General features: G+C 54.8%; 43 protein-coding genes and 1 riboswitch (1 of these 44 only partly in view). Of the genes, 34 read left to right on the top strand and 9 right to left on the bottom strand.

Annotated features, from left to right (window positions below):
* The coding region (locus tag RSX24_RS28770) for a hypothetical protein (protein WP_343262499.1) at positions 1 to 193 on the bottom strand (193 nt) is incomplete at its 3' end.
* A 297-nt stretch (positions 194 to 490) separates the two neighbouring features.
* Here RSX24_RS28770 and RSX24_RS28765 point away from each other — a divergent pair.
* The 21 genes from RSX24_RS28765 to RSX24_RS28665 all read left to right on the top strand — a co-directional run bounded on the left by RSX24_RS28765 (position 491) and on the right by RSX24_RS28665 (position 27,062).
* Positions 491 to 1,789, top strand: coding sequence for an ABC transporter substrate-binding protein (locus RSX24_RS28765; RefSeq protein WP_343262498.1), 1,299 nt, complete (start codon positions 491 to 493; stop codon positions 1,787 to 1,789).
* 89 nt (positions 1,790 to 1,878) lie between these two features.
* Entirely contained in the window at positions 1,879 to 2,499 is a 621-nt protein-coding gene (locus RSX24_RS28760) for a TetR/AcrR family transcriptional regulator (protein WP_343262497.1), read from the top strand.
* A 75-nt stretch (positions 2,500 to 2,574) separates the two neighbouring features.
* Positions 2,575 to 4,542, top strand: coding sequence for an alpha/beta fold hydrolase (locus RSX24_RS28755; protein WP_343262496.1), 1,968 nt, complete (start codon positions 2,575 to 2,577; stop codon positions 4,540 to 4,542).
* Positions 4,543 to 4,750: 208 nt separating this feature from the next.
* On the top strand, positions 4,751 to 5,701 hold the full coding sequence (locus RSX24_RS28750; protein WP_343262495.1) for a DUF1177 domain-containing protein: 951 nt from the start codon (positions 4,751 to 4,753) through the stop codon (positions 5,699 to 5,701).
* 65 nt (positions 5,702 to 5,766) lie between these two features.
* A complete protein-coding gene (locus tag RSX24_RS28745) occupies positions 5,767 to 6,435 on the top strand; it encodes an AroM family protein (RefSeq protein WP_343262494.1) in 669 nt (222 codons plus the stop codon).
* Between the two features lie 32 nt (positions 6,436 to 6,467).
* On the top strand, positions 6,468 to 7,415 hold the full coding sequence (locus RSX24_RS28740) for an aminopeptidase (RefSeq protein ID WP_236417531.1): 948 nt from the start codon (positions 6,468 to 6,470) through the stop codon (positions 7,413 to 7,415).
* A 232-nt stretch (positions 7,416 to 7,647) separates the two neighbouring features.
* On the top strand, positions 7,648 to 8,298 hold the full coding sequence (locus tag RSX24_RS28735) for an aspartate/glutamate racemase family protein (RefSeq protein ID WP_343262493.1): 651 nt from the start codon (positions 7,648 to 7,650) through the stop codon (positions 8,296 to 8,298).
* A 374-nt stretch (positions 8,299 to 8,672) separates the two neighbouring features.
* On the top strand, positions 8,673 to 10,214 hold the full coding sequence (locus RSX24_RS28730) for a PucR family transcriptional regulator (RefSeq protein WP_343262492.1): 1,542 nt from the start codon (positions 8,673 to 8,675) through the stop codon (positions 10,212 to 10,214).
* 309 nt (positions 10,215 to 10,523) lie between these two features.
* Complete coding sequence (locus RSX24_RS28725; RefSeq protein ID WP_343262491.1) at positions 10,524 to 11,534, top strand: ABC transporter permease; 1,011 nt, start codon at positions 10,524 to 10,526, stop codon at positions 11,532 to 11,534.
* Between the two features lie 27 nt (positions 11,535 to 11,561).
* Positions 11,562 to 12,464: an ABC transporter permease gene (locus RSX24_RS28720; protein ID WP_236417525.1), complete on the top strand. Its 903-nt coding sequence runs from the start codon at positions 11,562 to 11,564 to the stop codon at positions 12,462 to 12,464.
* Between the two features lie 528 nt (positions 12,465 to 12,992).
* Entirely contained in the window at positions 12,993 to 14,576 is a 1,584-nt protein-coding gene (locus tag RSX24_RS28715) for an ABC transporter substrate-binding protein (protein ID WP_343262490.1), read from the top strand.
* A gap of 108 nt (positions 14,577 to 14,684) precedes the next feature.
* The gene (locus tag RSX24_RS28710) at positions 14,685 to 16,007 is read left to right on the top strand and encodes a M20 family metallopeptidase (protein ID WP_343262489.1); all 1,323 of its coding nucleotides are present in this window, start codon (positions 14,685 to 14,687) and stop codon (positions 16,005 to 16,007) included.
* A 54-nt stretch (positions 16,008 to 16,061) separates the two neighbouring features.
* Entirely contained in the window at positions 16,062 to 17,042 is a 981-nt protein-coding gene (locus RSX24_RS28705) for an ABC transporter ATP-binding protein (RefSeq protein ID WP_236417519.1), read from the top strand.
* Positions 17,039 to 18,001: an ABC transporter ATP-binding protein gene (locus RSX24_RS28700; protein WP_339275865.1), complete on the top strand. Its 963-nt coding sequence runs from the start codon at positions 17,039 to 17,041 to the stop codon at positions 17,999 to 18,001. The genes RSX24_RS28705 and RSX24_RS28700 overlap by 4 nt, the downstream gene beginning before the upstream one ends.
* A 517-nt stretch (positions 18,002 to 18,518) precedes the next feature.
* The gene (locus RSX24_RS28695; protein ID WP_343262488.1) at positions 18,519 to 19,220 is read left to right on the top strand and encodes a dihydroorotate dehydrogenase electron transfer subunit; all 702 of its coding nucleotides are present in this window, start codon (positions 18,519 to 18,521) and stop codon (positions 19,218 to 19,220) included.
* Positions 19,201 to 20,133 (top strand): dihydroorotate dehydrogenase, encoded by a 933-nt coding sequence (locus tag RSX24_RS28690; RefSeq protein WP_343262487.1) that lies wholly within the window; start codon positions 19,201 to 19,203, stop codon positions 20,131 to 20,133. Before RSX24_RS28695 ends, RSX24_RS28690 begins: the two co-directional genes overlap by 20 nt.
* 287 nt (positions 20,134 to 20,420) lie before the next feature.
* Complete coding sequence (locus RSX24_RS28685) at positions 20,421 to 20,852, top strand: chemotaxis protein CheW (RefSeq protein WP_236417511.1); 432 nt, start codon at positions 20,421 to 20,423, stop codon at positions 20,850 to 20,852.
* A 253-nt stretch (positions 20,853 to 21,105) separates the two neighbouring features.
* Positions 21,106 to 24,312 (top strand): DEAD/DEAH box helicase, encoded by a 3,207-nt coding sequence (locus RSX24_RS28680; RefSeq protein WP_343262486.1) that lies wholly within the window; start codon positions 21,106 to 21,108, stop codon positions 24,310 to 24,312.
* Between the two features lie 59 nt (positions 24,313 to 24,371).
* Positions 24,372 to 25,157, top strand: a complete 786-nt coding sequence (locus RSX24_RS28675; protein WP_343262485.1) for a hypothetical protein — start codon at positions 24,372 to 24,374, stop codon at positions 25,155 to 25,157.
* Between the two features lie 349 nt (positions 25,158 to 25,506).
* Positions 25,507 to 26,475, top strand: coding sequence for a M15 family metallopeptidase (locus tag RSX24_RS28670; protein ID WP_343262484.1), 969 nt, complete (start codon positions 25,507 to 25,509; stop codon positions 26,473 to 26,475).
* A 194-nt stretch (positions 26,476 to 26,669) separates the two neighbouring features.
* On the top strand, positions 26,670 to 27,062 hold the full coding sequence (locus RSX24_RS28665) for a RidA family protein (RefSeq protein ID WP_236417506.1): 393 nt from the start codon (positions 26,670 to 26,672) through the stop codon (positions 27,060 to 27,062).
* A 194-nt stretch (positions 27,063 to 27,256) separates the two neighbouring features.
* Here the strand turns inward: RSX24_RS28665 and RSX24_RS28660 are convergent, their stop codons facing one another.
* Positions 27,257 to 28,402 (bottom strand): copper amine oxidase N-terminal domain-containing protein, encoded by a 1,146-nt coding sequence (locus RSX24_RS28660; protein ID WP_343262483.1) that lies wholly within the window; start codon positions 28,400 to 28,402, stop codon positions 27,257 to 27,259.
* 339 nt (positions 28,403 to 28,741) lie between these two features.
* On the opposite strand from RSX24_RS28660, the gene RSX24_RS28655 reads away from it, so the two are divergent.
* Complete coding sequence (locus RSX24_RS28655) at positions 28,742 to 29,218, top strand: GNAT family N-acetyltransferase (protein WP_236417504.1); 477 nt, start codon at positions 28,742 to 28,744, stop codon at positions 29,216 to 29,218.
* A gap of 36 nt (positions 29,219 to 29,254) precedes the next feature.
* Positions 29,255 to 30,325 carry a Gfo/Idh/MocA family protein gene (locus RSX24_RS28650; RefSeq protein WP_339275878.1) on the top strand — a complete coding sequence of 357 codons (1,071 nt, stop codon included), beginning with the start codon at positions 29,255 to 29,257 and terminating at the stop codon, positions 30,323 to 30,325.
* Between the two features lie 37 nt (positions 30,326 to 30,362).
* On the opposite strand, the gene RSX24_RS28645 is transcribed toward RSX24_RS28650, so the two are convergent.
* Both RSX24_RS28645 and RSX24_RS28640 read right to left on the bottom strand, forming a co-directional pair.
* Positions 30,363 to 30,728, bottom strand: a complete 366-nt coding sequence (locus RSX24_RS28645) for a hypothetical protein (protein WP_236417502.1) — start codon at positions 30,726 to 30,728, stop codon at positions 30,363 to 30,365.
* Positions 30,729 to 30,847: 119 nt separating this feature from the next.
* Entirely contained in the window at positions 30,848 to 33,409 is a 2,562-nt protein-coding gene (locus RSX24_RS28640; RefSeq protein WP_343262482.1) for a UvrD-helicase domain-containing protein, read from the bottom strand.
* Between the two features lie 360 nt (positions 33,410 to 33,769).
* On the opposite strand from RSX24_RS28640, the gene RSX24_RS28635 reads away from it, so the two are divergent.
* Both RSX24_RS28635 and RSX24_RS28630 read left to right on the top strand, forming a co-directional pair.
* Positions 33,770 to 34,567: a zinc ribbon domain-containing protein gene (locus RSX24_RS28635; RefSeq protein ID WP_343262481.1), complete on the top strand. Its 798-nt coding sequence runs from the start codon at positions 33,770 to 33,772 to the stop codon at positions 34,565 to 34,567.
* Positions 34,568 to 34,638: 71 nt separating this feature from the next.
* Complete coding sequence (locus RSX24_RS28630) at positions 34,639 to 35,445, top strand: TrmB family transcriptional regulator (RefSeq protein ID WP_343262506.1); 807 nt, start codon at positions 34,639 to 34,641, stop codon at positions 35,443 to 35,445.
* A 267-nt stretch (positions 35,446 to 35,712) separates the two neighbouring features.
* Here the strand turns inward: RSX24_RS28630 and RSX24_RS28625 are convergent, their stop codons facing one another.
* A complete protein-coding gene (locus tag RSX24_RS28625) occupies positions 35,713 to 36,411 on the bottom strand; it encodes an NUDIX hydrolase (protein ID WP_343262480.1) in 699 nt (232 codons plus the stop codon).
* A gap of 80 nt (positions 36,412 to 36,491) precedes the next feature.
* On the opposite strand from RSX24_RS28625, the gene RSX24_RS28620 reads away from it, so the two are divergent.
* Positions 36,492 to 36,794, top strand: a complete 303-nt coding sequence (locus RSX24_RS28620; RefSeq protein ID WP_339275882.1) for a hypothetical protein — start codon at positions 36,492 to 36,494, stop codon at positions 36,792 to 36,794.
* Positions 36,795 to 36,970: 176 nt separating this feature from the next.
* Here RSX24_RS28620 and mscL read toward each other — a convergent pair whose 3' ends face one another.
* Positions 36,971 to 37,519 carry a large conductance mechanosensitive channel protein MscL gene (gene mscL, locus RSX24_RS28615; RefSeq protein WP_438286902.1) on the bottom strand — a complete coding sequence of 183 codons (549 nt, stop codon included), beginning with the start codon at positions 37,517 to 37,519 and terminating at the stop codon, positions 36,971 to 36,973.
* A gap of 188 nt (positions 37,520 to 37,707) precedes the next feature.
* A riboswitch (purine riboswitch) is annotated at positions 37,708 to 37,807 on the top strand.
* Between the two features lie 248 nt (positions 37,808 to 38,055).
* Here mscL and RSX24_RS28610 point away from each other — a divergent pair.
* Together RSX24_RS28610 and RSX24_RS28605 are read left to right on the top strand one after the other, a co-directional pair.
* Positions 38,056 to 38,643, top strand: a complete 588-nt coding sequence (locus tag RSX24_RS28610) for a xanthine phosphoribosyltransferase (protein ID WP_236417497.1) — start codon at positions 38,056 to 38,058, stop codon at positions 38,641 to 38,643.
* Position 38,644: 1 nt separating this feature from the next.
* Positions 38,645 to 40,006 carry a nucleobase:cation symporter-2 family protein gene (locus RSX24_RS28605; protein WP_236417496.1) on the top strand — a complete coding sequence of 454 codons (1,362 nt, stop codon included), beginning with the start codon at positions 38,645 to 38,647 and terminating at the stop codon, positions 40,004 to 40,006.
* Between the two features lie 413 nt (positions 40,007 to 40,419).
* Here the strand turns inward: RSX24_RS28605 and RSX24_RS28600 are convergent, their stop codons facing one another.
* From RSX24_RS28600 to RSX24_RS28590, 3 genes are all read right to left on the bottom strand, one after another.
* Positions 40,420 to 40,758, bottom strand: coding sequence for a DUF4870 domain-containing protein (locus RSX24_RS28600; RefSeq protein WP_236417495.1), 339 nt, complete (start codon positions 40,756 to 40,758; stop codon positions 40,420 to 40,422).
* A gap of 172 nt (positions 40,759 to 40,930) precedes the next feature.
* Positions 40,931 to 42,787 carry an IucA/IucC family protein gene (locus RSX24_RS28595; RefSeq protein ID WP_343262479.1) on the bottom strand — a complete coding sequence of 619 codons (1,857 nt, stop codon included), beginning with the start codon at positions 42,785 to 42,787 and terminating at the stop codon, positions 40,931 to 40,933.
* Positions 42,788 to 42,809: 22 nt separating this feature from the next.
* Complete coding sequence (locus tag RSX24_RS28590) at positions 42,810 to 44,123, bottom strand: MFS transporter (RefSeq protein WP_343262478.1); 1,314 nt, start codon at positions 44,121 to 44,123, stop codon at positions 42,810 to 42,812.
* A gap of 235 nt (positions 44,124 to 44,358) precedes the next feature.
* Here RSX24_RS28590 and sbnA point away from each other — a divergent pair, with 235 nt between their 5' ends.
* From sbnA to RSX24_RS28560, 6 genes are all read left to right on the top strand, one after another.
* Positions 44,359 to 45,372: a 2,3-diaminopropionate biosynthesis protein SbnA gene (gene sbnA / locus RSX24_RS28585; RefSeq protein ID WP_339275887.1), complete on the top strand. Its 1,014-nt coding sequence runs from the start codon at positions 44,359 to 44,361 to the stop codon at positions 45,370 to 45,372.
* Between the two features lie 25 nt (positions 45,373 to 45,397).
* Complete coding sequence (gene sbnB, locus RSX24_RS28580) at positions 45,398 to 46,420, top strand: 2,3-diaminopropionate biosynthesis protein SbnB (RefSeq protein WP_343262477.1); 1,023 nt, start codon at positions 45,398 to 45,400, stop codon at positions 46,418 to 46,420.
* Entirely contained in the window at positions 46,411 to 47,697 is a 1,287-nt protein-coding gene (locus RSX24_RS28575; protein ID WP_438286901.1) for a type III PLP-dependent enzyme, read from the top strand. The genes sbnB and RSX24_RS28575 overlap by 10 nt, the downstream gene beginning before the upstream one ends.
* A gap of 41 nt (positions 47,698 to 47,738) precedes the next feature.
* Complete coding sequence (locus RSX24_RS28570; protein WP_343262476.1) at positions 47,739 to 49,583, top strand: IucA/IucC family protein; 1,845 nt, start codon at positions 47,739 to 47,741, stop codon at positions 49,581 to 49,583.
* Positions 49,580 to 51,520 carry an IucA/IucC family protein gene (locus tag RSX24_RS28565; RefSeq protein WP_343262475.1) on the top strand — a complete coding sequence of 647 codons (1,941 nt, stop codon included), beginning with the start codon at positions 49,580 to 49,582 and terminating at the stop codon, positions 51,518 to 51,520. Before RSX24_RS28570 ends, RSX24_RS28565 begins: the two co-directional genes overlap by 4 nt.
* A gap of 130 nt (positions 51,521 to 51,650) precedes the next feature.
* Positions 51,651 to 52,625, top strand: the 5' portion of a protein-coding gene (locus tag RSX24_RS28560) for an ABC transporter substrate-binding protein (RefSeq protein ID WP_343262474.1). It continues 36 nt past the right edge of the window; the window shows 975 of its 1,011 coding nt (coding positions 1-975); the start codon lies at positions 51,651 to 51,653; the stop codon falls past the right edge of the window.

Here is a 52,625-nt window from a genome sequence, read left to right as displayed (position 1 = left end):
GAAAGAAGCAAAGAGGGACCGTGCTGTGAGGAGAAGGAGCACGGTCCCGGAAAAAACAGATCAAGGTAGGTGCGAGTGTGGTCGCTCCGGGAGCAGCTGCACTTCCGATCGCTGTTGCTCCCCGGTGGCCTGAATGAGTAGGGCAAGGAAGCCACCGGGTATCAAAGGCGACCGCTGCGCTTCTCCAGTGCATTCAGCTCCCTCCGCTTTCGACTCGCACGGAAAGAAGCAAAGAGGGACCGTGCTGTGAGGAGAAGGAGCACGGTCCCGGAAAAAACAGATCAAGGTAGGTGCGAGTCCGGTCGCTCCGGGAGCAGCTGCACTTCCGATCGCTGTTGCCCTTCGGCGGCGCTGGATAAAGTGATAGCTGAGGAAGCCGCCGAATGTCAAAGGCGACCGATGCGCTTCTCCAGTGCATCCAGCTCCCTCCGCTTTCGACTCGCACGGAAAGAAGCTGCCCGTCCAAAATCATTCAAGGGAGAGAATGCTCATGAAAAAAATGACGAAGTTAGCGCTGCTCATGATGGTTGCTTTTGCGGTGGTACTCGCCGGTTGCGGCAATGGCGACAAAAGCGGAAGCCCTACAAGCAATCCGGGCGGCGGAGAAACGCCTGCTGCGCCCGGGGACAAGGTCATCAAAATCTTTCAATACAAGGTCGAAATTGCGGAAGCGCTCAACCGGCTCAAAGCGGAATACGAAGCTTCCCATCCAGGCATCAAGCTGGACATTCAAACCGTCGGCGGCGGCAGCGATTACGGCGCGGCACTGAAGGCGAAGTTCGCGGCTGGCGAACAGCCCGACATTTTCAACGTGGGCGGTTATCGTGAGCTGGATACGTGGCTTGAATATCTGGAGGACTTGTCCGGCGAGTCTTGGGCCAAGGATGCGCTTGAGGTAGCCAAGGAGCCGATGACCAAAGACGGCAAGCTGTATGGCCAGCCGCTGGCATTAGAAGGGTATGGTTTCATTTATAACAAGGACCTGTTCGCGAAAGCAGGCATCACTGAGATTCCAACGACGCTGGAAGCGCTGGAGCAAGCTGCACAGAAGCTGCAGGATGCAGGCATTACGCCGTTCTCTAACGGATATCAGGAGTGGTGGGTGCTGGGCAACCATAACGTCAATGTGGCTTTTGCCAATCAAACCGATCCGGTTAAATTCATTCAAGGTCTGAACGACGGCACCGAGAAAATCCCGGGCAACCAGGTGTTTGCCGATTGGATGAACATGCTCGATCTTACGCTCAAATACAGCAACAAAAACCCGCTGACCACCGACTACAATACTCAAGTAACCTTGTTCGCAACCGGTGAAGCGGCGATGATGCAGCAAGGGAACTGGACGCAGGTGCAGATTGACGGCATCAATCCCGACCTGAACCTTGGCATCCTGCCGATGCCGATCACCAATGAACCGAATGATAAACTGTTCGTCGGCGTGCCAAACTTCTGGGTTGTGAACAAGAACTCCCAAGTGAAGGCGGAAGCGAAAGAGTTTCTGGAATGGCTCGTTACGTCGGATGTCGGTAAAAAATATATGACGGAGGAATTCAAATTCATCCCGGCCTTCAGCTCCATCCAGGCGTCCGAAGAGGAGCTGGGCGATCTGGCAGCCGAGATCATGAAATACAGCCAGGAAAACAAAACGCTGAGCTGGAACTTCAACCGCTTCCCTGAAGGCGTGCCGCAGGAATTCGGAAGCACGATTCAGGCCTACGTTGCGGGCAAATCGGATAAAAACGACTTGCTCGAAGCACTGCAGCAGAACTGGGACAGCCTTAAAAAGTAACTTGTGATACGTCATGAAACGTCCATTTGAATCAGCCGGGAGTCATATCCCGGTTGATTTTCTATTTATAGTACTGTATAGTTCTAAATATGAAAAATGATAACACAACCACTCGGTCGAAAAAAGGGGCCGGCTCCAACCCGAACAATCGGGCGAAGGCCATCGAGGTGGCCTCACAACTGTTTCTGAGCCAGGGATACAGCTATGTCAGCATGGATGAAGTCGTGAAGGCCAGCGGCGTATCGAAGTCCAACATTTATTATCATTTCAAAAACAAGGAGGAACTGCTGCTCGCCGTCGTGCAATTTTGGATTGCCCGTTACGAGTCGGACGTGTATTTACTGCTCAGCCAACGTGAGCGTTCCGTGGAGGAACGCGTAACTATGTTTATTGCATCCCTTTCCTCCGGCATGGAGCAGCGTGATTATGCATGGGGTTGTCCGTTCGTCACGCTGTATATGCAGACGCCGCCGGACGCGCCGGAAGTGAAAGAGACGATATCGCGTTTTTTGCGCGAGCTTCAGCCGTTGGTGGAAAAGCTGTTGCGACAAGGAATTGAGCAGGGGGAGTTCCGGGCCAATATCGATCCGCAATCTGCGGCTTCCTTGTTCGTGACGGCACTGGAGGGCTCGCTTGTGCTGGCAGAAACTTCGCGGGACGTTTCCATCCTGGAACGGTCTGCACGCACATTTTGCCAAATGCTTCGGTAATCGAAGCACTTTTTTTACACATGATTAGTACTATTTAGTACTAATTAAACACTATGCATTGATGGAGGTACAATAATGATTACTGCAAATATAGATAAGGAAAGTGCGGGTAATACAACCATTTTCATGACAGGCAGCACGGGATTCATCGGCAAAGAAGTGGTAAAAAAGTTCATGAACGGCACGGCGAATCTGTTACTGTTGGTTCGTTCCGAATCGAGAGCAAGAAAAGCGATGCGGAATCACGGGATCGGAGTGGACGAGAGAATCCGATTCGTAGAGGGCGACCTGTCCCGGCCGGGTCTTGGGCTTAATGGCGAAGACAGGAAGCGGGTTATGGAAGCCGACGTCATTATTCACTCGGGCGGCACGATGGACGTTACCTTGGAACGGAAGGAGGCTGAACGTATTTTCATGAACGGGGCCAAGGAGATCGCGGTGCTGGCGGAGGATATTCATAAGACGCGGGGACTGCGGCATTTTATTCATGTTGTAGGTTACATGAGTCCCTACGGAGATGACGATAATTCGTCGTTACCGACTAATCGAAAGAAGCGGGCAGCGGACAATCCGGGGAAATGGAAAAGATGGCTCAATACCATGCTTCACACCGAGAGTGCCTACGAGCATATGAAATTTGAAGCGGACCGCTACATTCGCGAGCATGCCAAGCAATGCTCTTATCCTCTATCGGTGGTCAACCCGAGCACGGTCGTGGGGCCTTTTCCGACAGGAATTACAGAGCAGCTCGGGGGATTCGGCCTGCTCGTCCAAGCGACGAGAACCCGGAAAATGCCCGTTGTCCCTGGAGGTTCGCATCATTGGCTGCCGCTGGTATCCAATGATGTGGTGGCTGCAGCGATTGTCTTTCTTGCTGGCGAGTCGGATCCGACGGGAGGAACATTTCCGTTGTTGTCGCGTAAGGAGGTTGGCCCGGACATGAAAGATCTGATCGGCATGTTAGCGTCTGAACTGGACGTTTCCACCCCTCGCGGAGTCGTCCCGCTGCCGTTAATCCACGTTCTGATGAAAGCGGGCGGAAGTCGAATTAGCGGCATACCACCGGAATCTCTAGCGTTCATCACGACGCGTGAGTTCGAGGTTGAGCAGACGGAACGGCTTTTTGCATGCATGGGCCGAGCAATGCCTGATATTTCGGCAATGCTTCCCGATGTCGTGGCTGATTTGGATTATCGGATAAGCTATCCCTCGAAAGAAACAAACCTGCCCACAGGCTGGACGCGAACGCGGAAAGGGGAATTGGCGGTGTTGTCTCATGAGGGGGAAGGGGACCCGTGGATTATCGTTCATGGCTTGATGAGCGATGCAGATGATATGCTGCCCTTGGGGCAGGAGATTTGGAGCCGAACGGGAAACCCGGTGTGGCTGATCGATCTGGCAGGGTTCGGCCGATCTGCGAGACGAAGGCAAGCGTCGGAAACAAGCAATGCGTTCAGCAGACAGGTGGCAGCACTCCACCGCGTGCTAGCCGAAGTAAACGGGCCGATGACGCTGGTCGGCCATTCGGTTGGTGCGGCCATCGCCTCAGAAGCAATGCGGGAGAGCGGGCGCCTGGATATCGACCTGGCCTTGCTGCAGCCGGTCTGGGGGGCCCCGAAGGACAAGCTTCAGCGTTTTGCATCTAGATTGCCGCGCAGAATGTTACATCGTGAACTTTCCAGGATGAGCGCGCAGCGCATGATTCGTCAGTTGCAGCGGACGAATTCGGCAGATGCGGAACAGGCTGTGCTTGAAAGTTATGCCGCAAGAGCCGCGGCAGGGCTGAAATCTCCGCGGATTGCGGGAGCGAATGCGGATTTGCTGCAATGGATTTCAAGGCCTGATCGTGAAGTGGCGATCACGGCGGAGAAGGCGTCCACAACGATACTTGTCTGGGGATTAGAGGATACTGGATACGAACCACCTTCAGGCATTCATACCGATGTACAACGTGCCGATGTTCCTCATGGTCATCAGTTTCCCATATTTCAAGCAGCTAAAACGGCTACCTTACTGGTGGAATGGCAGGATGGGCGCCGATGAATTGAAACGTGTCGCCATTGAACCAAGTGTGAGTATTTGTGACACAATAGGGTAGAACTAATTTAGGTTAAGCGCTATATTTTCGTTTTTTTATTCTTATCGCACAATAAACCAACGATCATTTTGGCAAAGCGGCACATTGTGACCGGCTTCTCGGCTGCGTTAGACTTGATCACAAGATATAACAGCTTAGAGAGGATGTGTAGCGATGCCACTTCAAAAAACATTGTTGGCACTTGAAGCGCTCGACAGCGCTTACGTTAACGGGGAGTCGGTGAAACAGCTGTTTGGCGCTTATCCACGCGTAACGGTCGACGTTATGACGGTGCAGGGAGAAAAGGGCAGCACCGACTTTGTGAAAGTGGTTGTGCCTGGTAGCGAAGGTAAACGATCTGGCGGACAAGCTCCGACGATGGGCATTGTGGGCCGTCTCGGCGGAATCGGTGCGCGCCCAAGCCGCATCGGTCTTGTTTCCGACGCCGACGGAGCAGTAGCTGCTATTGCAGCGGCATTAAAGCTGGCGGATATGCAAACGAAGGGAGATACGCTGAAAGGCGACGTGATCGTCACGACGCACATTTGCCCGGATGCCCCGACATTGCCGCATGAGCCGGTTGATTTCATGGATTCCCCTGTGGATATCTTGCAAATGAACGAACACGAGGTTTTGCCGGAAATGGAAGTGATCCTGTCCATCGACACAACGAAGGGCAACCGCGTTATCAACCACAAAGGCATCGCCATTTCGCCGACGGTGAAAGAAGGGTACATTTTGCGCGTCAGCGAGGACTTGCTGCGCATTATGGAAATGACAACAGGACAACTTCCCGTGACATTCCCGGTGACGATGCAGGACATTACGCCTTATGGCAATGATCTGTACCATATCAACTCCATTTTGCAGCCGGCAGTAGCTACTCATGCTCCGGTTGTGGGCGTGGCTGTAACAGCCCAGTCGGCTGTGCCAGGTTGCGGAACCGGTGCGAGCCATGAGGTGGATATTGCCAGCGCCGTACGTTTTGCAGTTGAAACGGCCAAGGAGTTTACTGCTGGTATCTGTTCGTTTTATAACGAGTCGGAATATGATCGTATCCTCGGATTGTACGGGTCGATGAGAGTGCTTCAAACCGCAGGTGCGCAGACCACTCCGGCCGTTTGATAACATGAATTTCCCGGCCTGCGAATTTGGGAGACGGGTGAATTGTTTTCGAAGGAGTTGATGACATGAAGCAATTGGGCATGATCACCATTGGCCAAGCTCCGCGGACGGACGTCGCGCCCTTGATCGAAAAATATTTGGAAGGCAGAGCGGAACTCGTGCAAAGCGGCGTGCTGGACGGTCTGACCGCGAAGCAAATTGCCGAGCTCGCCCCTGAACCCGGGGATTACGTGCTGACGTCCCGGTTAAAGGACGGCAGCGCTGCCGTGGTGGCTAGAGAGAAAATCCGGCCGCTTCTCGATGGAAAAATACGCGAACTGGAGACGCTCGGCATTCGAACAATCCTGTTGCTGTGCACAGGCTCCTTCCCTGGGTTGCACGCCAACCGCTCCCATCTGATCGAGCCGGACCGGATCATTCCCCCAGCGGTGCAGGCGCTGGCAGATGGCCGCAGGCTGGGATTGATTGGCCCGCTGCCCGAACAAGCGGGACAGCTGGATTTGAAGTTTTCCACCCTTGTTCAACCTGCCTTTGCTGCCGCTTCGCCGTACACGTCGGGCGAAGCGGAATTTCGCCAAGCTGTGGAAACGCTGAAGGGGAGAGTGGAACTGATCTTGCTTGACTGCATGGGATATGACGAACGCCATCGCGAATGGGTAAGTAAGGCAGCCGCAGGAATCCCGGTCATTTTGTCGAATGCTCTAATGGGCAAACTCGTCTCGGAGACCGTCTGAGCCGGTAGTTTGACATAGGAGGAGGCAATACAATGAATCAACAACAGATCGAAGTGAGTAAAAATGTACTGGTCCAGTGCCTGGGACTCCGTCCCGGAGAGACGCTGGCCGTTGTGGCTGATGACGCAAAGCGGGAGCTTGCGGAATCCATCTATGAAGCAGGCAAGGAACTCGGAGCAGAAGCGATGCTCCTGGTTATGAAGGAGCGCAGCAGATCCGGCGAGGAACCTCCGGCACCGATCGCCGAGGCGATGGCGCGTGCCGATGTGGCCGTGTGTGTAACGCGCCATTCGGTAACGCACACTCAGGCACGCAAAAATGCGGCGGCTGCCGGCACGCGGGTTGCAACCATGCCAGGTATGACGGAAGACATGTTCCTGAACGGGGCGATTACGGCGGAATATACCCAGGTCAAAGCGCTGACTGAAAGGGTAACGGACATGCTGACAGCGGGCAAAGAAGTCCGGATCGAGAAGGAGGGCAGATCCTTGTCGTTCTCGATTCATGGTCGGAATGGCGTGCCGAGCACAGGGATGTACCTGAATCCTGGAGAATCGGGCAATTTACCTTCGGGCGAAGCTTACATCGCGCCGGTTGAAGGCCAGGGAGAGGGACGGATCATTGTGGACGGTTCGATCGCGGGTATCGGAGCATTACCTGAACCGATTGAGTTGACCATCGAGGGAGGACGCTTGATCGCGGCAACAGGCGAAAACGGCGAAAAGCTGCTTTCCGTTTTGGGAGATGGCGACGGCCGTTATCTTGGTGAATTCGGAATTGGAACCAACAATAAAGCGAGAATTACCGGTGTTGTGCTGGAGGACGAAAAAGTATATGGCACCATTCATATTGCATTTGGCAGCAACAATACGTTTGGTGGAACCGTAGCTGCCGGCGTTCATATTGATGCCGTTGTGCAGAAGCCTGATGTATATATTGATGATGTCCTAATTATGCGTCAAGGGGAGTTGCAGTCTTAGGCTCGTGCTGGTGCTGGTGCAAGTTGGCGCATCAATTCGATCCAGCAAATCCAGGGATATCCACAACATGTCCAGGGATGTTGACAGCAATCGCGATTTACGTCAGCTTTACAAACAAGTACACAATATATACACAGGATATCCACAGTTATACACAGGCTGGTATAGGTTTATAAACAAGATACCGCTACTATATCCACAAGTTATGCACAAATTGGGGAGGAATATGTGAATGCTGGGTATCATTCGAGTAATTACGCTGCAAAATGATGAAGATATTCACAAACATGGGTCTTTGATCGAAGCGAAATATGGCCTTCCCGTGCTTAGCCGCTGTATTCCGGAGCAGTCTCTTGGCGTGTATGATGAGGAAACCGAAGCTGAGTCTGTTCCCAAGATCCTCAGTCTGGCGATCGAGCTCGAAAGGCTGGGGTGTTCGGCTATTGGCATTAGTTGCGCGGCTGACCCGGCACTTGCCGAGACTAGGAAAGTGGTTCGTATTCCTGTGTATGGTGCAGGGTCCTGCGCTGCACATCTTGCATTAACGTCTTCCAACCGGGTTGGTGTTCTGACCATTCTGGAAGAAGTACCAACACGCATCCGTTCTATTTTGGGAGATGCATACATTGGCATGGATCGCCCGGAAGGCGTCGTGACTACCGTGGATCTGAATACGCCTTCGGGAAAGCGTGCAGCTCTTGATGCAGGAATGCGCCTGCGCGAACGCGGGGCTGATTCGATCGTACTGGCATGCACAGGGTTCGCCACCATGGGCTTTGCCTCGATTGCTGAACAGGAATTGGGCATCAGGGTGCTTGATCCGATTCTGTCGCTGGGGGCGGCAGTTTCCGCATCGTGTTCGGATGCATCGGTACAGACATGAAGAGGTTTGAGATGGAGATATCCACAATGGAACAAATATAGATTTAGGCTGATTCGATTAGGAGATAGCGTTGACCTATGCGGGGATTGATCCTCGTCCGTCAACGCTGTTTTTTAATGCTCTAAAGTGAGGTGGCCTATTATTATTCCGAGTAAAAGTGTCGCACGGGAAAAATTATTTTCAATGTTTGATAATGCGTATAACAACGTGAAAATCATTATGATTTTCATTGAAACTGTGTTCTTATATTTCATATAACATATATTCCCTTTTTGTTTGCATCATGAGTCTGGTACACTTACATGAAAATTTGAGGTATAAGTAATAAAAGTTAACATCAAAAGGTGTCCATTCCGGATCAGGGGGCGATTGACTTGAGAACAACAGGGGTTACTTTGCGGGAATTACTCCACATATCGATTCTGGGGAAAGCAAAAATCATCAGCGGCAGTCAAGGATTGGATCGGGTTGTAAGGTTTGTGGACATTATGGAGGTGCCTGATTTAAAGGGATGGCTGAGAGAGGGTGTTCTGTTGCTGACGACGGCTTATTCCATCCGGCATGATCCAGCTATCTTGGGCGAATTGGTTCATACGATGAACGAGGCAGGTGCCGCAGCGCTAGCCATCAAACCGGCCCGATTTCTTAAAGAAATCCCGGCAGAGGCCATAGAGGCAAGCAATGCGTGTGGCCTGCCCATCATCGAAATTCCGCCGGAAATTCCCTATATGGACATTACTCAACCTGTGATGGAGCTGGTTCTCGATCGGCAAGCGGCGCTGCTCCGGCGCTCGGAAGAAGTATACCGGACGCTGACCACAATGGTGCTGGAGAACAGCGGCATTCAAGCGGTTGGTGACAATATTGCTGACCTGCTGCAGGCCCCTGTTGAGGTGTTGGACAATGCCGGGCGGACGATCGTATCATCTCCTCCGGATCATGATTGGCAGAAATCGGACGAATCGCTGCTTGCTTGGGAAATTAACGTGGATCGGCGCCGAGTTGCTCGGTTGCTGGTGGACAAGCAGGCGCTGGATGACATGGAACAAGTGGTGATCGAACAGGCGAGGCTTGTCCTGTCTCTGGAGTTGATGCGGAATAAGGTTGCCGAAGACACCGAACTGCGTCTCAGGGGTAATTTTATCGACGAGCTGATGACTCCGCCTATGCTGTCGAGGCATGAAGCGGAAACGAGAGGGCGCAAGTTGGGTATGAATCCCGGGCATATCTGGGAAGTGGCTGTCATCGAAGGAGAAGCGGAACCGGACGAGGAGTTGTTGGCCACCCTGTTGGATCGCGAAGCGCGGCGACGGGGTGTTGCGCCGCATATCGAGTTTCGCTCGAACCGTGCCGTGTTGTTTCTGCCGACGCCTGAGTATATGCAGCATGGGCGCGATGAAGAGGGAGATGCGACCTGGAGCGAGACGATTACAAGCTGGATGGAAGACACGTCCCACCGGCTCGGGACTTTCCGGGCAGGGATCGGCAGCAGGGTGTATCTATGGAACATGCATCAAAGTTATGGCGAAGCACGAAATGCATTAAGGGTCTCGGAGAAACTATGCACGTCCACTACAACGCGGTTTGAAGACGTCGAGGCGTATCATCTGCTTGGCGAAACGACGGCATCGGCCCCCGGTTATGAGGCGTTATTCGAGCGAAAGTTGGGCAAGTTGCGTCAATATGATGAGGAACATGGCGGCGACATGCTCCGCACCTTGTTCTACTATTTGGAGAGTCGCGGCAGTCTGATGGAGACGGCAAGCAGGCTCTACATCCATCGGAATTCGGTCAAATATCGGTTGGAACGCATCAGGGACATTGTCGGATTTGACCTGAATCACCCTCGTGAGCAATTCGTGTGCCACCTGTGTCTCGTATACCACTATCTCCGGCAAGGACAGGAGGAACGGTGAACAACCTGTAACTGGATGATATGGAAAATGTATATGTAGAGCGAGGCTGCCTGTGAAAAGGGTGCAAGATGGTCATTAGATTAATTGGTGTTATTAAATATGACATAAAGCGATGATATTAGTGCACAGCCGACAAACGGTTGTGCATTTTTTTAGCTGAATTGGACGTAGTTCGACCCTCTGAATCTATGTAAAATAAGCACAATTACTAAAGAAGAGACGATAATGGCGGGAATCTTGACATGACATTGTCTGCTCGACACAACATGACAGCAAAGTGAGGACAACAGAGGTAAAGGGGTTGATCGATTGTTAGCTTATACGGTCCGAAGGTTGCTGCAGATGATCCCGGCACTGCTGGGCATCGTAGTCATTACGTTTATTCTGTCCAGGGTGCTGCCCGGGGACCCCGCGCTCGTGATGGCCGGGGAACAAGCGACCGATGACGTCATTAACCGGATTCGGCAAGACATGGGGCTGGACCAACCGTTATTCGTACAGTTTTTTACTTATGTATGGCAGCTGCTTCAGGGCGATCTGGGCTTCGCCTATCACACGGGCCATACGGTAGCGAGCGATTTCGCCTCGCGCTTCCCGGCAACGATTGAGCTGACGCTGGCCAGCATCGTGATCGCCATTTGCGTCGCCATTCCGGTGGGCATTATAGCGGCTACGAAAAAGGAATCCTTCATCGATCACATTTCCAGAGTATTTTCGTTGATTGGTGCTTGTGTACCGATTTTTTGGCTGGGTCTGCTGTTCATCTACATTTTCTACTCGATTCTCGGTTGGGCACCTGCACCGATGGGCCGCATCAGCGGCGACCTGAATCCGCCGACCCATACTACCGGGATGTACGTACTGGATAGCCTGCTCAGTGGTGACATCGTTGCATTGAAAAGCAGCTTGGCCCATTTGTTGCTTCCGGCGATTTGCCTGAGCACGGGCACGATGGCCATCGTGGCCCGCATGACCCGTTCAAGCATGCTGGAAGTCGTCGGGCAGGATTACGTACGGACTGCGAGAGCAAAGGGGCTCAGCGAGGCTTCCGTCGTGGGCAGGCACTCCTTGATCAATGCCCTGATTCCGACGTTGACGGTGCTTGGCCTTCAATTTGGCGGATTGATGGGCGGAGCGGTCATTACAGAAACGATTTTTTCCTGGCCCGGGCTAGGCGGTTACGTCACAGACTCGATTCTGGCTGCGGATTACGCGCCGATTCAAGCTTTTACACTCGTCAGTGCGATCCTGTTCTGTTGCATCAATCTGATCGTTGATCTGGTCTACGGCCTGATTGATCCGCGAATTCGTTATGAATAAAGATGCCGTGAAAGGAGGATACCCGCTGTGAATACTGCTGCGCCAACAACACTGGGAAGTTCAAAGCCGGTACAAGAAGCCGCTGCCAAACCCAAAACCTTTCTGCGGCTGCTGCTGCGCAATCGGCTTGCGGTCGTAGGCCTGACCTTTATCGTCATGTGGACGGTGATTGCGGCTGTCGCCCCTTGGATCGCGCCATATGATCCTTACGCAACAAACACTGCGGTTAAGCTGCAGTCCCCTTCCGGCGAGCATTGGTTCGGAACGGACAATTACGGCCGCGATATTCTGAGCCGCGTGCTCCATGGAGCACGCATCAGCATATGGACGGGCCTGATCGCCGTCGGCATTTCGTTTCTGATCGGCGTTCCGCTCGGCGGAATCGCTGCCTATTATGGCGGTCGGATGGGGAACATCATTATGCGGCTGATGGATGTACTGCTGGCGTTCCCCTCCTTGGTCCTGTCGATGGCGATTGCAGCATCCATGGGTAACGGTTTGACCAGCGCAATGATCGCCGTCGGCGTTGTCGGCATTCCCGAGTTCGCCAGACTGATGTATGGGCAGACGGTATCGCTGCGCGAGAAGGAATACGTCGAAGCCAGCCGGGCCATCGGGGTGAAGGATCGGACGATCCTGTTCCGCCACATTTTGCCCAACGCGCTTGCGCCCTTGCTTGTGCAGGCCACACTCGGGATGGGTTTCGCGATTTTGACCGCATCAAGCCTCAGTTTCCTGGGGCTCGGCGTCAAGCCGCCAACGGCCGAGTGGGGCGCGATGATCTCGGAAGGCCGCGAATACATTATTTCCGGTCAATGGTGGCTGGTGACTTTCCCGGGTCTCTCCATTGCAACTTCGATTTTAGGCTTCAATTTGCTGGGAGACGGATTTAGGGATGTATTGGACCCAAGGTTGCGTTCGGGCAGATAGAGGGGATTTATCGCGGGTTCGCAACATGCTGCTTGCTTGGACCTGCTTGAAGTCCCTGAACCTTGCTCGTTGAATATGAATTTCAAGACGTGGATTGTACCGGTTGATATGCATGTTGGAGACTTGCGCTTGGAAGTGGTGATATGAAGAAGGAAGCTGCTCGTCCGACTCATCATCCTTCAAAGTCCATCATTGATCTTATGCCACTAGCGCATTGAAGCAGATACATCCCCTCTCTTCCCTATCCTAGGGTGTGCTGTTTCATTGGGGGAGTGACAATAATCAAACGAGAGTCTTCGAGGCATACATCCGGAACCACGGCTGGGGCTCTGCGAGGATGGAGCGGGGAGGTGTATAACCTCTTACTCTATTTAAGCACCGCAACAACGCTTCACAGTTTTAAACATAAAGGCGTAGAGAGAATTCAACCTGCTGTAATGCAGCCAGGATTGGGATGCGGGCGTGACCCGCGAATCCGGCCTGGCTGCAGTCCAATCAAGAGATGGTCCAAATGGGGAGGATACAGACATGAACAAACGCAAATGGTTTTCTGCAATGATTGCCCTTACCGTCGTGCTCAGCGGCTGTGCCAGCAATGCGAACCAGCAACCGGCAGCAACGGGCACGGGAGAGACAACAAAACCCGCACCAACCTTGACAGTGGCTTATTCAGAGGGCGGAACAACGATGGATCCGGCAGAAGCCAACGATTTAACCTCGGATACGCTGGTACTCGCTACTTATGATCAGTTGGTCACTTACGGGGTGAAAACGGTCGATGGCGGAGAAGTGGCCGATACCGAGAACATCCAGCCGATGTTGGCGGAGAGCTGGGACGTGTCTGACGACAACGCGACGTACACATTCAAGCTCAAAAGCGGCGTGACGTTCCAAAGCGGAAATCCGGTGAACGCGGATGCGGTCGTATATTCATTTGAACGGGTGAAAAATTCAAGCTCGGGCAGCTTTCTGTACGGCATGGCCGATATCAAAAGCGTGACCAAGATCGACGATTCGACCGTCGAAATCGCGCTGAACAAGCCAAACCACATGTTTACCCAAATCATTGCCATGTACACCTTCTCCATCGTGGACCAAAAGCTGGTCGAGGAGAAAGGTGATGAATATCTCAAGACCAATGCGGCCGGTTCCGGACCATTCTCCCTCGAAAAGTGGGATCCGGCGAGCGAGGCCGTATTCCAAGCCAACAACGATTACTGGCAGGGAGCGCCTCAGCTGGGCAAAGTCACGCTGAAATTCACGAAAGAAGCGTCCAACCGGGTACTGCTGCTGAACAAGGGCGACGTGGATATGGCGATTGAAATTCCTCCCAAAGACGTAACGGCCTTGCAGGAAAACAGCGATCTAACGATTGCCTCCAATGCGAGTAACCGAATTCTGTTCTTTGCAATGAATAACAATGTAAAGCCGTTCGACAACGAAAAGGTGCGGCAGGCCATCTCATACGCCATTCCTTATGACCAACTGATCAATGACGTCATGTATGGACAAGCCAAAACGATGAAGAGTGCAGTGGCGAGCAATACGCCGGGATACACGGATGCGGGTTACGTCTACGAATACAATCTCGACAAATCCAAACAATTGCTGGCCGAAGCCGGATATGCAGACGGATTCAGTTTTGACTTCACGCTGGGCTCGGGCTTTGACGATTGGGAATACGACGCCGTATTGATTCAGGCCGAGCTTGCCAAAATCGGCGTCACGATGAACATCAACAAGGTGGCGCGTGCGCAGTTCCTTGAACAGCAAAAAGAAGGCAACCTGGTATCTTATATTTCCAAATGGACCTCCTTTGTCAATGATCCTGGTTACCATCTCGGCTTCCTGCTCTATGGCGAAGGTTCCTCCAACTATATTCACTACAACAATGCGGAAGTGAACAAGCTGTGGGAGGAAGCCGGTGCCGAGCCGGATGCGGATAAACGTAACGAACTGTACGGAAAGGCGCAGGAAATCATTACAACGGAAGCGCCTTGGGCGTACTTGTACGAGTACAATCGCGTCGTGGGCATGAACAACAAGATCAGCGGATACGTGTATTACCCGGATGAAGTGCTGCGCTTCTATCCGCTTAGCAAAGGCGAATAAGAAGGCAGCGAAAGCGGACGGGAGACAGGCGGACAGCCTGTCTTCCGACCATTTGCCGCATGTCCTTGCTTGCATAACCATATCGGAAATACGGAGAGGAGCCTGACCATGATGGATTGGAAAAAGAAAGTGCTGGATGCGATCGAGGAAAATCAGGACGAGCTGCTTGAGCTGTGCTCCAAGCTCATTCAGTTCCCGACCGAAAACCCGCCGGGAGATTCCCGGGAAATTAGCGCGTTTATCATCGAATACCTGCATCAGGCCGGGATCGGCACCAAGGTGCACGCAGCAACGGAAACGATGCTGAACCTGGTCTCCACGCTGAAGGGCACAGGCGAAGGGGATGAAGGAAAACATCTGATCTTCTGTGGTCACACGGACGTTGTTCCTGCGGGCGATTTATCCCGTTGGGATTTCGATCCGTTCTGCGGCGAAATTCGGGACGGGTACATGCTTGGACGCGGAGCTTCTGACATGAAAGGCGGGCTGGCCGGCCTGATATTCGCCACAGCAATCCTGGCCAAGCTGGGCGTACCGCTTCGCGGTGATCTGTCGCTCATGATCGTGCCGGACGAGGAGACCGGCGGGGATCTGGGGGTGCCTTGGGTACTGGAACGCGGGCTTGCCACCGGAACGGCGGCTGTCATTGCCGAACCGTCCAGTCCACAGCATCCGACGATCGGACAGAAGGGCAGCTGCTGGTTCGAATTTACGGTGGAAGGCACGCCAGGCCATGGCAGCTTGTCTCCGGTCGTGGGCGAGAACGCCATCGTAAAGGCGGCGAAAGGCATCGAGGCGCTGCAGCGGTTGTGGGATATCAAACCAAACATCCCGGAAGAAGTGAAAGAGATCATCGGCATTTCGCAGCATTATGCGAAGGAACGAGAGCAGGCGGGGCTGGCTTATCAGGTATTCGATCACGTGACGGTGAACATCGGAACCATTACGGGCGGTACCAAAGTCAACGTGGTGGCTGATCGCTGCACGGTGCAAGTGGATTCGCGGGTACCGTTCGGCGTTGATTACCGTGACGTTCTGGACCGGGCTCGCTCCCTGTTGCTCGAAGCAGGCATCGAATCGGAGCTGAAGCCGTTCGGTTTTCAAGGAAACGCCAACTGGACTCCACCGCATGAACCGATCGTAAGCCAACTGGTCGAGAGCATTGAAGAGGTGAGTGGCGAAGAAGCATACGGCGTGCTGCAATGGGCTTCGAGCGATGCGCGTCATTTCCGCAACCACAACATTCCTGTACTGCAATACGGCCCTGCCGAGTTGTCGACCATCCATAATTTCAACGAAAAGGCGCCGGTATGGCAAATTATCCAGTGTGCCAAGGTGTACGCGCTTAGTGCGCTCAAATATCTCGGCGTCGAAGGCATGCAAGATTCGGATCGGTCCGTATCTGCAGCCTCGAAAGTTTCTTCGTCATAAATCGTATCTTCGTCATCATTAAGCATTTCATCATCGAATTGGGAGGGGAATAACATGACTGCACTGCTCGAAGTGGCGGATCTGCGAACGGAATTCATCACGGACCGAGGAGTTATTCGCGCCGTGGACGGGGTGAGCTTGTCTGTGCGTCAGGGAGAGACGCTGGGCATTGTCGGCGAATCAGGCTGCGGCAAAAGCATTACCTCGTTGTCGATCATGCAGCTTCTGCCCAAACGCATCGGCCGCGTCGCTTCCGGCGAGGTTCGCTTTCAGGGCAAGGACATGCTTAAACTGTCCGGTCGGGAAATCCGGAAGATCCGGGGTAACCGGATGGCGATGATTTTTCAGGAACCGATGACCTCGCTGAATCCAGTGTTCAAGATTGGCAAGCAAATATCGGAGTCGGCGCGGTATCACCTGAAACTGGGCAAAAGAGAAGCCTGGGAACGCTCGGTCGACATGCTGCGCAAAGTGGGGATTCCCCGTCCCGAGAAAATCGCGGACCAATATCCGCATCAGTTGTCTGGCGGCATGCGCCAGCGGGTCATGATTGCCATGGCCATGGTGTGCAATCCGCAATTGCTGATCGCCGATGAACCGACCACGGCACTCGACGTGACGATTCAGGCACAGATCCTCGATCTGATGCGCGAACTGCAACAGACCGAGAACATGGCGATTGTAATGATCACCCATGACCTTGGTGTCGTAGCCGAAATGTGCGACCGAGTCATGGTGATGTATGCGGGACAAGTGGTCGAAGAGACCGATGTCAAGACGTTGTTCTCCGATCCGAAGCATCCGTACACCCGCGGGCTTCTGGCTTCGTTGCCGCAGCTCGCCGGCGATCAGGACAGGCTTTCTTCTATCCCGGGGCAGGTTCCGAATCCGGCACAGATGCCTGCAGGCTGCCGTTTCGCTCCGCGTTGCCCGGTGAGGGAAGAGCGGTGTGAACGGGTACAGCCCGAATTGCTGGAAACCGTACCCGGACACCGCTGCCGTTGTTTGCTTCAACAGGAAGGGGGATTGCAATGAGCGCCATTTTGGAAGTTCGCGATCTGAAAAAGCATTATCCGATCCGTAAAGGTTTGTTATCGAAACAGGTCGGCGCGGTAAAAGCCGTGGACGGCGTAACCTTGACTGTGGAACGTGGCGAGACGCTTGCTGTGGTGGGTGAATCGGGCTGCGGCAAATCAACGACGGGACGTGCCATTCTGCGTTTGATCGAACCGACGGACGGCGAGGTGTTCTTCGAAGGAAAGGACGTGCGCAAGCTGGCACCGGAGCAATTGCGGCGTTTCCGCACCGATATGCAGATGGTGTTCCAGGACCCGTATGCATCGCTTGATCCGCGTTGGACCGTGCAGCGTACGCTGGAGGAGCCATTGCTGACCCATCACAAGCTGGGAAAAAACGAACTGAAAACCCGGATCGAAGAGCTGATGGAAGTCGTCGGGTTATCTCCATATCAAGCCCATCGGTTTCCGCACGAATTCTCGGGCGGGCAAAGGCAGCGGATTGGCATTGCGCGCGCGCTGGCGCTCAATCCGAAGTTCATCGTATGCGACGAGCCTGTGTCGGCGCTGGACGTATCCATACAGGCCCAGGTATTGAACCTCATGCAAGACCTGCAGGAACAGTTCGGCCTGACCTATATGTTCATCTCGCATGACTTGTCCGTCGTTAAATTCATCAGCGACCGCGTGGCGGTCATGTACCTTGGCAAAGTCGTTGAGCTTGCGCCTACGGCAGAGCTGTTCTCCGAGGCGCTCCATCCCTATACCAAAGCGTTGATGTCTGCCGTCCCTGTTCCTGATCCCGAAGCAAAAAAAGACCGCATCGTACTGGGCGGCGACGTGCCCAATCCTGAGAATCCGCCAACTGGCTGCACGTTTCATCCCCGTTGTCCTTATGTCAAAGAAGAATGCCGCTCTGCGATTCCGGAGCTGCGGGAGATTTCCCCGGGCCGTCAGGTGGCGTGCCATTTGTATTAGCAAGGAAAACCGTTCGCGTTATGCGCTGGACGGTTTTTTGGTTATTGATCGTATCGGTTTTTTTTATGTTCTGGAGGCTGAGGCGATGTAAAAGAAGAAGAAGGGGCTTTTAGCCTAGTTTCTTATAATATGTCGATGATAACTTAGAGAACAAATGCACAGGTTATGCACATGATTTAAATACATATGCACATATATCAACAGGTTTATTCACAGGTTGTGGGTAATTGTGCACAAGTTATTCACAATCCGGGGTTATTGATACAAAAATATAGTGTTTTTCCGAGTGATATGGGGACAAGCAGAGTGAATTTGAGTGTTATCCACAGAAAAATGAGAAGTTGCCGTTGTCCCATGAGAGAAAAATAATGGACCCGCCTTTGGACCTGGTTGTAGCAAGAGATGTCGAATGATGTAAGGAACGTATTGGATCGGTGAACGGTGTTCACTTATGAGGAACGTCACGTAAACTTGGCCGGTTATGCGATATAGTGGGTGGTTAATGGGGAGGGATGGTATGGCGAAGTTGATTTCCAATGATGCGATTGTTCCGGATGTTCATGTTATGAAGGTAGAAGGGAGCTTCGAGGGCAGGATGGGGCAGTTTTATATGCTGCGCGGCCGGCACGGTTTCCCGCTGCTTGCGAGGCCGATCAGCATATATGATATCGCGAAGGAGCACATTTCCTTTTTGTATCGGGTGGTTGGCGAAGGGACGCGCATATTTGCCCGGATGCAGCCAGGGGAGGAATTGGACCTGGAGGGACCGTTCGGCAACGGTTTTCCGCAAGTGGACGGAAGCTTGGCGCTGATCGGCGGGGGAATGGGAACCGCTCCGCTGCTGCTTGCCGCCAAACGATATCCGGATGCCCACGTGTATCTGGGATTCGCGGAGCAAGCTTTCGGCGTTGAAGCATTCGAGGCAGCATCGTTGTCCGTTGCCGTTCAAATCGGGGGAAGTATCATCGAACGGGTTGATCCGGCACATTATGCGAACATGTTTGCCTGTGGACCGGCCCCGATGCTAGGGGCGCTTGCCCGCAAAACGGCGAATACGCCGGCAAGGCTGTATATTTCCGTTGAACAGCATATGGCATGCGGGATCGGTGCCTGTCTCGGATGCACGATCCATACTGCCGCGGGCAACCGCAGAGTATGCAAGGAAGGTCCGGTTTTTCCAATCGGGGAGGTGGGACTGCATGAGTTCTTTGGCATGTAACATTGCAGGGGTAGCTATGAAAAACCCGGTGATGATGGCATCGGGTACGTTTGGCTTTGGAAGAGAGTATGAGAGGTTCTACCCTCTGGACGTTTTGGGAGGCATCGTCGGCAAAGGGCTGACCTCGCATCCCAAGCCGGGCAATTCGGGCCTGCGGATTCATGAGACGGCTTCCGGCATGCTCAACAGCGTAGGGTTGGAGAATCCCGGCGTATCCGCATTTTTGGAGCATGAATTGGATGAGATGATCCGCTGGAACACGGCGGTGATTGCCAATGTGGGTGGTTCCGATCCGGAGGAGTACGTTCGGGCCGTCACGATGATATCGGAAAACACGAAGGAGCGCGGCGCGACAGGACGCAGAGGCGTGGACATGCTGGAGCTGAACATCTCTTGCCCCAACGTCAAAGAGGGAGGCATGCAGTTCGGCATTCAGACCGAGACGGCCCGGGATGTCGTCCGCCAAGTCCGGAATGCGACGTCCCTTCCGCTGATGGTCAAGCTGTCGCCCCAAGCCGAAAATATCGCGCGGATGGCAGCCATGTGCGAGGAAGAGGGCGCCGATGCGGTTTCGTTGATCAATACGTTTTCGGCGATGAAAATCGATGTGCGCAGACGCCGAAGCGTCTTTGCGAATACTTATGCAGGGCTATCGGGGCCGGCCATTAAACCGATTGCCCTCCGCATGGTTCATCAGGTGGCGCGGGCCGTATCGATTCCCGTGATCGGCATGGGAGGCATCCGGTCCGCCGAGGATATCATCGAATTCGTCATGGCAGGCGCAAACGCGGTCCAGGTGGGAACGCATAATTTTGTTCGTTTGCGTGCAGGGGCGGAACTGGTGCGGGAGCTTGAGCAGTGGATGCTGCAGGAAAAGGTGTGCGATTTGGAGGAAATCCGGGGGATTGTCTAAATTATGGAATGCCAGAGGCGGATTCTGCCGAATGTTGACGAGGGCATGCGATTTGCAATTGGTTTAGAAGCATGCTGACTCGTGAGGGACTTGACCATAGGCCCTTGTACAAAACGGCGCCAAAAACCGACAATTCAGTCTTGATTTTGAGAACGGGTATGGTAGACTTCACCTTAACAGTGACTGCTATATAATAAAGAAAGCGTTCGGGGTTTTGGACGCAAAGCCGTTAAGGCCAGAAGTATTACGCTACATAATTACGAAATCCGAAAGGGTATGGACAACTTATGAATGATGAAATTCAGTATATCCATTTCTCCGTGGGAGAACAGGTCTGCGCGCTGCCGATTCACCAAGTGCATGAGGTCATCAAAATGGTCCCGATCACCTCAAGCCCGTTCAACACCGGCGCGGTAAAAGGGTTTGCAACGCTGTACGGCAAAGTGGTCTCCGTGGTCAGCTTGCGTGCATTGCTGGGCATTCCCGAAGATGAAACCACGTCTTCGAACCGCATCATCGTTGTCCCTTATCAAGGAGCAAACGTGCCGCTTATCGTGGATTCCGTGGATTCCATCGTTTCCTACAAAGAGATTGTGGAGCCGTCGGAGAAGTACAATCGCTACATGAAGGGAGCGTTTAAGGGAATCGCGCACGCGGAGGATCATGAAGCGGGCATTCTCGATTTGGACGTTATTCTGGGCGACCTGCCGAACGCATAACCTGCCGAACGCATAGAGGGAATTTTCAAAAATCAGACCGCATACCACATATGAACCTAGCGATGCTCCTCTCCCGACCGGGAAGGGGCATTTATTTTTTGGGGTAAGTGGGGCGGCAACAAAATGCTGCCGATATGGTTGTAAGCCATGGAGAGGGGCCAAATCTGTTTTTTTTGTTTGTAGAGGTTTTTAAATCCAGGCATTTTCGTATATGATGGAGAGTAACAATGCAAAGGAATGACGGGAGACTGTAATGATGCAATCGTTGTATGGAGTATGGCTTGGTGACGTATTTTTTTGTTTTTCCGGAGAAACATCGGAGCCGCGCGTGGACGCGTGGAGTCATGTGGTGAGAAGGCTGAGCTTCGGCGACGGGGGTCGTCTGCTTCAGCCTGCCGCCCTGCGCCTGGCAGAGCTGCGCTGGCCGAATCCGATGAGGAATGCGTCGGAAGCAAAGGGAACGAGGCGTCGACAGCTGCTCGGCCGCACGTTGGAAGGTTTGGCTGTTTCGCCGAGGGATACATTCAAGCTGTTGCTTCATTATGACGAAAGCATTCTGAACGCAGCGGGCATCCAACCCGGGCAAGAGCTTGCCTATTGGGTCAAGGCCGCGAGGTTTGCGCAGGAGCTCCTGCTGCGCGGGGAAATTGCGCCGTCTGCCGAATTTGCAGCCAAAACGGGAGCCAGACGCCGTTCCGGCCAGGAAACGCTGACGGGGATTTGGAGACCGCGTCTCGTGCAGAAGGCGGACGCGGAACGTTTCCGCGAATTGGCGGAAGCGATGCCGCCCATCGGTTTGTCGGCTCCGGGAGTATATGCCTCGATGGAGCCGGAAACGCGCCAGGAAGCGGCGGCGGCCGTACTGTATTCTTTTATGAGCGGAATGATTAACGCCTTCGTCACGAAAGAGCTTGAAGGCATGGATAGTGAAATGTCCCGCTACCGCACGCCGTTCCGGCGGGGAATTTCACCGGTGAGCGAGCTGTGGTGGAATAGCCTGATTTCCATGTTCCGTCCGGTAACGGTGCAGGGCTCGACAGAGGAAATGGCCGAGTTCATCGATACCGTTCAGGAGGCGGGCGGTACGATGATGCCGGTGGTGCGCAGCGAAGAGCCGGTTCAGAACGAGGGCGAGTTGAAGCTCGCTCTTCGTCTGGAGCCGCCGCTGGGCGACCAGGAATCGTCATGGGGCATTACGTTTTGGGCAGAGAGCGTGCAGGAGCCGGGAATCAGGCTGCCGGCAAAGGCCGTATGGGCGCATCCTGAGAAGGATCTTCATCGGGGCAGGATTACCTACCCGTCCGTCGCGGAGCAGTTTTTGATGGCGCTCGGGCGTGCGGGGGAGCTGGCCCACGAACTGGAGGCCGCTTTGCTGCGGCCGTATCCGGAAAAAATCGAGCTGGAGCCGTTCGTCTTTTTCGAATTTTTGACGCATGGCGTGCCGCGGCTGCAAAAAGCGGGCGTGACGGTGCTCATGCCTTCCCGTTGGACGCGTTCCGGCAAACGGCGGGCGGGCCTGCGCCTGCAGATGCTCGGTTCCGGGACTGAACGGGCGCCCGGCTCGCCTTCAGCGCTTGGCATGGAGCAGTTGGTGGCTTTCAAGGCGGAGCCGATGCTCGACGGCAAACCGGTAACGGCAGAGGAGCTGGCCGCGCTTGCGGAAGCGACCGTGCCTTATATCATGTTCCGCGGCGAATGGATCGAGGTGGATACCAAGGAAATTCGCCAGGTGCTGCGATACATGAAAAAAGAAGAAGAGCAGTACATGCCTCTTTCCGAATGGCTGCATCTGGTCGCCGGAGAAGGAGAAGACGCCGCATGGAAAGGATTGTCCGTATTCGGGGCGGAATCGGAAGGCCTGCTGTCCTTCCTGCTCGACGGGCAAGTGCTGCGCAGCATTGAACCCCGCACGGTGCCCGAAGAGCTGCACGGGGAGCTTCGTCCTTATCAGGAACGGGGGTATCAATGGCTGTCGGCCATGCGCGAGCTTGGCTTCGGCGTATGTCTCGCAGACGACATGGGGCTTGGAAAGACCATTCAGGTGATCACCTGCCTGCTCGATTTGAAACACGAAGAGAAACAGATGGCGGCTGAGGAAGCGAATGAGCAGGACAATCTTGGTATGGGTGACGATGGGCTGAGGGAACGTACGGATTCAGCCTTTTCCGGGCAGGAGGGTTCGCCTGCATTGATCGTTTGTCCGACATCCCTGCTGGGGAACTGGCAGCGCGAACTGAAACGCTTTGCCCCCGATTTGTCCCTTTACATTCATCATGGCGGACAGCGTCTGCATGGCGAAGCATTCCGGGCAGAGGCCGGCGGGCATGACATCGTGCTGACCACGTATCACCTGGCAGGCAGGGACGGCCCGGATTTGGCTTCCCTGCATTGGTCCACCGTTGTGCTGGACGAAGCGCAGTATATCAAAAATTACCGCACCAAACAGGCGCAGAGCGTCATGCGTTTGTCCGCGCCGCATCGGATCGCGATGACAGGAACGCCTGTTGAAAACCGGCTGAGCGAGTTATGGTCCATCTTCCAGTTTCTTAATCCGGGATATTTGGGCACGGCGACGTCGTTCCGTCAGCGCTACTCCGGTGCGGGCACAGCGGAAGAGAACAGCGCGGCATTGCGCGAACTGCACCGTTTGGTGTCCCCGTTCATGCTGCGCAGGCTCAAAAGCGACCCGGATATCCGCAAGGATTTGCCGGAGAAGCTGGAACTGAAGTCATACTGCTCCCTGACGCCGGAACAGGCCGTGTTGTACCAGCGGGTAGTCGATGAGCTGATGGGCGGTTTGGACGGTCGGGGCGGCATAGCCCGCAAAGGGATCGTATTGTCTTCGCTCACGAAGCTGAAGCAAATTTGCGACCATCCGGTGCTGATCGATAGCCAGCGTAAGGACCATGCCAAGAACGAGGCGTCGGGCAAAATGGAACGCCTGCTGGAGCTGATCGATGCCATACGGGACAACGGAGAGTCCGCGTTGATCTTTACCCAGTACGTCGCTATGGGCGAGCTGCTCGTGTCGCGTTTGGCTCAAAGGTACGAGGAAGAGCCTTATTTCCTGCACGGCGGCGTTTCGAAGGCTCAGCGGGACGAAATGGTCGATACGTTCCAGAAGGGGGGAGGACCCTCCCTGTTTGTGCTCTCGCTTCGCGCAGGCGGCGTCGGCTTGAACTTGACCCGGGCAAGCCATGTTATCCATTATGATCGTTGGTGGAACCCGGCCGTGGAGAACCAGGCAACGGATCGTGTGTTCCGGATCGGACAGAATCGCAACGTGCAGGTTCACAAGCTGATCTGCCAAGGAACGCTGGAGGAACGCATCGATGAGCTGATCGAGAGCAAAAAGGCGCTCTCCGAGCAGGTGGTCGGCTCCGGCGAAAACTGGCTGACCGAGATGTCGGACGAGGAACTGCGCGGCCTGATCTCGCTTCAGGGAGAGACCTGGCTGTAGAACAGGAAACAGGACCCGGGCAGTCGGCTCGGGATCAAAGAAGCGAAAGGGGGATGGATGTGAGCGATCAATGGAACGTGCAATTGCAGATGCAGCCGTCTTCCGCTCCCGGGGCGTGGACCGCGGAAGTAAGCCCCGCACCCGGGCATCATGCCGGGATGCAGGCAACTGGAGCGGAGCCGGACCTGGCGGATTCCGGCGCTGGCCCGTTCACGGTGACGGTCGTGCAGGCGCATCTGGACGCCGGCGCCCGCGCCGCCCTGCTGGCCGAGCTGCGTCGGCGCCCGCAGGCGCTGTACGCGCTGCTGCGCGGCGGCCCGGCCCCGGCGGAGCTCGCCGGGCTGCTGCCGGCGGCGCCCGAGGCCGGCGCGTGCACCTGCGGCCGCGCAGGCTGCGCCCATGCGGCCGCCGCCGTGCGCGCCGCCGCGGCCCGCTGCGCGGCCGAGCCGCTGCAGCAGCTGGCGCAGGCCGGCCTGCCGCGCGAAGCGCTGCTCGCCGGCGTGTTTGGATCATGGGCCGAAGCTCTGGCCGATGATCCAAACGGCGCCAGCCGCGCCGCGGAGACGGCGGGCCGCCCGCAGGCGCGCGGCGGCGAAGGCGGCGCGGCCGTCGGCGAGTGGATCGCCGAGGCAGCCGCTGACGGCGCGCTGCACCAGCCCGGGCCGGGCTTCGGCGCCGTGCAGGTGCAGCTGGCCGAGCCGGGCAAGCCCCCGGCACTGCCGCAGCTGGAAGCACTGCTGCCGGGCAAGCCGGCGGCAGCAGGCCTGGCTCTGATCCGCGAGCGGGTTGCCGCGCGGCTCTGGCAGGCTGTCCGGCCGCAGAAGGACAGCAAGGCAAAGACGTGATATCGGGGTTAAACGAAGCGGGAGATGCGCAAGCATCCCCGCTTGTTCGCATTGGACCAGGGGATGCCCTAAAAGGCCGAAAACGGACCCATACGGCCGTCCGTACGCCATGATGAGAGGAGAAAACCTCTCAAGGATGGCATTGCCGGTGGAGGTTCGCGTTTTTTTAAGGTATACTGTCGCAGGGGAAGGCAGACCGCAAGGTGTTGCCGTTTCCCCGTGAACCGGCTTGGCTGAATGCATGCCTTTTCCTTCGTTCGTCTAATTCAAAAGGAGAAAAGCTTGTCCGCCGACCGGGATTTGACATCATTCGAATTCATCAAATTGATTACAGGATAGGAGTTATAACATGAAAAACAGTAACAGCAGACAGCGCCGCATTGTGGTTATGCTGTCTTCCTTCATGATATGTGCGGCACTGCTGACCGCATGTCAGGACAGTTCCGGCACCGATGGCAAGGCGGGCCTGAACGCAGGCGGGGACACCGTGCAGGGAACCGACGGAACGACCGTTCATTTTACCGAGGATCACGGCGGTGATGGACAACCGTCCGCTGGCAACGGCGATGCTTCGGCTGAATCCGGCGGAAACGGCGAGGGGAATTCCTCTGCCGGCGAAGGACAGGCTGCCGAAGGCGGCAGCGGGGGCGGAGAAACCGCAGTCTCAGCTGCCCTGATGGAGAAACGCAGCGTCAGTGCCCTGCAGAATACGATCGACGGGCAATCCGTCGTGACCAATGCCGAAGCGATGACCGTCATCGTTAACAAACAGCGCAGCCTGCCGGAAGGCTATGAACCGAATGATCTGGTCGAACCGAACGTGCCGTTTTCCTTTGACGGACCGCATGAGAAGCGCCATATGCGCAAAGAAGCCGCTGAGGCGCTGGAGAAGCTGTTTGCAGGTGCAAAAGCGGACGACATTGAACTCCGCGCCGTTTCCGGCTATCGTTCGTACGAGCGCCAGGTTTCCATTTACAACAACAACGTCAAAACCAAAGGGGAAGAATATGCTTCCCGCGTCAGCGCCGTGCCTGGACGAAGCGAACATCAGACCGGTCTTGCCATTGACGTATCGAGCCCAAGCGTGGGCAATGTGCTGGAAGAGTCGTTCGGCAAATCGAAGGAAGGCCAGTGGCTGGCCGAACATGCAGCCGAATATGGTTACGTCATCCGTTATCCGGACGGCAAGGAGAGCATTACCGGTTATGTGTACGAACCTTGGCATATCCGCTATGTCGGCACAGATTTGGCTCCGGATGTCGTCAAAAGCGGCCTGACGCTCGAAGAATACTTCGACGCAGCCAACATCAAGCTCTAATGAGGACTGCGGCCTCAGTGCCGCTACGGAAAAGCGGGCCTGTCCGCTTCTGAACAAAAGCCTTTCGCACAAACGCCATCAAGATGCACTCGGCGTGTGGGCGAGAGGCTTTTTACGTGCTGTTCGGCACATGGACATGCTGATATAATTGAAACGACAATGGTGAAAAATGACAAATAAGCGAGGGTGACAATATGAGCAGGCAGCAGGTGTTTACGGGGTCCCCATGGGAACCGCTCGTGGGATATTGCAGGGCAATCCGTGTCGGCAACCGCATTGAAGTGGCGGGAACCACCGCCATGCAGGATGGCGTTGTTGTGGGCGCGGGTGATCCTTATGCGCAAACGCGTTTCATTTTGCAGACGATTGAAAAAGCCCTGAAGGAAATTGGTGCCGATCTGTCCCATGTTGTGCGGACCCGCATGTTTGTGACGGACATTTCCCGCTGGGAGGAAATCGGAAAAGCACACGGCGAGTTTTTTGGCCAAATCCAGCCTGTCGCTACGATGGTCGAGGTCAGTGCGCTGATCGATCCATTGCTGATGGTGGAGATTGAAGCGGAAGCCGTCATCGAAGAGAACGAGTAACCTGTCGCAATCCGCCGCAGCCAATATGAATTACGGCTCAAACGATCATTTCCGGCCTCAAGTACGGGGCAGGCGGGATGTACATATCTTTTGCTTCGTTGATTTGAAGCAGGGTGCAAATCAACGCCAAAAACCCTTATTCGTGCATGACGAACATGCTGAATAAGGGTTTTTGGCATCATTTAAACTATAGCTTACTTCGGTTGAATTTCCGCCCCATCGGCTCTATCTGCCGGAGACGGCAATCCGTCGGTCATGCTGGTGCCGTCAGCTTCCGTATCCACGACAAGTTTCCAAGCCGTTCCGATCGGGGGCAGGCTGCGAGTCAGAAGTGGGCTGTAAAATCCGATAATCGCGGCATCCTTGGTCAGCACGTCAGCTTTCAGCGTTTTTCCTTGAGGATCGACAATTTGGGTATCCTCATTGATGTTTAGAATGACGCGGTCCTGTGAGGTCTCAGACAGCCCGATGCCCGAGATTTCGATGCGCGTAACGGCATGGCCCTCGCTCGTTACTTGTTCGATTTTGCCCGCGGTACCCAGAACTTCGGAGTTTTCCGATTTGGAATCCATTTGATCAAGTACGGTGATGCGGTAGGTAGGAGTTTGTGGCGGCAGGCTCATGGTCATGATGATTGCATGCTCTGCTTCAATAGTCATGCCGATGGACAGATCGCCCAGCTTCAGTGTTTTGCCATCAGCGGTTTGATACACGGTATCCTCGCCGACGTTGAGTACGATGCCTGACGTGCCGACGCCGCCGATATGAACGGAAGCGTATTTGCCTTTTTGGTTGATGCTTGTAATGACGCCGCGCTCAATGATGGTTTTGGCCTGCTCTTCCGACGTGATGGATACCTGGTTGCCCGTTGTGCTGACTTGCGCTTGCAGCACTTTCTCGGCGAAGGCTGCCGGTATGTACATCTTGCCGTTTGTGATTTCAGGGGCAGTTCCCAAGGTCAACAGCATTTTGTTGTACGAATATTGGTCTTTTCCTGTCGTAACGATCGTCCACAGGTTGCCTTTGCTTAATTCGGCGGATTTGTTTTCCTTGTTCCATGTCAGTTCAATGCCGAGCGCATCCGCAAGGTCGCGCAGCGAGATCATGGGGGTTTTTCCGTCTTTATTCCAGTATCCATCAGCGATGGCGGTATCGTTGACATGGACTTTTACCGGACTCAAGGCCTTGCCCTGACCCTGAACCGTATTCTGAACGATGTCCTGGCTGCTCACGGGGATCGCGTCTGATCCGCTGTTTAATTCAGCCGCATAGGCAGCCCCTCCACCGAGTGCCAGAGAGAGAACCATCAGGGCGCTAACTTTTTTCATGTTGTTGTTCATTGTTGATCATCCCTTTCATTCTTGTATGGACGTTGGCACATTTTATCAATGACCGGTCGTTCATTCTCTCTAGACGGGACTTCTTTGCCGAGTGTTGCACTTATTTATGAGTTTCCAGCGTTAAAGTATGAAGGCGTTACAAAATAGGAGCGATTTGACGTATTTTTGCTTAACATATACGTGAATCGATGGGATATTTTGTGTAAAATAGGAAGCAGTGAGCAGGGTTGATCCATTGACGGTTAGGTTGGGGATATCCGCCTGAACCAATGCAGCTGCCGAGGCTCCATGAATAGAGGTAACTCAATCGAGTTGGCGAAAACGGAGGAGAAGCGAACGATGAGCGATATGCTGGTTGCACTGTATCGATTGCCGGAACAGGACAAGGAGCTTGATGAGTTAAGACAAAAGGGCATCGTCATTCGCAAGCCGCTTGCACCGGAAAAGCAGGTCGTGTTGGATTGGGTGAAGTCGCATTTCAGCCAGGCTTGGGCCGACGAATGCGACGTTTCTTTTTCCCGCCAGCCTGTAGCCTGCTATATTGCGATAGAGCATGGCAAATTGATCGGGTTTGCCTGTTATGAGGCAACCTGCCGCAATTTTTTCGGCCCGACAGGGGTCGGCGAACAAGCGCGGGGACGTGGAGTAGGGAAGGCTTTATTGCTAGCTTGCATGCATGCCATGCGTGCAGAAGGGTATGCCTATGCCGTTATCGGGTCCGCAGGACCAGTGGATTTCTACGCCCGTACCCTTGGTGCCGTTCCGATTGAACATTCGACGCCGGGCATATATGAAGGCATGCTGCGGGCAGACTAGAACAACCTGATTACGGATAAGGGAGGAAGCGCGAGGATGAATACGGGCAAAAGGCTGCATATCGGCATGATTGGCACAGGCTCCATTTCGGATCTTCATCTTAGATACTATGCCCAGAACGAACAGGCCGTGATCTATGCGATCTGCGATCTGAACGAGCAGCGGGCTGCGGCAGCGGCGCAGAAATACGAGGCACAGTCGGTGTACACCGACTACCGTGAAATGTTGAAAGACCCTCATGTGGACGCCGTCAGCATCTGCACATGGAACAATACCCATGCCGATCTTGCCATCGCAGCTTTGGAAGCGGGAAAACATGTCTTGCTGGAAAAGCCGGTTGCCACCACGGTTGTGGATGCGCTGCGCATTCAGGAGGCGGTAAAGAAGAGCGGCTGCACCCTCGTCGTCGGATTCGTCCGGCGTTATGACAACAACATGCAGATGCTGCGCAGATTTGTGGAGGCCGGGGAGTTCGGGGAACTGTACTACGCCAAGGCTTCCCTTCTCCGAAGGCACGGGAATCCGGGAGGCTGGTTTGCCGACAAAAATCGCTCCGGCGGAGGTCCCCTAATCGATCTGGGCGTACATATCATCGACCAATGCTGGTACATGATGGGCAGGCCCAAACCGATATCGGTAAGCGGCAATACGTACCGGAAGCTGGGCAACCGGGCAAACGTAGAGCATCTTTCCTTTTACAAAGCAGCCGATTACAGTTCAGCCGTCAACGACGTGGAGGATATGGCCAACGCGATGATCCGATTCGAGAACGGCGCTTCGCTCGTCGTGGACGTGAGCTTTACGCTCCATGCTCGCAAGGATGAAACCTATGTGAAGCTGTACGGCGAGCGAGGGGGGCTCGAACTCGAACCGGAGACGCTGATCGTTGCGGAGAAACACAATACGATCCTCAACATCGAACCGCAGACGGATCATTCCGGTCTTCATATTCACAGTGCGTTCCAGAACCAGATCGACCATTTCGTGGATTGCTGTCTGAACGGCACGGAGCCGATCAGCCCCATCGCCGATGGCGTGACTTCCACCAGAATGCTGTGCGGCATTTACGAGTCAGCCGAGAAGGGAAAAGAAATTCGTTTGGACTAAACGCATTCACTTGGGACTATTAGATATAGCCTGGAATCTACTTGTTCATCGGTGACTGTTCATAACCAGGGTCGTCATAGTCTGTATCCTGAAGACGGTCAAGCACATTCATCTCTTCAATGGCCTGACGGGTCGGCAGCGTTCCATGATGATGCAAAAAGGCGTACAGCAGGACTAGTCCATTCGCAAACCGCTCACTTGCATCATCGTGATCAGCCGACTTATAAGGTACGGGAGCGCGTTGCAGCGTGTAGGCATCGTCATTTTCCGCAAGATCCATCAGCTCCTCCAGCCTGGCCAGCTCTTCGTCATCCAGGACGACTTCGAAAGGCGTTGATTCGCTGCGGGACTGTTCGATGAGGTTATGGGTTACCGATACATAATAATGCTTTTTTTCGACCATCCTCGTTCAACCTCCATTCAAAAATGGAAAAAAGACGCTTTCCACTGTTAATAAACAGCGGAAAGCGTCATGAAACGAAATGAGAACGGAAGGGCAACGTCCTGAGCTCATTGTATAGTTTATCTGAAGCGTGCATCCCTTCCGGTAACGGGAACGCTGCGTGTGCCCGCCTCCATGGGGCCGGAGCACAAGGGGCATGCAGGCGGACCCGAGGCAGTTCTGCGCCCGGAGCTGCTGCGGGAGTGAGTGTCCGTCTTCTGCCGCAGCCACGCCTTGCACGTCGGCGAGCTGCATTTCCAGATCGCCACAACTTCCGTGCGTCCGCCGTCGCTTGATGTTCCACTATCTGTGGCGGATGCCGAAATGGAGGACGTGTTCTGCCGGACGCTTGGTGTACTGTAGGCTTTGTGATTGCGTACTTCCCCGCTTCGCCAGCGATCCTTTGGCTCCGGTGTTTCGGCATCCCCGCCGTTGATTTTGCGCCTGTGGATCATATCCCTTTTGCCGGAGTCTGCCCCCGAGCGAGTGGGAGAGGCGGAGCCGTTGCCATAGGATCTATGCGAGGAGCCATAAGCTCCGGAATCCGTGTTTTTGCGTTTGTCCGGCACGGTGATGCCGAACGCCTCCAGCAGAAAACGCGACACATCGGCAGGTTTGCCGTGGTGGCTGGCAGGAGAAGTCACGTACAGGTACTGCTTGGCACGCGTTACGGCTACGTAAGCAAGCCGCCGTTCTTCCTCGATCGCAAGCTCCAGGTCGGCAGCGGTTTGCTGCACGGTGAGGGCGGCCTTTTGATCATCGGGCAAATCTTGCCGGAGGGCCGAGCTATGCGGAATGATGCCTTCGCTGGCGCCGATCCAATACACGCAGGGAAATTCGAGCCCTTTGGCACGATGGATCGTCATAAGCTGAACGGCATCGCTGTCCTCGGCCCGGCGCAATGTTTCCATTTCCCTATGCCTGCGGGACAGCTCGTCGGCGAAGCCGATGAATTCTTCGACGGTTTCGAATCGTTTGGCTGCCGCTTCGAATTCGTCGAGCGTCTCCAGCATCGTTTCCCGGTAATGCGTAAATATGCTGGGGTCTCCGCTCTCCATGTATTTGTCGTAGAATTGGCGCCGCATTTCCTGAACGGCAAAGACCGGTTTCATTTTGCTGAGCGATTTGATCAGTTTGATGCGTTCCTTCACTTGTTCCTGCTGGAAAGGCTTCAGCTTATCCCATTTGGCCAGATGAATCAGCGGATACTTCTTGGCCTGCTGTTGTTCGGAGCGTTGAATCCACTCCAAGCCGGCATCGCGGGATACGTACAGCGGACCGAGCGCGCTGGGGAGTGCTTCCGCCGAACGGGGGTTGAGCGACAACCGCAGGTGATCCATCAGCGGCCGGATCAAGGACTGATCATAGAAGACAGGGGATGCGCCATGTTGAATGAAGGGCACGTCCTTCAATACAAGTTGCTCGAAAACGGCCCGGCTGCTGCTCGCGGTACGGTGAAGAATCGCAATGTCGCGGTAACGGAACATGCCGTCCTCGACCTGGCTGCACAATTGCTCGACAACCCAGGCAGCTTCCTCCTCGGCATTGGAGGGCGTTGCGAAGCGCGGTGCGTCACCGCGATGTCCGGCCGCTCGCAGCGTTTTGTGGCGCCTGCGTTTGTTGCGGGCAACAAGCTCGCTCCCAAGCCCCAGGATGCGCGCATCGCTGCGATAGTTGATGTCCAGCGTCACGATGCGTGCTCCGGGATAGACTTTATCGAACTCCAGAATCGATTCCTGCCTCGCGCCATTAAAGGTATAGATCGTCTGGTCGTCATCGCCGACAACCATCAGGTTGCGATGCGCCGATGCCAGCTTCTGCACGATTTCGTATTGAAGATGATTCGTATCCTGGAATTCGTCGACCATGATGTACTGGAAGCGCCTTTGCAAGGGCTCAAGGACGGCCGGATCGCGGAGCAAGGCGGCGGCACGCAGCAAAATATCATCGAAATCCATTTTGTTCCGGTCCCGTTTCCATTCCTCGTATCCGATCAGCACACGTTTGGCGTCGCGTTCTTCCTGCGTTTTTTCGGGGAGGTCGGCCGTTGCGGAGCCTTGCATTTTCCAGGCGGACAGCATGGCAAGCAGGCTTTCTGGCTGGAATGCCTCACTCATGCCATATTGGCGCAAAAGCATTTTGATCACGGTGTGCTGGGCTCTCGGTTCGCCGAAGATGTCTTCTTGCGTGCCGTAGTGGCGAAGCAGCGTCAGCGCAAAGGAGTGGAACGTACGGGCCTGCACCGCTCTTGCGGCTGCCGGGCGAATGCCGGGCAAGGAGGCGATGCGGTCCTTCATCTCCGCTGCGGCTTTATTCGTGAACGTCACCAGCAGAATGCTGCCGGCGTGAACGCCGTGGATCGCCATCAGGTAGCCTGCTCTGGCAGCCAGCACCGTCGTTTTGCCGCAGCCGGCACCAGCGAGGGTGAGCAGGGGGCCTTTGTTGTGGCGCACAGCCGAAATTTGCGGCCCGTTGAGCCGGATGCCGGCTTCCTCCAGCGAACGGAAATAGGCTGCATCCGCCTCGTCTGCCCTGACGAGCTGCCTGCTTGTTTCCAGCGGCGCCGAGGGCGATTGCGGCAAGGAAGCAGCGGCGGTAACCCCCAGGGGACGGGGATAAAACGTTGAGTTCGGACTTAACATCATTCATCCACCTCGATATGATTCAGGGATCCGTGAAGATCCCGTTAAAAGTAATCCATTTGCCCTTTTCACAATCCCATTGTAAATTGGTATGATAGGGTTAGCCGCCCGAATGGGCGAACAGACAGGGCCAAAGCTTCATTATACCGAACGTATGGTCCTGACGAAAGCCCCCGATTTCATCCAAGCGGAGGAACGAAGGGCGTGGATGAGGTTTTGCGCAACTTTTCGCCATCACGTCGTATAAGTTATATGTCGGGGCGTGACGTACCTGCTAATGATGAATGGAAATGAATCTATCAAAGGCTTTTCTCGTTGAATCGAGCGATTCAACGTTTGACGGACGGAGGAGGAGATGTCATGAAATTGCTTCAACGTATCAAAAACGGAGCAAACCGCGCTACGGAACGCGCACAGCACGCGGTTGAAATTGGCAAATTGAACAATCAGATTTTGGGCTTGCAGGAGGAACAGAGAGTCCATTTTACAGATATGGGACGTATTTTTTACGAAGGCTACCGGGCGAATGACATGATCAATATCGAGAAGGACATGGTGGAGCTTTCGAATCTGTGCGATGAGCTTCAGGATGAAATCGACGGATTGCGTACCAAAATCGCGGAATTGAAGAACGAACGCTTATGCGAATGCGGTCATGTTGCCTCGCTGGATGCCAATTTTTGTCCGAAATGCGGACGCAAGCTTGGCGAGTTCAAGCCTGCTGCACAACAACAGACTGATCCAAGATACCCATCTGCGCGCAACGAAGCTGCAGTGTCTCTGAGCAAGGAAAGCCCTGCCCCAGAGAATCCGAAATCGATGCCAGCGGAGGAGGAAGACCCGTACGAAGCGGCCATCCCTTCCATTGCCGATCTGGAGGAAGAGATGGAGTACAACGGCATGGATTTCACCCAAGAGGAGAAGGAAGCTTTCGATGCCGAGTGGGAGCGGCGCCGCGAGGAGGAAATGCAGCGCGAACGCGAGCGCCAGCAGGAATTGGACGAACGGATCAGGTATTGGAAGGAAAACAATCCGATTGTGGGCAACGTTCATGTGCAGAATGAGGTTGCCCGCGAATTGGTGAATTGCCAGATTTGCGCCTCGGAGCTGCCGAAGGGCTCCAAATGGTGCCCGCGCTGCGGAGCAGAACAGATTTGAAGCAGTAGAATGGCTGCTTCACAAAAGAGGAGAGGCAGCACAGGTTGTCGACAGCATGGGGGGACGGGATAATGGACCGACTGCTGCATCATATCCGTCATCTTGGCTTTACCGAGATGGAAGCAAAAATCATGGTGGAACTCGCCAAGCACGGTTCGGCTTCGGGTTATGAGGTTGCGAAACGCCTTGGCGTGTCCCGCTCGAACGTATATGCCGCGCTACAGCGAATGGAGCAGCGGGGCTTTTTGCTCCGCAGCGCCGGCGAGCCGGCCAAATACAGCGTGCTTGAACCCGAGGAACTGACGCGTATGATCACCGAGCAAATGCGTTCATCGCTCGATTACGTGCAGAGCAGCATGCCTAGACATGAACCGGAACAGCCTGCTTTTTATAATCTCGAAGGTGACCGGAACGTGCTGGATGCGCTAAGCCTTAAGCTGGCCGAGGCGAAACACGAGATCGTGGTGGATCTTTGGTGGGAGGAGGCCGAGCTGCTTCACGTCGAACTCCAGCGCGCCGAAGAGCGGGGCGTACGCGTATTATGGTCTTGCGATGGCGGAGAGGGAGGTATGGAACCGCCTGTCCCGTGGGCATTTGATTCACTGGGTGGCATGAGCAATGGCCGGAGATTCACGCTGGTCGTGGATCGCCGCTGGTGCATGCTTGGCATGCGCGGGGAAGCATGCATGACTCAAGCCGTAGTCACGGCTCATCCGGCCATGACCGGTCTGCTATTGAACCATTTTGCACAGGCATTGGTTCTGTTTGAACTGGAACAGGACATGGGCGGGGAACTCGAGGCGCGATACGGACCGCGTTATGCCGATTTGGCTGCACGTTACTGGGGGGCATTTCCCGAAGGAAATTCGGGAAGCTGATCCATGCGAGTTAGGGGATGCTCTCGCTCAGGTAGGGAGCACGGCGGAGCATCCGGACAGGTCTTGCGTTTTTCATATTGAGGCTGCAACGAGGCGCTGCGATCGGCAGCGCCTTGTTGTATTATCGCGTTATGAAACAGGGAGGCTGTCGCACGAAGAAAGTATAACGCCACCCGGTTTCAGGGAACATAAACATCGGAAGTGAAACATATGCTGATCAGGCAAAATGAATTCGTCGAGCCATAAAAGCTCCCTATTTCTTAAGTCTTAAGGACAACCGGGCACATGATGGAGTGCTTCAAGGATCTCGGTATAATACGTGGTTCCATGAGGCACGAAATCGGCTGCGCGCACCTGGCGAATCACCCGCTTGAAGGGGAAAGCACTGCCGGACGAACCTTCATCTGCGACGGAGAGGGGCCCGTGGTCGCCGGAATCCTCGTTTTCCGCCTGTATTCCGGTAGCTTTTACGCGGTCTGTCTGACCGCGGAACAAGGCAAGCAGCTCGTTTAAAGGAACTTCATACAGACTGTCCACTTCGCTGGCCTGGAGCGTATAGGCCTCGAGCGGTTGATCGACGCACAGGCCATAAACGGCGCTGATTTCGTTATCGATAAAAGGAACTCCGCGCACTTCGCCTTGCAATTGCTGTTTGACGGTAAGCAGGTAGGTCAGCGCTTCAAACGGAACCGCCACCCCCAGCTCCTCTTCCAGCTCCCGGCTGGCCTCGTGCAATTGCTCGCCGGCGGTGAGATGGCCTGCAGCCGTAATATCGTAACAGCCAGGGAACGTGTCTTTGGTATCCCGGCGGCGCTGGAACAACACCATGCGCTGCTCCCCTTCGTCGCGCACGAGCCAGCAGTGGAAGGAGCGATGCCAATATCCTTGGGCATGGACTTCGTGGCGAGGTGCCGTGCCGATCCAATTTTGACGTTCATCGTAAATATCGAAACGTTCTGGGGTCATAAAACGTATCTCCTTATATAACAAGTTTAAAAGTTCAAAATTTCACAAAGTTTGCTTAACGATGAAAGGGGAAGGATTCCATGGAATGCATTGTACACTTTCAAGTGATTTATCCGCAACCTCAGGAGCGCAAAAGCCTGCGCGGCCTCATTTTTGTAGGGCAAGGCCAGGAACCGGCAAACAGCCAGTTGGCGAACATGTTTAAGGATATGGGATTCAACGTACGTTTGGAGGATGAAGAGCAGCTGTTGTTTAAACCGACGGACCCTGGAGCGGATTTCGAATTTATTCGCGTGACGGAACTCGATACAGGGGAAGAAGTATACAAGGAAGACCGTGATCTGAAGGCAATTCTGGAGCATCTCCTGCCACGTCGTTTCTAGAAGCGGGCGGCGTGGTTTTCCGGGGCACCCGTTCTCCGGTATACATATTCAGCAATGTTGAGCAGTACTGACGCAGACAGTAAGCCATAGTAAAAGGCCAAGCCCATACCGACGCTGCATACGCAACGTAGAGGACTTGGCCGGTTTTGTTTCCGCAGGACCGCGGAGAACTTGTTTTAGGCCGGCGATCCGCTTCCTTCCACATCCAGATGGGACGTGCAGTGCGAGCAGCGCGTGGCCGCCATCGGGATTTCGGACAGGCAGTACTTGCATTCCTTGGTCGTTTTCGCGGGTTCGGGTTTCTTCTCTTCTTTACGTTTGAGCAAGTTAATGCCCTTCACCAGCATGAAAATGCAGAATGCCACGATGAGGAAATCGATAAGTACGTTGATGAATTGCCCGTAAGCGATGACCGTAGCTCCTAATTCATTCGCCTGGGCGAGCGTTGTAATGTCCTGACCGTTTGCCGTTTTGATTTTCGGATCCAGGTTAATGATTTTCTGGCTGAAGTCGATGCCTCCAAGCAGTTTGCCGACAGGCGGCATAATGATGTCGTTGACGATGGACGTCACGATTTTGCCGAATGCCGCACCGATGATCACACCGACCGCCAGATCGATGACGTTGCCGCGTACGGCAAATTCTTTGAATTCTTTAAGCAAGCCTTTCAATCTCAGTTCCTCTCCTTTGATCGGCAAAATGCTGCCAGTGCTTATTTTCCCCATCCATTTCGCCCCAAAGCGAACTTCCGTTTACATATTGTACAAAAAAATGTCGCTGCCATCATCCTATTTCTACAATTTTAACGGGATTTCCGCAAATTACATGAAAATACTTCTTTATTTCACGGCGCCAATTCGGTATACTTCTAACATTGTCAGTTATGTATACACGTTATGTTCCTTATGAACATTCAAAAGAATATGCCTTTACTCGTATATGTGCAGGAATAGGCCTGCATGTCTCTACCCGATCACCGGAATGATCGGACTACGGGAAGGAAACGCCGCATCATCGGGGTTGCTGAAACCCTTGGACTGCGAGGACGGAGCTGGGTTATCGGCTGCCGGCCTTTGAGTTCTGGATGATCCGTGCGTTTTGCCAACACGTTTTGACTTTGCGTGTTTGCAACAAGTCCGTCTTCCCGTCTCTGGTCCAATCCGCAGTGAGGAAGGCGGGCTTTTTGTTTTTCCCGTTCTCCCGGTGAAGGGTATGAGGCCGGCCGCACATCGCGAGGGCAATTACAGGGGGAAGCTTGCAAATGAAGTTGTTGAAGGACAAGGTGCGCCAGGAAGGCATTGTGCTGTCCAATCAGGTGCTGAAGGTCGACTCGTTTCTGAACCACCAGATGGACCCGGTGTTGATGAAAGAAGTCGGCAAGGAATTCACCCGCCGTTTTGAAGGGGAAAAGATTACACGGGTCCTGACGATCGAATCGTCCGGAATCGCGCCAGGCATCATGACTGCGCTGGAGTTGAACGTGCCGCTCATTTTTGCACGCAAACAGAAGTCGCTTACGCTGCGCGAGGATATTCTTGTAGAGAAGGTGTACTCCTTCACCAAGCAGGAAACCAATGAAATCACGGTAGCCAAAAAGTTCATGGAACCGGGCGACCGCGTGCTGATCATCGACGATTTTCTTGCCAACGGCGAAGCGGCATTTGGTCTGGCACGGATCGTGGAGCAGGTTGGGGCCGAAGTTGTGGGCATCGGCATCGTGATCGAGAAGGCGTTCCAGCCAGGCGGCCGTTTGCTGAAGGAAGCCGGATACCGCGTGGAGTCGCTGGTTCGCATCGGCGCCCTGTCGGACGGACAGGTCACGTTTGCGGATGAGGAGGGCACGAACTGATATGGCACGCGAACGTATCTTTCAAGGCCACCGTCATCCCATCCAAACGTTCTCGCTGGGGCTCCAGCATGTGCTGGCTATGTATGCAGGGGCCGTGGTGGTGCCGCTCATCGTCAGCAGTGCGCTCGGTTTTACGACAGAGCAGCTCACATACCTGATCGCGATCGACTTGCTCGCTTGCGGCGTGGCTACGCTGCTGCAGGTATGGGGAAACCGCTTCTTCGGCGTCGGGCTGCCCGTCATGCTCGGTTGTGCGTTTCAAGCCGTTTCGCCAATGATCCTGATCGGCATGAAGAGCGGAGTGTCAGCCATCTATGGCGCCATCATTGCCTCCGGATTGTTCGTGGTATTGTTCTCGGGATTGTTCGGCAAACTGATCCGGCTCTTCCCGCCTGTCGTCACGGGTTCAGTAGTAACCATTATCGGACTTACCCTGATTCCGGTCGCATTTAATGACCTGGGCGGCGGTCAGGGAGCCGAGGACTTCGGCAGCGGTACTCATCTGATCCTTGGTTTTGGCGTGCTGGTGTTCATCATCCTGATGACGCGTTTCACGACAGGATTCCTGCGTTCCATTTCCGTATTGGTCGGACTGCTTGCAGGCACGATCGCAGCCGGATTCATGGGCGCGGTCGATTTCGCTCCGGTTCGCGAAGCAAGCTGGTTCCATGTCGTGCAGCCGTTTTATTTCGGGAAGCCGACCTTTGAAATCGTTCCGATTCTGACTATGATTCTGGTTTCCATCGTCAGCGTGGCGGAATCCACGGGTGTGTTTATGGCGCTGGGCAAAATTTTGGACAGAGACCTTGACTCGAAGGATTTGGCGCGCGGTTATCGTGCCGAAGGATTGGCCATCGTGCTCGGCGGTATTTTCAATTCGTTCCCGTACACGACGTATTCGCAAAACGTAGGGCTTGTCCAGATGACCCGCGTCAAAACGCGTGATGTGATCGTTGTTGCCGGCGGATTGCTGGTCGTCATCGGATTCGTACCGAAAATCGCGGCGCTGGCGCAGCTGATTCCAGGTTCGGTTCTGGGCGGGGCGATGGTAGCCTTGTTCGGCATGGTTGTGTCTTCCGGCATCCGTATTTTGGGCACGCAAGTCGATCTGGGCCGTCATGAAAATCTGTTCATTATTGCCTGCTCCGTCGGGATGGGGCTTGGCGTAACGGTCGTTCCGCAATTGTTTGCGGGTGCGCCGGATTGGGCGCAAATCATGCTCGGCAACGGCATCATTGCCGGCAGCTTTACAGCTATTTTCATGAACCTGTTGTTTAATGGACTGGGTACAAAGGAATCTGCAGCTCGGATGGCCGAGAAACAGGCTGAAGGCATTCTTGGAGAAACGGGCAAATCGGCATAATCGTCGGGGAGCCTGATCGGGGAAGCCAAGCTGCATCTTGTTATATATGTTGAATGGTTAACCATGTAAATTCATGTGGTTAATCTCGCAAATGATATACAGCGTAAATAATGAATCTCATGAATGATTTACGCTGTGAATGATTCAGGTCATGAACCGCTTACGTCATGAACCACTACACCGAGAACATCGGCATCGGCTGCCATGTTTTCGGTGTTTTTGTTTTGGCTGGAAAACGTCGGGTCAGGTGATGATGAACGGTTGGAGGCGTGAAATGTTGATATCCGATTTATTATGTTTACTCACCACGTTAATTGTTGTATTGGATTGCGAAATAAGCATTGAACACCTGCAAACCCCGACCATGCCCTGCCAAGAACGATGCCCTCAACGGGGCTGCAATTCGGCTAAATTTAGAAATGACGCATCTGCTTTTCCGCAAAATCGCCGACCCAAGGCAGCTTGAGCCATTTTCCCTGCAAGCTGGTGACCACCATGATGAGCCAAACGACCAAGCCCAGCATGGACAACAGTGCAGCCAGGAGCGCACCGAACAGGGGGAGAAAGGCAGACAGGACGTGGCCCACCATAATGATGCCGAACACGGTAACCGATTGCAGCGCATGAAAGAGAACGAACCGGCTCCGTTTCTCCACCGCCAGAAAGATGATGCCGCCTACAAAGGTAAACAGGTAACAGAGCATGGCTGCGATATTTTCATCCAGACCGCTTGACGATTTTCTGGAAGGCATTCCGGCCCAGCCTCCTTTGTCCTTTTTCTATAGGTTATGAGCGAGAGGGACAGAACTGAACCGTGATCTGATTGTTCCGAATAATTCAAGTTGCTGCTTTAGGTCTTTTCCTAGGTCCTTCCTTAAAACGTGAAGAAGCCCGTCTCCCTTTGGATGCAGGCTTCTTAGTATGCTATTCCTTCACCCGCATCGGGTTCGGAATATCCACGTATAACGGCGTTTCGCCCCGCTGATGGAATCGGCTGAGCAGATTGGCTTTCGCCGGAAGCGTGGGTACAGTGAGCAGGTCGCAGACGATGTGTTCCAGCAACGATCCGGGCAGTGCCTGTTCGCGAAGACGCTCCAGCGTTCGGCTTGCAATCTGCCAGAAGGGCATCTCCGACTGTCCGGAGTAATAGGCCAAACGTTGTACGACATGGCTGAGATGATTGACGAAAAAATAATACTTCAAACGATGGCGCGCCTGCTCCTCCGAATACAGGACCGGGCTGTCCCTTTGGACGATCGTCCCGACCCAGCCCTGCTGCTCCGCAAGCTCCCGATTGACGCTGATGCCTTCCAGATCGCGCACGATGAAAGAGGACGGTTTGCCATCATGGAGGCGCAGCATCGAATTTTGCACATGCGCTTCCAGGCTGATTCCCGTTTCGGCGTAGAGCCGCAGCATCGGCGCGACGGTCAGCTCCGCGTATTCGCGGAACCAGGCCTGCCAATCCGGCTGAAAATTTGTATCGACTTCTCCGCCTGAACCTGCCTGTTTGCTTTCCCGCACGGCGCGGAACAGAAGCGGTTCGCGTTCGCCGGGCAGCACCTCCATCAGCGAAGCGATGACGTAAGGTATGCCTTGGGCACTGCCGACCTCGTCGGGTGCTTCACGCACGATCATGGAAAAGCCGGACATCAGCTGCTCCCGTCTCGTCGGGGCAGAAGCTTGCGGCGGTTCCAGTGTACGATAGCCTTTTTCCAGCAAAATTTGAAAACGCCGGGACTGCCAACGTTCCTTTATACTCGCCACAATGCTCGACGCATCCAGCGTCCGCAGCAGCTGTTCCTCATTATTCTCGCGAATGAAATTGGTGATCCGAATATGCAGGGAGAGCTTGTAAAAACACCGATCCTTCGGGTTCCACACCGTCCTGACCGATGAAGTGGGAACCACGGCAGGGCCCGTGCTGCCCAAATCGACCAGGTGTCCCTCTGCCAGTAACTTCTGCACCGATTCAAGCGAGCGCAAGTATCCTGCCTGCCAAGGGTGGCAAGGGAGCAATACGTAATGGCTGCGTTCCGGCGGAAGAAGACGATGCGCGGCTTCCCTCATTTCGGCAGGGATCCAGGAAGCTTCCGATGCGCCGTCCGCGGGATCAAGCCAGTCTTCGCCGATCCATTCAGGCGCTGCGGCAAAACAGCTGAGCGGAAATGTTACGCCATATTCCGGCGAATAAGCGAGCGAATCGGCAGAACTGAAGCCTTCAAGGCTTTTTGGCGTCGGATGGAACGGATGTCCGCACAACAAGGCCTGCTCGGCAGCGTTGAAGTCCAGACTGGCCGGAGGCCCGGACACGTAAGCATGCTCAAGATAGGATTCCATATGCTGCAGGCTGTTGGTAACCATCTGCTGCAACTCGATCTTTTGGGCCATGGCATCATGAGATGATCCTTGTTGAGACAGGGCAATGTCGTCCAGCAGAAGGGCAACGGCTTCCTCAAAAGATAGCGCTTTCCAATCGTCCGGATGTTGTCGTTCAATTTCGGAGGCATACAGGTTTTCCCCATAAACGTGATGCCCGGCCAGCGAGCGGTGAAGCAGCGAACCGTAAACGATCTGTCCGATGGATGGGAGCCTAATGGCCAGCGATATGTTCGGCAGGCGAGAATCTGTGAAGTAAGGATCATGCTGTCCCGTTTCGCGCAAATAGGCGTTTAGCATCCTGCTCAGCATTTCCCGGCGAGCCAGCAGGGAAGGAGAAGGCGAGTCCTCCTCCAACCAAGCATGGCCTTTTAACGGTTCGATGAGTTGCTCTTTGCTCATGGTCAAGTCGTCCTTTCGTGATTTATTGGAGCGGCACCTGCAAGGGAGCCTTTCTTTCGGGCGCAAGGCTGCGCGGAACGAGCAACAGGGCTGCTACCATGACGAATCCCATGACGAGGTATACCGCCGATACTCCCCAAGCAGCGCCGATCCAAACGCCAAGCGTAGGTCCCGTGAGCTGCCCGACCATCAGCATGCTGTTGGTTGCGCCGATCCGGACGCCGCGGTCCGAGTCGGTTGACGACCGCAGCACGTTCAGCATGACGGTCTGAAGCAGGGCGCTATAGAAAAAGCCCTGCAGGAAGCGAATGGCGATCAGCCATGCCACGCCAAGCGGAAGTGTATGCGCCAGTACGCAAATTCCGCACAACAGAGCTGCCCAACGGAGGTTGCGCTCGGGCGCATGCCGGTCGTTCCGCTTGCCCCACCAGGATGCGCCCACGAGTTCGCCGACGGAAGACATGGCCAGCAGAAGTCCGACGACAAGCGCCGCGGTGGACGACGGAATGAGCTCGCGGATGAATGGCGTAAACATCGTGAATGTTGCAAAATCGACCAGCTTGAACACGATTCCGGCAAGTACCAATCTTCTGGCTAACGGATGAAAAACAAGCGAACGGAACGCGTGAAGAATGCCGCCTTTGTCGGGCGGAGCTTTCGCAGCCGATTCTGTGACTGGAACGGATCGTTGAACTGGCGAAGCTGATCCGTCTGCACTTTTATCCGCAGAAAAAGGGATGGAAAGGCTCTTGCCCGGCTTAGCCGCACCTGCAAGCGAAGAGGCGGCCAGCAGGGCGAAGGCCATCGTCAATCCGGCCGTAATGAACAAGAGCGGGCGGCTTCCCCACGTATTGACGCAGATGCTGCCGAGCAGTGGACCGACGAGCAGTCCGGCTGCCGATGCCCGCTCCAGTCTGCCAAGCGCAAACCCTTGCTGCTTGGCGGGCGCATGCGATCCGACGAAGGCGCTGCTGGCATCGGATATGCCCCCGAAGGCCCCTTGGCAGAGCCGGAACAAAAAGAAATGGAACGGCGTCTGTGCGATGCCCATCAAGAACATGCTCAGTGCCAGGCCGACAAGGGCGCGAACGACCATCCATTTGCGGCTCCACCGATCCCCGATTTTCCCCCAGAAGGGAGTGAGCAGGGCGTACGAAAGGGCGGGCGCAGATACGGACAGACCGGTCCACATCAGCACTTCCTCGGGGGTTCCCGCGTTCATGTGCTCCATGTAGTACGGAATGAACGGGCTGATTCCCGTCAGTCCTGCGCTGGAAAGAAACCGTCCCCCGGAGAGGATGCGAATGCTCTGGTTCCAGGCTTTATGTGGCATCATTTTGCCGTTTCACCCACCCCGATTTTGGAAATTACAAGCAATTGCTGAACAGATTATCAAGAATGATTCTCAATGTCAATGCCGATTTTTGTGAAAAATTCTCAGTCGATTTTTCGGTTGACAGGAAAAAAAAGGGTATGCATAATAGGTCCTGCGTCCAAATGAGACTAATTATCATTATCAACAACCCTGCATCTGGACGACAAAAAACTGCCCGGAAAGCTGGTGTAAACCTTTGGAACACAGTGTCCTGCAAGTGAAAAATCAGTCGCTCAACGTTGCCGATTCCATCCTGGATTGCATAGGTCAGACTCCACTGGTTCGCTTGAGTTCGCTATTTGGAGCAAAGGGGCCATCCGTCTATGCCAAGCTGGAGATGATGAATCCCGGCGGCAGCATGAAGGACCGTCCCGCAAGGTACATTATCGAGCAAGGGTTAAGGGATGGAACGATCACGCCCCAAACGCATCTCATCGAGAGCACTTCGGGAAATTTGGGAATCGGGTTGGCCCTTGCGGCGAAAAGGTATGGCCTGAAGTTCACCTGCGTCGTAGATCCGAAGATCACGTCAACGAATTTGCGGATGATCACGTATCTTGGCGCCAACGTGGACATGGTGAGCGAAGCCGACGAACACGGCAGCTATCTGCAATCCCGCATCCGCAGAGTCAAAGAACTGGCCAGCCAAGATCCCGCGGGATACTGGATCAACCAATACGCCAATCCGTTGAACTGGAAAGCCCACTACCACGGTGCCGGACAGGAAATCGTGGAACAGTTGAACGGCCGCATCGACGTTTTGGTTTGCGCGGTCAGCACGACGGGCAGCATTCTCGGGATTTCCCGGAGGGTGAAGGAGGCGAATCCGCAGGCCAGAATCGTGGCCGTGGATGCTGTCGGTTCGGTGATTTTCGGTACGCCATCCAAGCCACGGGAACTGCCGGGCATCGGTGCCAACCGGGTGCCGGAGCTGTTCAGTCCTGCCGAAATCGATCAGGTCATTCATGTGGATGACCGCGAATCGGTGCTTGGCTGCCGCAAACTGCTGGAGCGGGAAGGGATTTTTGCCGGCGGGTCCTCGGGTTCTTTGGTTGCCGCACTGGAGAAATTGTTGCCGACCTTGTCGGCGAATGCAAATGTGGTCACCGTTCTGCCGGACCGCGGCGAACGTTATCTGGATACCGTGTATGACGAACAGTGGGTAGGCCAATTGCCGCCAGGTCCGACCGTTTACCATGCAACCAACTAAATCGAACAAGGGAGAGAATGACGATATGAGTACCGTTCAACAGGAACACAGCCTTTTGTATTTAAATAAACAGGATATTATAGATCTCCAAGGGCTGCAATCAGAACCATATGTCAAAGCAGTTACCCGAGCGTTGGAGCTGCATGCCCGCAAAGATACTGTCCAACCGCTCAAGCCATACCTTCGGGTGAACGAAGAGACCGGGCATATCGCCGACCGGATTATCGCAATGCCCGCCTATGTTGGCGGAGATATTGCGATCAGCGGTTTGAAGTGGATCGGCAGCAAACATGACAATCCGCAAAAACGCCAAAAGGAACGTGCAAGCGCTCTTATCATTCTGAACGACCCCGAAAGCAACTATCCGGTTGCCGTGATGGAGGGCAGCATTATTAGCGGCATGCGGACTGCGGCGGTAACGGTGATCGGTGCCAGGTATTTGGCAAAAGAGGGATTTCGCGTCGTCAGCGTGATCGGCTGCGGCGTCATTGCAAAAATGCAGGCGATGTCGCTGCTGGAGCAATTCAGCTCCATTCGTGAGCTGCACTTGTTTGATCTGAATGCCGATACGGCCCGGAGCCTTGCGGACGAGATAAGCTCCCGCTTCGGCGATGCGGATGTACAAGTAGCCGTATCCTCCGAGCAGGCCGTTCGCAAGGCGGAAGTGCTGGTGACGGCAACGGTGGCTTCTGCGCCTCACATTCCTTACGAGTGGCTGTCCAAAGGCACGTTTGTAAGCAATATTTCGATCATGGACCTGCACAAGGACGCGTTTGTTCAGGCAGACAAGGTGGTGGTGGATGATTGGGACCAGTCCAACCGCGAGAAAAAAATCATCAACCAGCTGGTGCTGGAAGGCAGGTTCTCCCGCGAGCAGCTGCACGCCGAGCTCGGCGAGATTCTGATCGGAGCCAAGCCTGGCCGGGAGCATGACGACGAGATTATCGTACTGAACCCGATGGGCATGGCCATCGAGGATATTTCAAGCGCTGCGGAGATGTATGCCCGTGCGGTTGAGCAGGGGAAAGGAACGCGGCTATGGCTGTAAGTCGGCAGGAACCGAACGTGAGCTTTGAACAGCAGCGCGGGCGTATCCATGCCCACGTTCGCGAAATGAAGCAGCGGGGTCAAGAACCGGTGTGCGCTTATATCCGGGACGTGAGCGCATTGGTTAGCCATGTACGTCAGCGCGTGCAATCGATGCCTCCGTCCAGCAGGCTGTTCTATGCCATCAAAGCAAACTCGGAAGAACATGTTCTAAGGGCGTTGGCTCCGGTGGTGCATGGCTTCGAGGTTGCATCACTCGGCGAGGTTGCGAAGGTTCGCGAGGTGTCGGCCGACATTCCGATCGTTTTTGGCGGCCCGGGCAAAACCGAAGCCGAACTGACCGGTGCCATCGATTACGGGGTACAGCTCATCCACGCGGAAAGCCTGCATGAGCTGAACAAGCTGAACGATCTCGCAGGAAAACGCGGCGTGACGGTATCCGTGCTGCTGCGCATCAACCTGAAAGGGCCGCTGCCCCAGGCCACGCTGGCGATGGGCGGCCGTCCCACCCAGTTCGGCATCGATGAGGACATACTGCCGATCGTGGCGGAGCTGGCCATGGGGATGGAGAATGTCAGGGTGGAAGGATTTCACTTCCACTCGCTCTCCAACAACCTTGCCGCAGACCAGCATGTGAAGCTGGTCGAATATTATTGCCGACTTGCCCGCGAATGGGCCGCGCAATATGGTTTTCCTTTGCGGTATTTGAACGCGGGAGGAGGAATCGGCGTGAACTATGCGGATCTGGAACGACAATTCGAGTGGGAGGCATTCGTAGGGGAACTTGCTCCAATGCTGGACAGGGAATTGCCTCATGGTACCACGCTGCTGTTTGAGTGCGGCCGCTATCTTACGGCATCCAGCGGTTATTATGCGACAGAAGTGCTGGACGTGAAAAAGAACCATGGGCGGACATATGCCATCGTGCGCGGCGGCACGCATCATTTTCGGCTGCCGGCGTCCTGGCAGCACAGTCACCCGTTCGAGGTGATCCGCGTGGAGGAATGGCCGCATGATTATGCGCGGCCTGCGGTGTCCGGGGAACCATTCACGGTTGTCGGGCAGCTGTGCACGCCGAAGGACGTGCTGGCAAGCGATGTCGTTCCCGGCGAGGTGCGCGTCGGGGACATTCTGCTGTTTCAATATGCCGGTGCTTACGGCTGGGCCATTTCGCATCATGATTTTCTCAGCCATCCCCATCCTGAGCATGTGTATTTGACTTCATCGCCGCAACAAGAGCATCCGCAGGAATCAGGGGAATCTGAGCAGAGCAGGTAGGCAGCGCATGACAAAAATTTGATCAGGGAGGTACCGCACGCATGAATGGTTTAGCAGCATCGCTCGCCAGGTCCGACGAATGGATTCGGGTACGACGGCGGGTCTTCAGGCAGCTTATCGAATCGCTGCTGTACGAGCAAGTGATTCGGGAATCTGTCGTTAAGGGGCAGGAAGAGGAAGAGTACGTGCTGGTAGGGAGGACAGAAAGAGGAGAACCGGTACAATACGCATTCAGGGCTGTTCGCAAAAAAAGCTTTGGCCGGATCCGCTTGTCCGAGCAGCCGATCCTGCGCATCACGCCTGAGGGGAGCGCGGAGGCGGAATCCTTGCCGCGCTTTCTGCTGGAGATGTCCGCCGGAATCGTCGGTACGACAGCAGAATTGCTCTCAAGGTTTGCGTCCGAGCTGGAGCAAACGCTGCTGAAGGACGCTCAAGCGGTTCGCTGGAGGTCAGGGCTGCCTGACCCGGATACCCCGGACTACGACGAATGGGAGTCAGCCCTGATTGAAGGGCATCCATACCATCCTTGTTATAAATCGAGAATCGGGTTCACGCTGGAGGACAATATGGCGTATGGCCCGGAATTCCGGCCCGAATTCCGAATCGTCTGGTTGGCGATCCGCCGGGAAGCGGTCGTGGTCACGCTCTCGGAAACGCTTGGCACCTACGACGAGTTCGTGCATGAGGAGCTGGGTGAGGGTGAGCTGAAGAGGTTCGGGGAAATCGTACGAGAGACGTTGCCCCACGTCGATGCGAATGACTATGCATACGTACCTGTTCACCCGTGGCAGTGGGAACGGATCATATCGGCAGCCTGTCTGGATCAGCTTCACGCTGGAGAGATCGTGTATCTTGGACAAGCCGGGGATATGTACCGTCCCCAGCAATCCATTCGCACGCTGACGAATGTTGCCGATTCGGGCAAGCCTTACGTGAAGCTGCCGATGAACATCGTGAACACGTCTTCGGGCCGCATTTTGGCGCAGCATACGATCATGAATGCGGCGCGCATCTCCGACTGGCTGGGCAGCATCGTGACGCGAGATGTCTTTCTGGGGCAAGAGCTGGGCCTGATCGTGCTGAAGGAAATCGCGGGCATTTCGTACTGCCACCAGAAGCTGCCGGAGCTGCTCGAACGAAACGTGTATGGCTCGCTGGGTGCCATTTGGCGGGAAAGCCTGCATCCACGGCTTGCTGTGCATGAGACGGCTCTGCCGTTCAATGCGCTGACCCAGCTTGATCGCGAGGGAAAACCGATCATTGCTCCATGGGTGGAGCGTTATGGACTGGAGAGCTGGTCCGCTCAGTTGCTGCGCGTATCAGCAGTGCCGCTGCTTCACTTGCTGTATGCACACGGCGCAGGGCTGGAATCTCATGCGCAGAACATGATCCTCATCTTGAAGCAAGGCTGGCCGACTCGCATTGCGCTTAAAGATTTTCACGACGGCGTCCGCTACTGTCCGTCCTTGCCGCACCCGCTGGGCTATCCAAGCATCGAATATCCGCCAGCCAATCATCACGGGGTGAACCGCAATTCATTCGTGGAGAAGGAAGAGCCCGCCGAAGTGAAAGATTTCCTGCTGGATGCGCTGCTGTTCATCAACCTGACGGAGATTTCGTTTTTCCTGGAGAAGCATTACGGGTTAGGCGAGGAGGCATGGTGGGAGACGCTGGCCGGGATCATTCGGCGTTATCAGGAAAGGTTCCCGGAACTGCGGGAACGGTTCGAACAATTCGACGTATTTTCGCCCGAGATCGAAATCGAGCAGTTAACCCGGCGGCGCATTCACGCAGGAACGGAAGATTGCGTGCAGCGGGCAGCAAACCCGCTGCATGCATACAGGCCCCTGCGGCAAAACGAACCGGTTGGAGGAGGGAACGCATGAGTACAGAAGCAGCATGGGAGGATTCGCAGGCGGGTATGGGGGATATTGGGCCAAACACGGAGACGGCAGAGATAGAAAGGCAGCTTTGGCAGCAAAGACTGTACTTTGAGGCACTATCCTCCCACCATTACCCGGCTGCCCGCAGGCGCATATTCAGGCAGCTGGTCGAATCTTTGCTGTACGAGAAGGTTATTCAGGCAACGTCGACCGAGCAGGCGGATGGGAACACACTATGGACGCTGGAAGGCCGAGGCCTGAATGGGGAGCAAGTGCATTATTTCTGCAAAGGCAAGAGGCATCTGACGTTTGGCCGCCTGCGGCTGACGGACGAACCGATTATGAGAGTGACGAAGCAAGGATCATGCCAAGAGCAGAAAGAAGCGGATTCCATCCCGCTTTTCCTGCTTGAAGTCGTCCGGGGAACCGGGGCTGATGAAGCAAAGCTGCTGCATTTTATCCGGGAGCTGGAGCAGACCTTGATCAACGATACGCTGGCTCGCCATGTCCGTTCTCTTCGGCAGGCTGATCCCGTGCCGGTACACGATGAAGAGTGGGAGCAGCGGGTCATCGAGGGCCATCCCTATCATCCCAGCTACAAATCACGCATCGGCTTTCGTGTGGAAGATCAGCTGAAGTATGGGCCGGAATTCGGGAATGCCATCAGGCCGTTATGGCTGGCTGTCCGCAAAGAGCGGGTGCGTGTCAGTCGTTCAGCACAAGCACGAGTGTTCGGATCTGCTAACAACGGGGAATGGATACGCGAACAGATTGGGGAAGAGACGTTATCCCGATTTGATCGGTTCCTCCGCGAAAATGGAGCCCATGCCGCCGATGCGTACACGCTGATCCCCGTACATCCCTGGCAATGGGAGTCGGTAATCACCTCCGTATTGGCAGAGGATTTGCGGAATGGATACATCGTCCCGCTGGGGATCAGCGATCACGCATACACGGCACAGCAATCCATTCGTACGCTGGCGAATCGCTCCCGTCCGGATCTGGCTTCGCTGAAGCTGTCGCTCAGCATCATCAACACGTCCACGGGCAGGGTGATCGCGCCGCACACGGTACAGAACGCTCCCCTCATCACGGACTGGCTTCAGGGAATTGCCAGCGAAGACCCTTATCTAAGGGATGAACTGCGCGTCATCATGCTTGGCGAGATAGTCGGGGCCGCATACGATAACAGTCATGTTCCCGACATGCTCCAACCGGATGGTTACGGCGTATTGTCTTGCATCTGGAGGGAGAGCGTGTATGCGCAACTCGGAACGGGTGAATCGGTCTTGCCGTTCAACGCGCTCGCCACGCTGGATGCCGAAGGCTGCCCGGTCATCGAGCCATGGATCGGACGCTATGGCGCAGAAGCATGGTTGAACGATCTGTTGAATGTGTCAGTCCTCCCCCTTATTCACTGGTTGTTCGCCCATGGCATCGCGTTGGAATCGCACGCCCAGAATATGCTGCTAATCCACGATGATGGCAAGCCCCTTCGGATTGCCCTGAAGGATTTTCACGACGGCATCCGTTTCAAGACAGATTTGCTGGCAGAGCCTGGCCGCTGCCCGGAACTGGTGGATGTACCGGAATACCACCGCAGAGTGAACCGCAATTCGTTCCTGGTTGCGGAAGAAGCGGAAGCAGTGCGCGATTTCGTGCATGATGCCTTTTTCTTTATCAACCTGGGCGAATTGGCTTTGTTCATGCAAGAGCATTACGGCATTCCAGAGCGGCATTTCTGGAACCGAATTCGCCGAATCATCGAGCAGTACCAGCACCGATTCCCGGAACATCAAGCGAGATACGAGGCGTTTTCTTTGTTCGAACCGGAGATCGGAGTTGAACAGCTGACGAAACGGAGGATGTATCCGGATGACGAATTGAGAATGCATCAAGTTCCCAACCCGCTCTCTGAACCAAGCAATGTACTCTCTTAAATGCAGCCATTCAAAAAAAGTATATGAGATCAACAGATTTTTGCATGGACAGAATCCGGAAAAATGGGCTATTGTCTTAATAATGATAATCATTATTAATTAGCACGCAGAGAGGAGAATTGGGGGTCATATGGCAATGCAGGTAAAGAGACAAAACAAAGGCAAGTTATCTTGGGGACAATGGGCCTTGTTAGCGATATTGATGTTGGTACTGGCAGGTTGCGGGAATGCCGGGTCGGGTGCTGCAACGAACTCGGCAGTCGAAACGGGAACAACCGACACCAAGCAGGAGGAACAAGCTGCAAACGCAGTCGACACACGCACGATCACGGATGCGTACGGTGAAGTAGATGTTCCGGCCGATGCCAGCCGCGTCGTCGTGTTGGACATCGGTGCACTGGATAATTTGCTGCAACTGGGCGTGAAACCTGTAGGAGCGCCATCGATCCTGGCACCGGGCGAGCCGTACCCGGCTTATTTGCAAGGAACGGACGGCATCGAAAACATCGGTTCCGTCAACGAGCCGAATCTGGAAGCCATCGATGCTTTGAAACCGGACCTGATCATCGGCAACAAAGATACGCATGACGCCATTCACGATCAGTTGAAACAAATTGCGCCAACCGTTTTCGTTGAAACGCTTGGAGTGACCTGGAAAGAAAACCTGAAGCTTCATGCGGAGGCGGTAAACAAACAGGACGAAGGCCAAAAACTGCTGGAAGGTTACGAGCAGCGCGCTGCTGAATTGAAATCCGCATTGGCCGGACAGGATGCCAAGGAAGTATCGCTGATCCGTCCGCGTGAGGACAAAATCCAGATTTACCTGAAAGAAACGTTTGCAGGAACGATCATGGAGGATGCCGGAATTGTTCGCCCGGCGGCCCAGCAGGAGGCAGGCTTTTCGAAGGACGTCACCGAAGAACAGATTGCCGATCTCGACGGGGACATCATTTTCTGGTTCAATCGGGAGCAGGATGCCTTCGCCAAGTTGGAAAAAAGCCCGCTGTGGGCCACGTTGAAAGGGGTCCAAAGCAAGGCTGTGCATCCGGTCGATTGGGAATACTGGCTCAGCGGGCTGGGGATCCAAGCCGTGAACAAAGTGCTG

The sequence above is a fragment of the Paenibacillus hubeiensis genome (assembly GCF_032334105.1).
GTDB classification, from domain to species: domain Bacteria; phylum Bacillota; class Bacilli; order Paenibacillales; family Paenibacillaceae; genus Paenibacillus; species Paenibacillus hubeiensis.
Note: the sequence above shows the minus strand (reverse complement) of the source record. Positions and strands in the feature narration are given on the sequence as shown.

Bases quoted from the DNA above. Each gene is read 5' to 3' on its own strand.
- RSX24_RS28765 (WP_343262498.1), top strand. From the start codon at position 491: ATGAAAAAAATGACGAAGTTAGCGCTGCTCATGATGGTTGCTTTTGCG.
- RSX24_RS28760 (WP_343262497.1), top strand. From the start codon at position 1,879: ATGAAAAATGATAACACAACCACTCGGTCGAAAAAAGGGGCCGGCTCC.
- RSX24_RS28755 (WP_343262496.1), top strand. From the start codon at position 2,575: ATGATTACTGCAAATATAGATAAGGAAAGTGCGGGTAATACAACCATT.
- RSX24_RS28750 (WP_343262495.1), top strand. From the start codon at position 4,751: ATGCCACTTCAAAAAACATTGTTGGCACTTGAAGCGCTCGACAGCGCT.
- RSX24_RS28745 (WP_343262494.1), top strand. From the start codon at position 5,767: ATGAAGCAATTGGGCATGATCACCATTGGCCAAGCTCCGCGGACGGAC.
- RSX24_RS28740 (WP_236417531.1), top strand. From the start codon at position 6,468: ATGAATCAACAACAGATCGAAGTGAGTAAAAATGTACTGGTCCAGTGC.
- RSX24_RS28735 (WP_343262493.1), top strand. From the start codon at position 7,648: ATGCTGGGTATCATTCGAGTAATTACGCTGCAAAATGATGAAGATATT.
- RSX24_RS28715 (WP_343262490.1), top strand. From the start codon at position 12,993: ATGAACAAACGCAAATGGTTTTCTGCAATGATTGCCCTTACCGTCGTG.
- RSX24_RS28710 (WP_343262489.1), top strand. From the start codon at position 14,685: ATGATGGATTGGAAAAAGAAAGTGCTGGATGCGATCGAGGAAAATCAG.
- RSX24_RS28705 (WP_236417519.1), top strand. From the start codon at position 16,062: ATGACTGCACTGCTCGAAGTGGCGGATCTGCGAACGGAATTCATCACG.
- RSX24_RS28700 (WP_339275865.1), top strand. From the start codon at position 17,039: ATGAGCGCCATTTTGGAAGTTCGCGATCTGAAAAAGCATTATCCGATC.
- RSX24_RS28695 (WP_343262488.1), top strand. From the start codon at position 18,519: ATGGCGAAGTTGATTTCCAATGATGCGATTGTTCCGGATGTTCATGTT.
- RSX24_RS28690 (WP_343262487.1), top strand. From the start codon at position 19,201: ATGAGTTCTTTGGCATGTAACATTGCAGGGGTAGCTATGAAAAACCCG.
- RSX24_RS28685 (WP_236417511.1), top strand. From the start codon at position 20,421: ATGAATGATGAAATTCAGTATATCCATTTCTCCGTGGGAGAACAGGTC.
- RSX24_RS28680 (WP_343262486.1), top strand. From the start codon at position 21,106: ATGATGCAATCGTTGTATGGAGTATGGCTTGGTGACGTATTTTTTTGT.
- RSX24_RS28670 (WP_343262484.1), top strand. From the start codon at position 25,507: ATGAAAAACAGTAACAGCAGACAGCGCCGCATTGTGGTTATGCTGTCT.
- RSX24_RS28665 (WP_236417506.1), top strand. From the start codon at position 26,670: ATGAGCAGGCAGCAGGTGTTTACGGGGTCCCCATGGGAACCGCTCGTG.
- RSX24_RS28660 (WP_343262483.1), bottom strand. From the start codon at position 28,402: ATGAACAACAACATGAAAAAAGTTAGCGCCCTGATGGTTCTCTCTCTG.
- RSX24_RS28655 (WP_236417504.1), top strand. From the start codon at position 28,742: ATGAGCGATATGCTGGTTGCACTGTATCGATTGCCGGAACAGGACAAG.
- RSX24_RS28650 (WP_339275878.1), top strand. From the start codon at position 29,255: ATGAATACGGGCAAAAGGCTGCATATCGGCATGATTGGCACAGGCTCC.
- RSX24_RS28645 (WP_236417502.1), bottom strand. From the start codon at position 30,728: ATGGTCGAAAAAAAGCATTATTATGTATCGGTAACCCATAACCTCATC.
- RSX24_RS28640 (WP_343262482.1), bottom strand. From the start codon at position 33,409: ATGTTAAGTCCGAACTCAACGTTTTATCCCCGTCCCCTGGGGGTTACC.
- RSX24_RS28635 (WP_343262481.1), top strand. From the start codon at position 33,770: ATGAAATTGCTTCAACGTATCAAAAACGGAGCAAACCGCGCTACGGAA.
- RSX24_RS28630 (WP_343262506.1), top strand. From the start codon at position 34,639: ATGGACCGACTGCTGCATCATATCCGTCATCTTGGCTTTACCGAGATG.
- RSX24_RS28625 (WP_343262480.1), bottom strand. From the start codon at position 36,411: ATGACCCCAGAACGTTTCGATATTTACGATGAACGTCAAAATTGGATC.
- RSX24_RS28620 (WP_339275882.1), top strand. From the start codon at position 36,492: ATGGAATGCATTGTACACTTTCAAGTGATTTATCCGCAACCTCAGGAG.
- mscL (WP_438286902.1), bottom strand. From the start codon at position 37,519: ATGGGGAAAATAAGCACTGGCAGCATTTTGCCGATCAAAGGAGAGGAA.
- RSX24_RS28610 (WP_236417497.1), top strand. From the start codon at position 38,056: ATGAAGTTGTTGAAGGACAAGGTGCGCCAGGAAGGCATTGTGCTGTCC.
- RSX24_RS28605 (WP_236417496.1), top strand. From the start codon at position 38,645: ATGGCACGCGAACGTATCTTTCAAGGCCACCGTCATCCCATCCAAACG.
- RSX24_RS28600 (WP_236417495.1), bottom strand. From the start codon at position 40,758: ATGCCTTCCAGAAAATCGTCAAGCGGTCTGGATGAAAATATCGCAGCC.
- RSX24_RS28595 (WP_343262479.1), bottom strand. From the start codon at position 42,787: ATGAGCAAAGAGCAACTCATCGAACCGTTAAAAGGCCATGCTTGGTTG.
- RSX24_RS28590 (WP_343262478.1), bottom strand. From the start codon at position 44,123: ATGATGCCACATAAAGCCTGGAACCAGAGCATTCGCATCCTCTCCGGG.
- sbnB (WP_343262477.1), top strand. From the start codon at position 45,398: ATGAGTACCGTTCAACAGGAACACAGCCTTTTGTATTTAAATAAACAG.
- RSX24_RS28575 (WP_438286901.1), top strand. From the start codon at position 46,411: ATGGCTGTAAGTCGGCAGGAACCGAACGTGAGCTTTGAACAGCAGCGC.
- RSX24_RS28570 (WP_343262476.1), top strand. From the start codon at position 47,739: ATGAATGGTTTAGCAGCATCGCTCGCCAGGTCCGACGAATGGATTCGG.
- RSX24_RS28565 (WP_343262475.1), top strand. From the start codon at position 49,580: ATGAGTACAGAAGCAGCATGGGAGGATTCGCAGGCGGGTATGGGGGAT.